41 protein-coding genes (1 of these 41 only partly in view) are annotated in these 57,671 nt (G+C 48.5%); 21 read left to right on the top strand and 20 right to left on the bottom strand.

Annotated features, from left to right (window positions below):
- The 5 genes from ACDC99_RS04780 to ACDC99_RS04800 all read right to left on the bottom strand — a co-directional run.
- Nucleotides 1-1,188 carry the 5' portion of a peptidylprolyl isomerase gene (locus tag ACDC99_RS04780; RefSeq protein WP_287074112.1) on the bottom strand. It extends 954 nt beyond the left edge of the window, so only the first 1,188 of its 2,142 coding nucleotides appear in the window; it begins with the start codon at nucleotides 1,186-1,188; its stop codon lies off the left edge, out of view.
- 115 nt (nucleotides 1,189-1,303) lie between these two features.
- On the bottom strand, nucleotides 1,304-2,572 hold the full coding sequence (locus ACDC99_RS04785; protein WP_044074280.1) for a hemolysin family protein: 1,269 nt from the start codon (nucleotides 2,570-2,572) through the stop codon (nucleotides 1,304-1,306).
- A 9-nt stretch (nucleotides 2,573-2,581) separates the two neighbouring features.
- Nucleotides 2,582-3,220 carry an LPS export ABC transporter periplasmic protein LptC gene (gene lptC / locus ACDC99_RS04790; protein ID WP_370756908.1) on the bottom strand — a complete coding sequence of 213 codons (639 nt, stop codon included), beginning with the start codon at nucleotides 3,218-3,220 and terminating at the stop codon, nucleotides 2,582-2,584.
- A 2-nt stretch (nucleotides 3,221-3,222) separates the two neighbouring features.
- Complete coding sequence (locus ACDC99_RS04795) at nucleotides 3,223-4,524, bottom strand: hypothetical protein (protein WP_370756909.1); 1,302 nt, start codon at nucleotides 4,522-4,524, stop codon at nucleotides 3,223-3,225.
- Nucleotides 4,508-5,245: a type III pantothenate kinase gene (locus ACDC99_RS04800; protein WP_042517610.1), complete on the bottom strand. Its 738-nt coding sequence runs from the start codon at nucleotides 5,243-5,245 to the stop codon at nucleotides 4,508-4,510. The genes ACDC99_RS04795 and ACDC99_RS04800 overlap by 17 nt, the downstream gene beginning before the upstream one ends.
- A gap of 135 nt (nucleotides 5,246-5,380) precedes the next feature.
- Here ACDC99_RS04800 and ACDC99_RS04805 point away from each other — a divergent pair, with 135 nt between their 5' ends.
- The 5 genes from ACDC99_RS04805 to feoB all read left to right on the top strand — a co-directional run bounded on the left by ACDC99_RS04805 (nucleotide 5,381) and on the right by feoB (nucleotide 14,818).
- The gene (locus ACDC99_RS04805) at nucleotides 5,381-6,538 is read left to right on the top strand and encodes an Lnb N-terminal periplasmic domain-containing protein (RefSeq protein WP_370756016.1); all 1,158 of its coding nucleotides are present in this window, start codon (nucleotides 5,381-5,383) and stop codon (nucleotides 6,536-6,538) included.
- Entirely contained in the window at nucleotides 6,531-7,973 is a 1,443-nt protein-coding gene (locus ACDC99_RS04810; RefSeq protein WP_042517485.1) for an alkaline phosphatase family protein, read from the top strand. The genes ACDC99_RS04805 and ACDC99_RS04810 overlap by 8 nt, the downstream gene beginning before the upstream one ends.
- Before the next feature lie 110 nt (nucleotides 7,974-8,083).
- Nucleotides 8,084-11,395, top strand: a complete 3,312-nt coding sequence (gene secA, locus ACDC99_RS04815; RefSeq protein ID WP_022316958.1) for a preprotein translocase subunit SecA — start codon at nucleotides 8,084-8,086, stop codon at nucleotides 11,393-11,395.
- Nucleotides 11,396-11,514: 119 nt separating this feature from the next.
- Nucleotides 11,515-12,246 carry an ABC transporter ATP-binding protein gene (locus tag ACDC99_RS04820; RefSeq protein WP_044064864.1) on the top strand — a complete coding sequence of 244 codons (732 nt, stop codon included), beginning with the start codon at nucleotides 11,515-11,517 and terminating at the stop codon, nucleotides 12,244-12,246.
- 157 nt (nucleotides 12,247-12,403) lie between these two features.
- Entirely contained in the window at nucleotides 12,404-14,818 is a 2,415-nt protein-coding gene (feoB, locus tag ACDC99_RS04825) for a ferrous iron transport protein B (protein WP_370756019.1), read from the top strand.
- Nucleotides 14,819-15,174: 356 nt separating this feature from the next.
- On the opposite strand, the gene ACDC99_RS04830 is transcribed toward feoB, so the two are convergent.
- Nucleotides 15,175-16,236 carry a mannose-1-phosphate guanylyltransferase gene (locus tag ACDC99_RS04830; RefSeq protein ID WP_042517493.1) on the bottom strand — a complete coding sequence of 354 codons (1,062 nt, stop codon included), beginning with the start codon at nucleotides 16,234-16,236 and terminating at the stop codon, nucleotides 15,175-15,177.
- 165 nt (nucleotides 16,237-16,401) lie between these two features.
- Nucleotides 16,402-17,112: a tRNA1(Val) (adenine(37)-N6)-methyltransferase gene (locus ACDC99_RS04835; RefSeq protein ID WP_042517494.1), complete on the bottom strand. Its 711-nt coding sequence runs from the start codon at nucleotides 17,110-17,112 to the stop codon at nucleotides 16,402-16,404.
- 243 nt (nucleotides 17,113-17,355) lie between these two features.
- On the opposite strand from ACDC99_RS04835, the gene lon reads away from it, so the two are divergent.
- The 4 genes from lon (at nucleotide 17,356) to ACDC99_RS04855 (ending at nucleotide 23,890) form a co-directional block, all read left to right on the top strand.
- Entirely contained in the window at nucleotides 17,356-19,821 is a 2,466-nt protein-coding gene (gene lon / locus ACDC99_RS04840; RefSeq protein ID WP_302414468.1) for an endopeptidase La, read from the top strand.
- Nucleotides 19,822-19,895: 74 nt separating this feature from the next.
- The gene (tgt, locus tag ACDC99_RS04845; RefSeq protein WP_370756022.1) at nucleotides 19,896-21,023 is read left to right on the top strand and encodes a tRNA guanosine(34) transglycosylase Tgt; all 1,128 of its coding nucleotides are present in this window, start codon (nucleotides 19,896-19,898) and stop codon (nucleotides 21,021-21,023) included.
- A gap of 167 nt (nucleotides 21,024-21,190) precedes the next feature.
- Nucleotides 21,191-22,312, top strand: a complete 1,122-nt coding sequence (locus ACDC99_RS04850; RefSeq protein ID WP_370756910.1) for an LptF/LptG family permease — start codon at nucleotides 21,191-21,193, stop codon at nucleotides 22,310-22,312.
- A 123-nt stretch (nucleotides 22,313-22,435) separates the two neighbouring features.
- Nucleotides 22,436-23,890 (top strand): DEAD/DEAH box helicase, encoded by a 1,455-nt coding sequence (locus ACDC99_RS04855; RefSeq protein ID WP_082027876.1) that lies wholly within the window; start codon nucleotides 22,436-22,438, stop codon nucleotides 23,888-23,890.
- Between the two features lie 100 nt (nucleotides 23,891-23,990).
- On the opposite strand, the gene rprY is transcribed toward ACDC99_RS04855, so the two are convergent.
- From rprY to pyrB, 6 genes are all read right to left on the bottom strand, one after another.
- Nucleotides 23,991-24,689: a response regulator transcription factor RprY gene (rprY, locus tag ACDC99_RS04860; RefSeq protein WP_042517498.1), complete on the bottom strand. Its 699-nt coding sequence runs from the start codon at nucleotides 24,687-24,689 to the stop codon at nucleotides 23,991-23,993.
- 135 nt (nucleotides 24,690-24,824) lie between these two features.
- A complete protein-coding gene (locus tag ACDC99_RS04865; RefSeq protein ID WP_044064946.1) occupies nucleotides 24,825-26,408 on the bottom strand; it encodes a sensor histidine kinase in 1,584 nt (527 codons plus the stop codon).
- 593 nt (nucleotides 26,409-27,001) lie between these two features.
- A complete protein-coding gene (htpG, locus tag ACDC99_RS04870) occupies nucleotides 27,002-29,056 on the bottom strand; it encodes a molecular chaperone HtpG (RefSeq protein WP_370756024.1) in 2,055 nt (684 codons plus the stop codon).
- A 469-nt stretch (nucleotides 29,057-29,525) separates the two neighbouring features.
- On the bottom strand, nucleotides 29,526-30,806 hold the full coding sequence (gene glyA / locus ACDC99_RS04875; RefSeq protein WP_022316517.1) for a serine hydroxymethyltransferase: 1,281 nt from the start codon (nucleotides 30,804-30,806) through the stop codon (nucleotides 29,526-29,528).
- 68 nt (nucleotides 30,807-30,874) lie between these two features.
- The gene (gene pyrI, locus ACDC99_RS04880) at nucleotides 30,875-31,330 is read right to left on the bottom strand and encodes an aspartate carbamoyltransferase regulatory subunit (RefSeq protein WP_370756911.1); all 456 of its coding nucleotides are present in this window, start codon (nucleotides 31,328-31,330) and stop codon (nucleotides 30,875-30,877) included.
- 13 nt (nucleotides 31,331-31,343) lie between these two features.
- Nucleotides 31,344-32,291 (bottom strand): aspartate carbamoyltransferase, encoded by a 948-nt coding sequence (gene pyrB, locus ACDC99_RS04885; RefSeq protein WP_022316519.1) that lies wholly within the window; start codon nucleotides 32,289-32,291, stop codon nucleotides 31,344-31,346.
- A 274-nt stretch (nucleotides 32,292-32,565) separates the two neighbouring features.
- Between pyrB and ACDC99_RS04890 the strand changes: the two genes are divergently transcribed.
- Both ACDC99_RS04890 and ispE read left to right on the top strand, forming a co-directional pair.
- Entirely contained in the window at nucleotides 32,566-34,866 is a 2,301-nt protein-coding gene (locus ACDC99_RS04890; RefSeq protein WP_022316520.1) for a transglycosylase domain-containing protein, read from the top strand.
- Nucleotides 34,859-36,205, top strand: coding sequence for a 4-(cytidine 5'-diphospho)-2-C-methyl-D-erythritol kinase (gene ispE, locus ACDC99_RS04895; RefSeq protein WP_370756027.1), 1,347 nt, complete (start codon nucleotides 34,859-34,861; stop codon nucleotides 36,203-36,205). Before ACDC99_RS04890 ends, ispE begins: the two co-directional genes overlap by 8 nt.
- Nucleotides 36,206-36,253: 48 nt before the next feature.
- On the opposite strand, the gene ACDC99_RS04900 is transcribed toward ispE, so the two are convergent.
- Nucleotides 36,254-37,069 (bottom strand): tetratricopeptide repeat protein, encoded by an 816-nt coding sequence (locus ACDC99_RS04900; RefSeq protein ID WP_370756029.1) that lies wholly within the window; start codon nucleotides 37,067-37,069, stop codon nucleotides 36,254-36,256.
- Nucleotides 37,070-37,478: 409 nt separating this feature from the next.
- Between ACDC99_RS04900 and ACDC99_RS04905 the strand changes: the two genes are divergently transcribed.
- The gene (locus ACDC99_RS04905; RefSeq protein WP_370756031.1) at nucleotides 37,479-38,666 is read left to right on the top strand and encodes a hypothetical protein; all 1,188 of its coding nucleotides are present in this window, start codon (nucleotides 37,479-37,481) and stop codon (nucleotides 38,664-38,666) included.
- A 33-nt stretch (nucleotides 38,667-38,699) separates the two neighbouring features.
- Here ACDC99_RS04905 and ACDC99_RS04910 read toward each other — a convergent pair whose 3' ends face one another.
- A complete protein-coding gene (locus ACDC99_RS04910) occupies nucleotides 38,700-40,262 on the bottom strand; it encodes an ATP-binding protein (protein ID WP_042517508.1) in 1,563 nt (520 codons plus the stop codon).
- A 369-nt stretch (nucleotides 40,263-40,631) separates the two neighbouring features.
- Here ACDC99_RS04910 and ACDC99_RS04915 point away from each other — a divergent pair, with 369 nt between their 5' ends.
- The 7 genes from ACDC99_RS04915 to ACDC99_RS04945 all read left to right on the top strand — a co-directional run bounded on the left by ACDC99_RS04915 (nucleotide 40,632) and on the right by ACDC99_RS04945 (nucleotide 47,352).
- Entirely contained in the window at nucleotides 40,632-40,769 is a 138-nt protein-coding gene (locus tag ACDC99_RS04915; protein WP_156145356.1) for a hypothetical protein, read from the top strand.
- Nucleotides 40,766-41,389: a BT4734/BF3469 family protein gene (locus tag ACDC99_RS04920; protein ID WP_052484630.1), complete on the top strand. Its 624-nt coding sequence runs from the start codon at nucleotides 40,766-40,768 to the stop codon at nucleotides 41,387-41,389. The genes ACDC99_RS04915 and ACDC99_RS04920 overlap by 4 nt, the downstream gene beginning before the upstream one ends.
- A gap of 414 nt (nucleotides 41,390-41,803) precedes the next feature.
- Nucleotides 41,804-44,014: a DUF3987 domain-containing protein gene (locus ACDC99_RS04925; protein ID WP_370756033.1), complete on the top strand. Its 2,211-nt coding sequence runs from the start codon at nucleotides 41,804-41,806 to the stop codon at nucleotides 44,012-44,014.
- Nucleotides 44,015-44,043: 29 nt separating this feature from the next.
- Nucleotides 44,044-44,298, top strand: coding sequence for a DUF4248 domain-containing protein (locus ACDC99_RS04930; RefSeq protein ID WP_022315701.1), 255 nt, complete (start codon nucleotides 44,044-44,046; stop codon nucleotides 44,296-44,298).
- Between the two features lie 203 nt (nucleotides 44,299-44,501).
- Nucleotides 44,502-44,936, top strand: a complete 435-nt coding sequence (locus ACDC99_RS04935; RefSeq protein ID WP_022315702.1) for an HU family DNA-binding protein — start codon at nucleotides 44,502-44,504, stop codon at nucleotides 44,934-44,936.
- Between the two features lie 463 nt (nucleotides 44,937-45,399).
- Entirely contained in the window at nucleotides 45,400-46,869 is a 1,470-nt protein-coding gene (locus ACDC99_RS04940; protein WP_302415439.1) for a phosphohexomutase domain-containing protein, read from the top strand.
- A gap of 150 nt (nucleotides 46,870-47,019) precedes the next feature.
- Nucleotides 47,020-47,352 (top strand): hypothetical protein, encoded by a 333-nt coding sequence (locus ACDC99_RS04945; RefSeq protein ID WP_022316366.1) that lies wholly within the window; start codon nucleotides 47,020-47,022, stop codon nucleotides 47,350-47,352.
- Between the two features lie 104 nt (nucleotides 47,353-47,456).
- Here ACDC99_RS04945 and ACDC99_RS04950 read toward each other — a convergent pair whose 3' ends face one another.
- Both ACDC99_RS04950 and ACDC99_RS04955 read right to left on the bottom strand, forming a co-directional pair.
- Nucleotides 47,457-49,778 (bottom strand): pectate lyase family protein, encoded by a 2,322-nt coding sequence (locus ACDC99_RS04950; RefSeq protein WP_370756036.1) that lies wholly within the window; start codon nucleotides 49,776-49,778, stop codon nucleotides 47,457-47,459.
- 15 nt (nucleotides 49,779-49,793) lie between these two features.
- Nucleotides 49,794-50,237, bottom strand: coding sequence for a T9SS type A sorting domain-containing protein (locus tag ACDC99_RS04955; protein WP_022316364.1), 444 nt, complete (start codon nucleotides 50,235-50,237; stop codon nucleotides 49,794-49,796).
- Nucleotides 50,238-50,384: 147 nt separating this feature from the next.
- On the opposite strand from ACDC99_RS04955, the gene ACDC99_RS04960 reads away from it, so the two are divergent.
- Nucleotides 50,385-51,671 carry an IS1380-like element ISBf11 family transposase gene (locus ACDC99_RS04960; protein WP_346712761.1) on the top strand — a complete coding sequence of 429 codons (1,287 nt, stop codon included), beginning with the start codon at nucleotides 50,385-50,387 and terminating at the stop codon, nucleotides 51,669-51,671.
- Nucleotides 51,672-52,041: 370 nt separating this feature from the next.
- Here the strand turns inward: ACDC99_RS04960 and ACDC99_RS04965 are convergent, their stop codons facing one another.
- The 3 genes from ACDC99_RS04965 to ACDC99_RS04975 form a co-directional block, all read right to left on the bottom strand.
- Complete coding sequence (locus tag ACDC99_RS04965) at nucleotides 52,042-53,538, bottom strand: DUF5687 family protein (protein WP_022316363.1); 1,497 nt, start codon at nucleotides 53,536-53,538, stop codon at nucleotides 52,042-52,044.
- A 69-nt stretch (nucleotides 53,539-53,607) separates the two neighbouring features.
- Nucleotides 53,608-54,210: an outer membrane lipoprotein periplasmic chaperone LolA1 gene (gene lolA1 / locus ACDC99_RS04970; protein WP_022316362.1), complete on the bottom strand. Its 603-nt coding sequence runs from the start codon at nucleotides 54,208-54,210 to the stop codon at nucleotides 53,608-53,610.
- Nucleotides 54,211-54,294: 84 nt separating this feature from the next.
- Complete coding sequence (locus ACDC99_RS04975) at nucleotides 54,295-56,802, bottom strand: FtsK/SpoIIIE family DNA translocase (protein ID WP_370756038.1); 2,508 nt, start codon at nucleotides 56,800-56,802, stop codon at nucleotides 54,295-54,297.
- 140 nt (nucleotides 56,803-56,942) lie between these two features.
- On the opposite strand from ACDC99_RS04975, the gene ACDC99_RS04980 reads away from it, so the two are divergent.
- Nucleotides 56,943-57,602, top strand: coding sequence for a 3'-5' exonuclease (locus tag ACDC99_RS04980; protein WP_278841208.1), 660 nt, complete (start codon nucleotides 56,943-56,945; stop codon nucleotides 57,600-57,602).
- Nucleotides 57,603-57,671: the final 69 nt, after the last annotated feature.

Raw genomic sequence — 57,671 nt, forward strand, 5'->3', positions numbered from 1 at the left:
GGCAATAGCCTCGAAATCACCTCCGTTCTCAAGTGCGGTGTAAATGCTGTCAGCACTCTTCTTTACGGCATCCGGAGTTGCTCCTACTACCTGAATTGCACGGAACTGGACAGAGTCTGGCAACTCAGACTTTGACAACAGACGAATGATGTTGAGAGTGTTGTCCTGCTTGTTCTCCACCACTCCTGTGGTTGAACCGACTGCCATGGAATCAAGTCTTGCGGCAATGTCGGATGGGAAGGCTGCCTTTGTCTGAGGAATACCCAAATAGTTTACCAAAGAAGCGGTCTTGTGCATGAACTGTGTTGGGTCTTCCACGCCTCTGATTTCAGTTTCATAGGCTTTGAATTCCTTGTTCAGCTCTGCCTTGTCTGCATTTGAGGCAACTACCTTTACATCGACGTATTTGATGTCGCGTGTCTCAACGAACTGCTTGAATCTTGGCTTCAGTTCTTCATACTTAGCCTTGAGCTCTTCATCAGTAACCTTGATGGTGTTATCGTTGATGTCGGCGTATGGGAATGCAGCGAGCTGGATATTGCTCTCCTCTGTATCTTCCTTGAAAGCCATCTTTGCTGATACCGGATTTGACAAGAAGCAGTTGGCGAAAAGCGACTGGTACTTGCTTGCAAGAATCTGCTGTCTCAAGCTCTTCTCTACGAATGTCCAGAAATTATAGATGCTCTGATACTGCTCAGCCATCTGAGGATTTGTGGTCTTTGCCGACTTGTATTCTGTCAAGAACTTCTTCAGCATGTTGGCGTCAAAGCGTCCTGTCTGCTGGTTCACGAAAGGAGTCTGCAAAAGCATTGGGTTTGTACCTGCGGCGAGAACGTTCTGAAGTTCCTTGTCCGTTACGGTGAGCCCCAGCTTCTTGGCCTCTTCTTCGATGATACGGTTCTGCACGTATGTCTGCCAAACCTGATCCTTCACCTGATTCAACTCGTCGTCAGTCAGGTTGTCTCGACCCTGAGTAATCTTCAATACATTTGTAAACTCATCAACAAGCTTCTGATACTCCTGCATGCTGACTTTTTCGCCTAACACTTCGCCGATTTGCTGTCGGCTCTCATTCTTATGAGAGTCACACGAACGGAAAGCTTCTTCAGCGATAAACGCCAATAGCGCGGCACCGATAACTCCTACCAATATTGCGCCATGGCTTCTAATTTTTCCTAATGCTGCCATTAATTTGTTTTATTTAATTATTATTTTTATGTTCTGAAAATGTTATATTTCCACTTTAGCGCACAAAATTACAAAAAAGATAAGACAAAAATAAATTTTGCGCCAAAAATATTGACTAATCAATAACTTTTAGGCGTACCAGCTCTATTTTGGTCATGGTATTCTTTATAATCTTGAACTCAAAGCGTCCTATTCTGACTACTTCATTCAACTTGGGGAAGTTTTCATATTCGTGGAGTATGAAGCCGCCTATGGTCATGTAATCCTCACTTTCGGGAATATCGAGAGAAAACAAGTCGTTCACCTTGTCTATCTCCAGTCTCGCTGAGAGGAGGTATGTTCCATCAGAATTCTTCTGCGCTATATAATTTGAATTATCGTGTTCGTCTTCAATGTCGCCGAATATCTCTTCTACGATATCTTCGAGGGATATGATTCCGCTCGTTCCTCCGAACTCGTCGACGACTACGCCGAGGCTTTTCTTCTGCTGAAGGAAGGTCTGCATCATCTTTCTGGCAGACATGGTTTCAGGAACGAATGGCATTGTCCTAATATGATTGTGCCAGTCATTTGGATTCCGGAATAATTCCAATGAATGTATATAGCCTATGATATGGTCGATGTCGTTGTCGTATACCAGGATTTTGGATTTCCCGCTCTCTATGAATATGTTTTTCAAATCTGAAAGCGACGACGACTTTTCTACTGCACATATCTCGGTGCGGGGCACCATACAGTCCCTGACTTTGGTGTCGGAGAAATCCAATGCATTCTGGAATATCCTGACTTCATCATCAATCTGAGAGTTGTCGGAAGCGTTGTCAATGCTCGACTGCACGAGGTAATCCAGGTCTACTTTTGAGAACTCCCCGTCATCATTGTCCTTGTCCACCTTCACTCCGCTTATTTTAAGCAGGATTTTGGACAGTAAAGTGGAAAAACGGGAAACCGGCCATAGCAGCAGATAGAACAGGTATGCCGGGAAGACAAAGAATGAAAAGAACTTGTTGGGGTTGCTTTTGAACAAAGTCTTTGGCAGGAACTCTCCTGTGAAGAGTACTACAAGTGTAGAGAGTATAGTGTCTGCCGTAACAGAAATTGCCGGGTCAAGTCCTTTGAAGATTGTGTTGTCAAGCAGTCTTGCCACAAAGATTCCATATACTACCAGCACGATATTGTTGCCCACAAGCATCGTGCTCACAAAGTCATTGGGGTTCTTGTAAAAGAACGTCTGAAGTCTTCGGGTCAGTTTAGATGAGCCTTTGTCCATCTCGGCAAGCATCCTGTTGCTCGACACGAAGGCGATTTCCATACCGGAAAAGAACGCAGACAGAAGCAATGTTATGAAAATACCGACCACCAAAGATATAGATACTTCTTCCATAGAGATAATTTAAATGTTTTTTCTTGCTGCAGGCGTAACTGGCAATCTCAGTTTTTGCTTTGTCGTATCAGGAGCGTTTACGATACTGTCGCTCTCACTATTGAACACGTTGCCTTTGAGGAACGAGCCCTTGGTGTTGCTGATGAAATAATGTGTCATTCTTTCGTCGCTTCTGAAATATGCGCCCTGCAGCTCTCTGTCCGGAGAGACCACGCGGGAGAACTTGTTGCTGTAGAGTTCATGGCGGTTCTGATCCCAGAACAACTCCTCGCTGGAGAACCTCACGCCATCCAACGTGCGGATACGGACCCGGCCTCTGAGCTCCCACACCTTGTTTTTGTCATAGTAATAGGCAGTATCACATTGTATATAGGCCTGGACGTGGAATCTCTCGTCAAACTGTTCCAGGAACAGCCCCCGTTCAAACATCCATCTTGACGGATTCCGCACTTCATTGACTTCCCATTTCTCCGTCACGATTCTATACTTCATGATCCCGGAATCGGATATGAGGGTATTGACTCCGAAGGATGTCATCAGCGAAACGGAATCCTTGGGATTTATTGCCGGTGCGGTATGTTCCTTCTCCTGAGAGCAGGAAACGGCCAAAAACAATGAAACTGCCAATAAGAAGAAAGGTGTCTTCATCATCAATCCACTTTCCACTTCATGAACCAACGCTCATTGAATGTCAGTCCAATGTTGATTCTGAATGTATTCTCTTTTATGAAATTCTTTGCAGAAGTGCGTACCCACTGTCCGGAAATGTTGAGCATGGAACGATTGTTATAGCTGTTCATGATAGGAATTCCCAAACCGGCGCTCACACTGATCTCGCTCGGGCCGTCTTGTCCGTTTATTTTATAATATGGTGTAGCGTATGAAGCACCAGCACGGAAATGCAGACGTTTCAAGAAGCTGCGGTTGTTTTCATCACCGCAGAAATCACCGCCCACATTGATTTTATGACGGTCGCTATAATAGTCGTTGTTCATCACATAAGCCGGAACCTGATTGTTCACGACATAAACAGGGAAACCTATTCCGCTCCATTTCTGGAAGCTGTAATCCACTCCCAACTTGATGCGGTTGGCATTGTTCCACGCCAAGCCTGCGCCAACAATTGTAGGTATCTTGAGACCGTCTTTCAAGGAATACGGTGCCGTTTCCGGAGTTGACGTCGTTGGATTTGTCGAAATAACCACGCATGAAGGGTTTCCTCCAATATCATGCCCGGGAGAGTATGTAGCTCCAAGGGTGAACTCGTTTTTCTTGTCCACGGCGAATGCGTATTGGACACCGAAATCCAGCTTGTAGTTTGTCACCGAAGCGGAATACACTTTCTGGATTGTCTTAGCATAGGAGTCGCTGTATGAATTCGTCACTGTCTTGTCGTAGCTGCCCCACAGATATGAGACATTGGCTCCCAGGGAGAATCCTTTGAACAACTGATAGCCTAAGCCTACATACACCTGATGCAAGCCTCCTTCTCCGTAATATGAATTTGAATATGTGGTCGAGAGGACATTGCTTCCTGGTGTTGAAGAGGTATAGTTATATCCCACGTTGGTATATGGCAGGATACCGAAACTCACGCCGAAACCTTTTGCAACTCTGAACGCCGCTACAGCATATTCGAAGTCTGCATTCTTGGCATTGATTTTCTTGCCGCTTTCATTGAAGTTGGTGATCTGGCCGGAGAATCCCACATCGAAGATAAAAGAAAGGGAGTCAACTGCAGAATAAGACGCCGGATTTATGAAGTTCACTTGGTTGTGCTCTCTGAAGCCAAGCCCCACCCCATTCATTCCTCGGTTGAAGCCGCTTGTCTGGTCGCTCAACACTCCCAATCCATATTGGCTGTAAGGAGAGTTTGTGCCACTCTGAGCATATATACCTATAGAAAATGCAAGCGCTGCAAAAGCGCAAAATACCCTATTTGTTGATTTCATCATTATATTCTAATATTCGGTTAAGTCCTTTCGGGACTATGAATCTGTCTGCAAAGATGGTGATTTTTTCCGAGAAATGCAAATCTAATTGTACACCACCTGTTAAATATACAAAAAGGTGTGGATATTTAGTCAAAAACCTATGGATATAGCCATTTATCTCATACTCTATGCCATGCAAAACACCACTTCTTATCGCAGTTTCCGTAGAATAACCTACCAGAGGAGCCTCTCCCCTTCTTTCCACCAAAGGGAGTCGTGAGGTGTATTCGTGTAACGCCTTCAAGCGCATCGTAGGTCCTGGCGAGATGTTCCCACCCAAATATTCTGCTGACGAGCTGATTAAGTCGTAAGTGACGCAGGTTCCGATATCAATGACGAGTATATCCTTACCTGGCGAACAATCATTCGCCCCTACGACGGCAGCGAGACGATCCGTCCCTAAAGTCAACGGAGTGTTGTATCCGATTGAAACCGGCACGGGCGTCACGCCACTTTCAAATTCCAAAACACGGAACGGAAGCCCTTTCAGTTTCTCCATAAATGAATCTGAAACAGACGAAACTGAAGACACTATACCTTTTGAAAACGGATACTTCGAACAAAACCGCGACAAGGCCACGACGTCGTTGCCATCAACGCGTTTCTCTTCTATAACTTCACCATCATCAAAACACACCAGTTTGACGCATGTATTGCCAATATCAACGATTAAATTCACTCTATTCAAAATTTGTGAGCTGCAAAATTATTGAAAAAAATCGAAACTTCATAACTATAAGTGAAAAATATCGCTTATTTTTGCATCGTGAAAAAGCTGAATATTTTTTTATATAGGTTACTTTTAACGTTCATCTTGCTTGATATCAGCAAGATAGCAATAGGTAACACAACCAATTATGCCGAAACTCCAGCCGACTCGATCAGAGTCAGCCTGCTTACATGTTCGCCCCACGACGAGATTTACAGTCTCTACGGACACACGGCGATAAGATACGAGGACAAGGCATCGAAGACTGACATCGTGGTCAATTACGGTATGTTTTCCTTCAAGAAACCCTTTTTCGTCGCCAGGTTTGTCTTGGGACTGACAGACTATGAAATGGGGATACAGGACTTTAACGATTTCTGCTACGAATACCAGTATTTCGGATCACAGGTCACACAACAGGAAATAAATCTTACGCCAGAAGAAAAAGGAGAGTTGCTCAAAGCCCTGCAGGACAATTACGCCAATGCCAGAGTATACAGATACAACTATTTCTACAACAACTGCACCACCAAAGCGAGAGACATCATCCTGAAGTCAATCAACGGCAAGATAGAATACAAAAACGCCATTGACAAGTCTGTATCATTCAGAGACCTGATACACGGCTGCAACGCCAATTATTCGTGGGCAAGCTTCGGCAACGACCTTCTGTTAGGATTCAAAGCCGACATGCAGACAACACGCGAGGAGCAGCAGTTCTTGCCAGACAATCTGATGAGGGATTTCGGACAGGCAAAGATAGTATCGGCAGACGGAAGCGCAAGGCCTTTGGTGAAAAACACCGAAATCATCGTAAAAGGAAACGATCACGCGATTGCGGGAAAGACAAAAGTGACGCCTCAATTCGTCTTTATTACATTATTATTATTAATCGCTGCGATAGTCGTTGCGGAATTCAAGACAAAAAAGAGGTTTCTCTGGGTAGACATCTCGTTGTTGCTCGCGAGCGGACTGGCAGGATTGATTCTGTTCGTCATGCTCTTCTCTGAGCACCCGACAACAAGTACCAATCTGCAAATATTCATATTATGCCCGCTGAATTTGTATTGGGCAATATACATCATCAAGAACAAACGAAACGAAAGGAAACTAAGAAAGGCCTGGACTTTCCTTTCCATAATGCTCTGCATAGGCCTGTCAGGACGATTAATACAAGTTTACGCTGAGGGGATGCCTCTTTTGGCATTATCTTTGCTATTGAAAAATTGCTGCAATCTATATGCAACGAGAAAGAATGATTAAAACAACGGCTACGAAATACAGTATAATAACGGCGACCACAATAGCCATTTTGGCTTGCGGCACTGCAAGAGCACAGATCCATACATCTGTGCCAAGGCTTGTTGTAAACATCACCATCGACCAGCTGCGTTCGGATCTGCTGTCTGACTACAAGCGATTCTACAAGGAAAACGGATTCAAGGAAATCCTACGCAACGGTATCGTGTTCACAGACGCAAGATTAAATTTCGCATCTGCAGACCTGGCATCTTCTATCTCCAGCATAAACACAGGAACCTCTCCGAGATACAACGGCATCATTGCTGAAAAATGGTTTGACCGGAACAACATGAAAATCGTTTCATGCGTTGAAGACAACAATTTCGACGGTATCTCAACCTTGGAAAGGAATTCCGCGGAGAACGTACAGACGACTACCATCAGCGACGAACTGAAGATTGCCAACAAAAAATCTGTAGTCATCAGCATTGCCGAAGACCCGGTTTCCGCCATAATCCCCGCAGGACACAATGCCGACGGAGCTTACTGGATTGACACGAAAGAAAGAAAATGGTGCACTACATCATATTATCAGAAAGAAGACCGCAGACTGGAAACCTACAACTCCAGCAACCGGATCAAGACCGGAGATGTAAAGTCAAACACAAACGTGACAGACTTTGCCATCCACTGCCTCAATGAATATTCATTGGGAGCAGACAACACGCCGGACATGCTGTTCGTGACTTACAAGGCAAACCGACCTGAATCCAAATCAACCGACAAGCAGTTCATATATACGGATCTGGACAATAACATCGGCAGATTGATAAATACAATCAGCTCGAAAGTGGGATTGTCCAACGTGCTTTTCGTCATAAACTCCACCGGATACTACAACGAAGCCAGAACCGCAGAAGAAAAGAAGTTAAGGATACCTGGCGGCACTTTCTATATCAACAGGGCATCAAACCTCCTGAACCTTTACCTCGGGGCTTTGTATGGAAATGACAAATACATAGAGGGTTACAGCCGCGACCAGATATACTTCAACAACAAACTGTTTGACAAGAAGCGACTTAACACAAACCAGATCTGCGAATTGTCGAAAATATTCATCAGGCAATGCCAGGGAGTGAGCAATTGCCTTTCGGCAAACGACATCCTGTCTTTCAATACATCTGAATCGGAAACGGTAAGGAACTCATACAATTTACGGAACAGCGGCGACCTTCTCGTTGAGGTGTTGCCAGGTTGGAACATAGCCAACGAAGACAATGGAGAAACATATATACAAGGGGCAAACTGTCAGAATTTCCCGATAATCTTTTACGGTTTCGGACTGAAAGGCGAAGTGGTGACGACTCCTGTCTGCGCCGACAGAATAGCCCCGACAATATCAAAAACTATAAGAATCAGAGCCCCGAATGCAAGCAAAGGCGAACCTCTATTCTAAAAAAACAACGTGCAAAACAATAATAAATAGATGTTAATGCCCTTAAAAGGAATAAATTGTATAAATTTGCACACGAATATAATCAAGAAATAAAAAAAGCATAATATATAATGGGATTCAACAATTTACTGAAATCGCTTTTTGGCGACAAGTCAACACGCGATATGAAGCAGATTCAGCCTATCGTAGAGAAGGTAAAAGCTGCTTACCCCGAAATCAAAGCTCTCACAAACGACCAGCTGAGAGAACGCACAAAAGAACTGCAGAAACAATTGCAGGACGCAGTAGCCAATGAAAAGGAACAGATCAAGGGTCTGAAGTCTAAAATCGAAGACACGCCTATCGATGAGAGAGAGGAAATCTTCAATCAGATAGACAAGTTGGAAAAGGAAGTCCTGGACAAATATGAAGTAGTGCTCAACGAGATACTGCCTGTTGCCTTCAGCATCATGAAGGATACAGCCAGAAGATTTGCCGAGAACGACGAAGTGGTTGTTACTGCAAATGATTTCGACCGTGAACTTGCAGCTACAAAGGATTTCGTCAGAATCGAAGACGACAAGGCTATCTACAGCAACCACTGGATGGCGGGTGGAAACGACCTCAAATGGGACATGGTGCACTATGACGTACAGCTCTTCGGAGGTATCGTACTGCATCAGGGAAAGATTGCGGAGATGGCTACCGGTGAAGGAAAGACCCTCGTGGCAACACTCCCTGTATTCCTTAATGCCCTGACAGGAAACGGTGTGCATGTCGTAACCGTGAACGACTATCTGGCAAAGCGTGACTCGGAGTGGATGGGTCCATTGTACGAGTTCAACGGTCTTTCAGTAGACTGCATCGACAAGCATCGTCCGAACTCACAGGAAAGAAGGAATGCATATCAGGCAGACATCACTTTCGGTACGAACAACGAATTCGGCTTTGACTATCTTCGCGACAACATGGCGTTATCTCCAGCCGACCTCGTTCAGAGAAAGCACAACTACGCCATCGTCGATGAGGTTGACTCCGTATTGATTGACGACGCACGTACACCACTTATCATTTCCGGTCCGGTGCCGAACGGAGACGACCAGATGTTTGAGGAATACCAGCCGTTGGTAGAGAAACTGGTTGAAGTGCAAAGGAAACTTGCAACAAAGTATCTTTCAGAGGCAAAGCAGCTCATCGCTGAAGGTCAGAAGAACAATGACCAGAAAAAGATGGACGAAGGTTTCCTGAGTCTCTACCGTTCACATAAGGCCCTTCCAAAGAACAAGCCACTCATCAAATATCTCTCTGAAGACGGCATCAAGTCAGGAATGCTGAAGACTGAAGAGATATACATGGAGAACAACAACCGCCGCATGCCGGAAGCTGTTGAACCATTGTATTTTGTCGTTGACGAGAAGCTGAATTCCGTTGACCTTACAGACAAGGGAACGGAATGGCTGGCAAAGGAAGTGAACGACAAGGAGTTGTTCGTGTTGCCAGACATCACGACCCAGCTCTCTAATCTGGAGAACGAGAACCTCTCTGAGCAGGACAGACTTGACAAGAAAGACGAACTTCTCAACCACTACTCAGTACAGAGCGAACGAGTACACACCTTGCAGCAGCTGCTCAAGGCATACACTATGTTCAACAAAGACGACGAATATGTCGTTATGGACGGAGAAGTTAAGATTGTGGACGAGCAGACTGGCCGTATCATGGAGGGTCGCCAGTGGAGCGACGGACTCCATCAGGCTGTTGAGGCAAAAGAGCACGTCAAAGTGAAAGAGGCCACACAGACATTCGCTACAATCACCCTTCAGAACTATTTCCGTATGTATCACAAGCTTTCGGGAATGACCGGTACTGCAAGCACGGAAGCAGGTGAGTTCTGGGATATCTACAAACTGGATGTGGTTGAAATTCCTACCAACCGCCCGGTACTGAGAAAGGACCTCGACGACAGACTCTACAAGACAGCAAGAGAGAAATATAATGCCGTGATTGAGGAGATACAGGAAATGATCAACCAAGGCCGTCCGGTACTTGTAGGTACGACCTCAGTTGAAATTTCGGAGCTGCTTTCAAAGATGCTCACGATGAGACATATTCCTCACAATGTACTCAACGCAAAACTTCATCAGCACGAGGCCGACATCGTGGCCAAGGCTGGTCTCAGCAAGACTGTCACCATCGCTACCAACATGGCTGGCCGTGGTACCGACATCAAGCTTTCTAAGGAAGTGAAAGACGCTGGAGGATTGGCAATCATCGGTACGGAGAGACACGAGAGCCGCCGCGTAGACCGTCAGCTCAGAGGACGTGCCGGCCGTCAGGGCGACCCTGGAAGTTCCGTATTCTACGTCAGCCTTGAAGACAAGCTGATGCGTCTTTTTGCAAGTGAGCGCATCGCTCGCGTCATGGACCGCATGGGTATAAAAGAAGGCGAGAGAATCGAAAGCTCACTCATGTCGAAGAGTATCGAAAGGGCACAAAAGAAAGTTGAGGAAAACAACTTCGGTATCCGTAAGCGCCTCCTGGAATATGACGACGTGATGAACAAGCAGCGTACTGTGGTGTATGACAAGCGCCGCCACGCCCTTATGGGTGAACGCATTGGCATGGACATAACCAACATAATCTGGGATAGAGTCGTGAACATAATCGAAAACCATGATTATGAGGGATGCAAAGAGCAGTTCCTGAAACTTCTCGCTATGGAATGTCCTTTCACCGAAGCTGAATACCTGAACGAGAACCACAACAATCTCGCTGAGAAAGCCTTCCAGATGGCTATAGCAGACTTCAAGCGCAAGACAGACCGCATACAGGCTGTCGGATTCCCGGTAATAAAGCAGGTGTATGAAGAGCAGGGTGCTATCTATGAGCGCATTATGGTGCCTATAGCCGACGGCAAGAGGGTTTACAACATACCTTGTAACCTGAAGGAGGCATACGAGACTGAAGGCAAGAGCGTGGTGAAGGAATTCGAAAAGACCATCATGCTCCATATCATCGACGAATGCTGGAAAGAGAACCTCCGTGCGCTCGACGAGCTGAAACACAGCGTTCAGAATGCTTCTTACGAGCAGAAAGACCCGCTCGTGATCTTCAAGCTGGAAAGCGTAAAGCTCTTCGACGATATGGTAGACCAGATGAACAACAAGATTGTCAGCATATTGATGAGAGCCCAGATTCCGGTAATGGAACAGCAGGAAGTGCAGGAAGCGGCTCCTGACAAGCCAAGCCAGCGCTATACAGAAGAGAAAGTCGACCTGAACGACTCTGCACAGCAGGCTGCCGCCCAACATGACACAAGGGAAACGGCTGCCCAACAGCATCACGAACCGATAGTAAAAGACAAGCTTCCCGGTCGCAATGACCCATGTCCTTGTGGCAGCGGAAAGAAGTTCAAGAACTGTCATGGCAAAGGACTCGTTTAAGACGATATAAAAGATGAGACAATTAAGGTGTATCTATGCGTATTTATATACCATGATACACCTTAATGCTTTTTTCACAAAACTCAATTGCGCAATTCTAAAACCATAAATGACTGATTATGGAAATCCAGATTCATAAACTGAAAAAATCATTTTCAACCAAAGTTGCAGTAGACATAGACTCATTGGAAATCCCTGACAATACGTTATTAGGCGTTGTCGGCAACAACGGAGCAGGCAAGACCACCCTATTCCGCTTGATGCTCGATTTGCTGAAACCTGATGAAGGTGAAGTACACCTGACATTCAGGATGAAAGACGGATCGACATACGGCACCAACGTCAATGTGGATGAAGAATGGAAAAAATATACAGGAGCATTCATTGATGAAAGTTTCTTGATAGACTATCTTTCTCCTGAAGAATATTTTGAATTCATAGCAAAAATAAGCAACATAACAAAAGAAGAACTGTCGGAACATCTGCAACGTTTCGACGCTTTCATGAATGGAGAAATCATAGGACAAAACAAATTGATAAGGAGCATGTCTGCCGGAAACAAACAGAAAATCGGAATAATATCATCACTCATACATTCTCCCCAGCTTGTAATTCTTGACGAACCGTTCAATTTCCTTGACCCTACGAGCCAGAACATACTGAAGAAGCTGCTAGTTGACTATAACAAGGAAACCGGAGCATCAATATTAATAAGTAGTCACAATCTGATGCATACCGTAGACATATCAAACAAAATCGTATTGATGGAACACGGCAGAATCATACGCTACATAACTGAGAATGACGAAAATACAAGGAATGAGCTTGAGCAATACTTCAACAAAGATTAACGCGCCTCAGAAATGTGAAGTCTTGTATGATATAGCTCAAGCAGTACCGATTATTATGTATTTTAATCTATGCATATAAAACTTGTACCATTTTTTTTATACCTTTGCATTATTGAAATAATCCACCGAACAGGATTATCGTAACAGTAGCAGAATCATGAAATTATCAGAATTAAGCACCGGACAGAAAGGCGTCATTGTAAAGGTGTTGGGCCACGGAGGTTTTCGCAAGAGAATCGTTGAGATGGGTTTCATCAAAGGACAAGAAGTAGAGGTTCTTCTGAATGCCCCTCTTCACGACCCCGTTAAATACAAGATAATGGGATATGAGGTGTCTTTGCGCCATACCGAAGCCTCAATGATAGAAATCATCACAGAGAGCGAAGCGAGAAACAAAGACATCGCCAATCCTGACACCACAGAAGGAAACGGAATCTCCGTGGCTTCAAATAACGAACAAGACACGGAATTCAACAATCTACACGAAGAAGCGCTAAAGAAACGAAGAATCATCAATGTAGCTCTTGTGGGCAATCCGAATTGCGGCAAGACCTCATTCTTCAACTATGCTTCGGGAGCCCATGAAAGAGTGGGCAACTATTCAGGAGTTACCGTAGACGCCAAAGAAGGACGTGCTGAATACAAAGGCTATAACTTCAACCTCATCGACCTTCCCGGCACATACTCTCTCTCTGCATACAGCCCTGAAGAACTATACGTGAGGCGTGAGATAATCGACAAGACGCCTGACGTTATCATCAATGTAATCGACTCAAGCAATATTGAGAGAAACCTCTACCTGACAACGCAACTCGTGGACATGAACCAAAGGATTGTCTGCGCGCTCAACATGTTTGATGAATTTGAGGAAAGGGGCGACAAGCTCAACTATAAGGTTCTGGGCCATCTCCTGGGAGTACCTATGATTCCTACCGTGTTCAGAACAGGAAGGGGTATAGACGAATTGTTCCAGACCATAATAGACATGTATGAGGGGCAGGATTCCACCTTCAGACACATACACATAAATCATGGCAAAGACATAGAAGAGGGAATTGACCGTGTGAAGCAGCTCATACAGGAAGACGAACAGATACGATACAAATACTCCACACGATATCTTTCCATCAAGTTGCTTGAAAACGACAGCCATGCTGAAGAGTTTATCAAGACACTGCCCAACGGTAATGAGATTCTGAAACTACGCGACAAAGAAGCGGTAAGGATAAAGGAAGAGTGCAAGGAGGACAGCGAAACAGCCATTATGAACGCGAAATACGGCTTCATACATGGTGCGCTCAAGGAGGCTGAATATCAGGAAGGAAACATCGAGGACACTTACCAGACCACGCATGCTCTGGATAAGCTCATAACAAACAAATATCTTGGTTTTCCATTGTTCTTCCTGCTTCTGTACATAATGTTCCAGGTGACATTCTCCTTAGGACAATATCCGATGGACTGGATAGACAGTATGATTGGCGCATTAGGAGGATGTATAAGCGACACGATGTCTGACGGCCCGCTGAAGGCAATGCTCGTAGACGGCATTATCGGAGGTGTAGGCTCGGTTATAGTATTCCTTCCACAGATACTCATCCTCTATGCCTTCATTTCATTCATGGAAGACAGCGGATATATGGCCAGGGCAGCCTTCATCATGGACAAGCTCATGCACAAGATGGGGCTTCATGGAAAATCATTCATTCCTCTGATAATGGGCTTCGGATGCAATGTGCCTGCCGTGATGGCTACGAGAACCATCGAAAGCCGCAGGAGCCGCCTCATCACGATGCTCATATTGCCGTTCATGAGCTGTTCTGCCAGATTGCCTATATACATCATGATAACGAGCACGTTCTTCGCACTGAAATACCGCAGCGCGATAATGATTTCTCTCTATGTGATAGGCATCGCCGTGGCTGTAATCATGAGCAAGGTGTTCAGTCGCTGGCTGGTGAAGAGCGAGGACGTTCCATTCGTGATGGAACTTCCGCCTTACCGTTTCCCTACTTCAAAGGCAATCTTGCGCCATACCTGGGAGAAAGGAAAACAATATCTGAAAAAGATGGGAGGCATCATCCTTGTTGCCAGTATAATAGTGTGGGCATTGGGTTATTTCCCGCATAATGACAAGCTGAACCAGCAGGAGCAGCTTGAGCAGAGCTATATCGGCAGTATAGGAAAAGTGGTAGAGCCCGTGTTCAAGCCTCAGGGATTTGACTGGAAACTGTCAATAGGACTCATTTCCGGTGTAGGAGCCAAGGAGATTGTGGCTTCCACGATGGGCGTACTCTACGCTGGCGATGAGACAGTAGCCGATGATGAAGCCCAGGACACGGCAAAATACAGCAATCTATACCGTAAGATGTCGGCAGACGGGGTGACTCCATTGATAGCATTCTGTTATCTGCTGTTTGTCCTGTTGTATTTCCCGTGCCTGGCTACGATAGTAGCGATAAAGAACGAGTCAGGAAAATGGAAATGGGCTATATTCACAGCCGTATATACCACGGCTACGGCATGGTGTATTTCTGCATTGGTCTACCAGACTGCAAGATTGTTTCTATAAGAAAATCGGTCATTAGGAGAAGCAAAAGACCGCACAAACAGTTATAAAAGACTACCATTTAACGGTCTAATGACCGTTTCGGAATTAAGAAACTAACGTAAAGACAACGGATTATAAATGAAATAGAAACAGGGTGTGTTGATTCATCAAGAATTACACACCCTGTTTTTATTCTGCATACAGTATAGAAATGGCATTGGGCAAGAGTAGTCCTGTTTTTACATCCCTACTCTCACACTCTCAACCCTTAGTCCATAAACTTGCCAGAACGGATACTGGTACAGATTATTACAAATCGGTCATTAGTGACAATCAAACGTTCTGATGACCGATTTGGGGATTATCATCACAACAGATCAGTTCTGTCCTGAGAATTGTTTTATCCTTTGCTCTTCAGAGAGTTTGCATATCAGCAATCTTCCATCCTTCTCCGCAACGATATAACCATCCAGACCTTGAACCACAACCTGCTTGTTCTCTGTGGTATGGATAATGCAATTACGAGTTTCAAAAGTGGAAATGCCATTGCCTATCAATGAGTTGCCCATCAGGTCATGCTTGGTCTGAGTCCAGAGAGAGCCCCATGTCCCCAGGTCGCTCCATCCGAAACTTGCAGGACATACGAAAATCTCTTCCGCCTTCTCCATTATAGCATAGTCAACAGAAATGTTTTCACACTCCGGGAATCTCTCGTCAATCACCTTCTGCTCATTTTCCGTTCCGTACACGTCTGCGATACTCTCAAATATATTTGCCAATGAAGGCTGGTAAATCCTGAATGCGTTGACAACGGTCCTCACGCTCCAGATGAAGATACCTGCATTCCAGAAATATCTGCTCTCGGCAATATATTTCTGAGCTGTTTCCAAATTAGGCTTTTCCTTGAAAGAATCAACTCTGTAGATTTCCTTGTTGCGTGGCGAACAGCAGGTCAGATCAGCCTGAATATATCCGTAGCCAGTCTCCGGACGTGTCGCCTTCATTCCCAAAGTGACAATGGAATCCGTCTCGGCCGTGAATTTCAGGCAATTGCCCACAACTCTCTTGAATTCAGGAACATCCATCACCACATGGTCACTCGGAGTGACAACTACATTGGCATCAGGATTAGCTGATTTGATTCTCCAGCTTACGTATGCGATACATGGTGCCGTATTCCGGCGGCATGGTTCACACAAGATATTCTTTGCCGGTATTTCCGGCAATTGCTGTTTCACTATCTCTGCATAATTCTTGTTTGTCACCACCCAGACATTCTCTGGCGGACAGATTGTTTCGAAACGGTCGTATGTCAACTGCAACAAAGAACGTCCCACTCCGAGAACGTCGATGAACTGCTTAGGACATTCTGCTGTACTCATCGGCCAGAAGCGGCTGCCAACTCCACCGGCCATTATTACAAGATGGTTATTATTCATATATTTTCAATTTTAGATTTCTGTTGCTAACTTCAATTTCTTGTCCCACGATATAATCTTGTGTCCGATATATAACTTTTGCAAACTTAATTATTTTTTCAAAAAAAAACAAAACAAAACGAAGAAATCAGCATGATTGGAGGCATCTGAAATGTTGGAACAGTATCAACGCACATAGAATTCTGATGTAATATCAGAATACCATTCCGACCTTCTGCCGTCGTTATCCTGCAGGCAATGCTCCTCGTGCTGCATTTCTATTCCACCATGCAAGACATATTCCAGCAGCATCCTCTTGGGGGGCTTCCTTTCCACGGTCCTGATCCGGCACAAGCGAGAGCATCTGAATCCCGACATCCGGGCCTCAGCATCAAAAGAGGGATGGCTGTCGGTAGGGATTACCACAGACAAGCGTCCTTCATCTGAAAGCAGATTCTTCACCGACCTCAACAACACATCAAAAGGGAGCGATGATGAATGCCGGGCTATATGGCGCTTGTCGTCGGGACATCCCAATGAATTGACATAAAAGGGGGGATTGCATACTATCGAGTCGAATTTCTCATCCGCATACTCCGTGCTGAAATCCTGTATAGACTGGTTGAAGAGCTTTATCCTCCCGTTGAAAGGCGAGTTCTCCACGTTGTCCATTGCCTGAAGATGAGCGTCGCGGTCTATCTCCACTGCACACAGTTCAGCATCTTCAAACCGCTGCGCCATCATCAGCGCCACAAGCCCCGTGCCTGTACCGATATCCAGTATTTTCCTGCCGCCACGAGCCCATGAGCCCAGCAGCGTGCCGTCTGTGCCGACCTTCATGGCACATAAGTCCTGGCGGACGACAAACTTCTTGAACTGGAAATAATTATTTGACATCAGCAATATAAAAGACAGTTTCTTCTATTTCATTCCAATGCAAATTTAAGAAAAAAGATTAAAAACGACTTATAAAAGCATTAATATAATTTATGTTTTCAGCATTTATGGTTTTACACACAATATAAATGAAGAAAAATGACTACCTTTGCACCTCTTATTATATAAATAAAGAGACGGATTTCCAAAATTACAGATACAGATTTTCAAAATTATTTAAAATAGAGACCGACAATAACTTATATGAATGCAAAAATAGGAAATGGTATTTCAATGATAGCAGATTTCGATGGTGACATCAAAGAATTGTTCAAGGATCACCCCGAAGGAGAAATACCTATATTGGCAACACGCAACCTCATGATGTTTCCTGGTGTCGTTTCCCCCATACTGGTGGGCAGGGAAACGAGCAAGAAACTCATCAAAGCCGTAGGCAGCAAGAAGAAAGGCAATCAGATCTTCGCCGTTTTCTGCCAGAAAGACATGGAGCAGGAAAGTCCTACGGCAAACGATCTTTATGAATATGGAGTTTACGGCAAACTCATAAAGGTGCTTGAATTCCCTGGAGGTGGCGGCAACAGCACGGCAATCATACAGGGACTCGGCAGATGCCGTCTGGACGACATCACCAAGCGGCGCCCATATCTCAAAGGCCATGCCAGCCAAGCCTCTGAGACAATGGCCGACGAGGACGACAAGGAATACGCTACTGCGGTGGAAGACCTGCAGAAGAAGAGCATACAGTTCATCATGGGCAATGACGACATCCCGGATGAAGCATCCTTCGCCATGAAGAATATCTCTAACAGATATCTCCTCACAAACGTGATCTGCGCCACCCTGCCCTTCTCCATCGAGGAAAAGGCAGAGCTCATCTATCTGGACTCAATCAAAGACAGGGTGTTCGCCATGCTCAAGATAATAAACCGTGAGCTTCAGCTCCTGGAGCTCAAGCAGAACATACGTTCTAAAACCCGGGAAGACCTCGACGAACAGCAACGCGAATATTTCCTCAAGCAGCAGATCAAGAACATTAAGGAAGAACTCGGAAACGAAGACGGGCAGCCAGAACGCAAGGAACTGCTCGACAAAGCCCAAAAGAAAGCATGGAACGACGACGTGGAGAAGGTCTTCAAGAAGGAACTCGACAAACTCGACCTGCTCAACCCGCAGAGTCCGGAATACAGCGTGCAGCTTACATATCTGCAGACTCTCGTCTCACTTCCCTGGAACGAATACACCATCGACGACCTTGACCTGAACAGGGCAAGGAAAGTTCTTGATACCGACCACTACGGGATGGAAAAAGTGAAGGAACGCATCCTGGAATACATCGCCGTATTGAGTCTGCGAGGAGATTTCAAGTCGCCAATCCTCTGCCTCTACGGTCCTCCAGGAGTGGGCAAGACAAGTCTTGGCAAGAGCATCGCCAAGGCAATGGGCAGAAAATACGTCAGGGTGTCGCTTGGAGGTCTTCACGACGAGTCGGAAATCCGCGGTCATCGCCGCACATACATTGGTGCGATGCCAGGAAGAATCATCAAGAACATCCAGAAGGCAGGAGCTTCCAACCCCGTTTTCATCCTCGACGAAATCGACAAGATAACGCAGAACACCGTGAACGGCGATCCCTCGTCGGCTCTTCTCGAAGTACTCGACCCAGAACAGAACAACGCTTTCCATGACAACTACCTCGATGTGGACTACGACCTGTCGAAAGTACTGTTCATCGCTACTGCAAACGACCTGAACACCATCCCGCGCCCTCTGCTCGACCGCATGGAGACAATCGAGGTAAGCGGCTATATCACAGAGGAAAAAGAAGAGATAGCCAAGCGCCACCTCATACCCAAAGAGAAAGACAACACCGGTCTTGGCGACCAGCGCCTCTCGTTCACCAAGCAGGCCACAGAAAAGATCATCGAACAGTATACGAGAGAGAGCGGAGTGCGCCAACTCGAAATCCAGATAAACAAGGCGCTTCGCAAACTCGCATTCATGAAAGCAAGCAAGGGAGAACTCCCGTTCTCGCGCATCACGCCGAAGGAGATAGAATCCCTGCTCGGCAAACCGCCTTTCTATCGCGACATATACCAAGGCAACGACTATGCGGGAGTGGTAACCGGACTGGCATGGACCAGCGTGGGAGGAGAAATCCTCTTCATCGAGACAAGCCTCAGCAAAGGCAACGGCAACAAGCTCACGCTTACCGGCAACCTTGGCGACGTGATGAAAGAGTCGGCTATGCTCGCACTTGAATACGTGAAGTCACACTCCGACGTGCTCGGAATAGACTACCGCATCTTCGACAACTGGAACATACACATCCACGTGCCGGAAGGAGCGACTCCAAAAGACGGCCCTTCTGCCGGCATAACGATAGCCACATCCATCGCCTCAGCCCTCACACAACGCAAGGTGAGAAAGAACACTGCCATGACAGGAGAAATAACGCTGCGCGGCAAGGTGCTTCCCGTTGGAGGAATAAAGGAGAAAATACTGGCAGCCAAAAGAGCAGGCATAACAGATATCGTGATGTGCAGGGAAAACAGGAAAGACATCGAAGAAATACCCGACATGTATCTGAAAGGACTTTCATTCCACTATGTGGAGAACGTGCTCGACGTGTGGGACTTCGCCCTGACAGACGAACTCGTGGACAACCCGACGAAATTCACGATAGAAGAAAAGGGAAAGACCGACAAATGAAACAAGCATCCACAACCGCCTTTCCCTAACATGAATAATACAACAACAGCAACAGAAAGAATATCAAAAAGAAAATGACATTCGAATTAGAACATACCGATCCAGCAAGCGACGCACGCACCGGTACGATAACTACCGCCCACGGCAAGATAAAGACACCCATCTTCATGCCTGTAGGTACATGCGGCAGCGTGAAAGGACTCCATTTCAGCGAACTCAGAGAGCAGGTAAAGGCACAGATAATACTCGGCAACACTTACCACCTCTATCTTCGTCCAGGACTCGACACGCTGCAAAAGGCAGGCGGACTACACAAATTCAACACCTGGGACCGCCCCATACTCACAGACAGCGGAGGATTCCAGGTGTTCTCCCTCACGGGAATCAGAAAACTGAAAGAAGAAGGCTGCGAGTTCCGTTCACATATCGACGGATCGAAACATTTCTTCACCCCTGAAAACGTGATGGACACCGAAAGGATAATCGGAGCCGACATTATGATGGCATTCGACGAATGCCCTCCGGGCGAGAGCGACTACCAATATGCCAAGAAGAGTCTCGGACTGACCCAACGCTGGCTCGACAGATGCGTGAAACGCTACAACGAGACCGAGCCTCTCTACGGCTACGAACAGTCTCTGTTCCCAATCGTGCAGGGCTGCACCTTCAAGGACCTGCGCCGCGAAGCAGCGAAGCATGTTGCCGACAAGGGAGCCGACGGCAATGCCATCGGCGGACTCGCTGTGGGAGAACCCACAGAAGTGATGTATGAGATGATAGAGACCGTGAACGAGATACTGCCGAAAGACAAGCCGAGATATCTCATGGGCGTGGGCACACCTCAGAACATCCTCGAGGCGATAGAAAGAGGTGTGGACATGTTCGACTGCGTGATGCCGACACGAAACGGCCGCAACGCCATGCTCTTCACCTACGACGGCACAATGAACATGCGCAACAAGAAATGGGAAAACGACTTCTCCCCCATCGACCCCGACGGCTGCGACATCGACAGACTTCACTCCAAAGCCTATCTGCACCACCTCTTCAAAGCCCAGGAGCTGCTGGCTATGCAAATCGCAAGCATACACAACCTGAGCTTCTATCTGCGCCTCGTTACCGATGCCAGACACCATATCGAGCAGGGCGACTTCGTGGCATGGAAGCGCTCAGTAATAGACAATCTGGGAAGACGCGTATAAAGGCGGTCTGGCAAGACGCACTTATAAACGACAAGGAAGACGCGTAAAAAAAACAAATGTAAAAGAAAAAGCAAATGAGCATCAAATCTTTGGCTACCAGATTCAAGCAGCGCATGCAGAAAACGGACCATCCTCTCACCTCCCGTCTAAAGTGGCTGGGAGAGCACATGAGCTGGCTACGCTTCATCAACCCACGCCGCTACATCAAGATTCTCGACTGGTATATAATAAAGAAGTTCATAGGAACATACATTTATTCCATACTTCTCATCATATCCATCTCGATAGTCTTCGACATCAACGAGAATCTGGCAAAGTTCGCACAGTATCATGCACCCCTCAAGGCGATAGTCTTCGACTACTACATGAACTTCGTGCCATATTTCGCAAACCTCTTCAGTCCGCTCTTCGTATTCATAGCCGTAATCTTCTTCACCTCCAAACTGGCAGGCAACTCAGAGATAATATCAATGCTGGCAGCAGGAGTAAGCTTCAAGCGACTGATGAGGCCATATATGATTTCGGCTTTGATAATCTCGGTCCTCACATTCTATCTCGGTTCCTACATCATCCCCAAAGGCACCATCGTGAGACAGAATTTCGAGACGATGTATAAGAACAAGAAGAAGAACACGTCGGCCGACAACGTGCAGCTGCAGGTGGGCAGAGGCGTCATAGCCTACATACAGCATTACGACAACGAACTGAAAAAGGGCTACGGATTCTGCCTAGACAAATTCGAGAACAAAAAGCTCGTGAGCCATCTAACAGCCAGCGAAATACAATACGACACAATCTCCGACAGCAAATACCATTGGAAACTCACCAACTGGCGGCTGCGCAAACTGCAGGGAATGCGCGAAAAGATAACCAACGGAATGCAGAGAGACTCCGTGATAATGATGGAGCCGACTGACCTCGTGTTCTCCAAAGGCCAGCAGGAAACATTCACCAGCCCTCAGCTGAAGGAATACATCAGCAAGCAGATAGACAGAGGATCAAGCAACGTAGTGCAATACGAAGTGGAATACCACAAGCGCATAGCCACCTCCTTTGCCTCATTCATCCTCACCACCATCGGACTCTCGCTATCCTCACGCAAGAGAAAAGGCGGAATGGGAATGTATCTGGGAATCGGACTGGCTCTGAGCTTCGGCTACATCATGCTTCAGACAGTATCGGCTACATTCGCCATACAGGCAGACACACCGCCTATGCTCGCGGCATGGATACCGAACATCATATTCGCCGTGGTGGCATACTTCTGCTACCGCAAGGCACCTAACTGATAATCATAAAGTGCGAAAGCACCTTACTTGATAAAAACAAAGTGCGAAAGCACCCAACTGATAACAAAAAGCGAAAGCATATAACTGATAACAATAAAGAAAAGTTTTTAGAATAACAACGATATGGATTTCTACGATTTGGATTTGAGCGACAACACTCTTGACGCTCTCGACGATATGAACTTCACCACCTGCACACCCGTACAGGAACAATGTATACCACCCATCCTCGACGGACACGACCTGCTGGGCGTGGCACAGACAGGCACGGGAAAGACGGCAGCCTACCTGCTCCCTATCCTCAGCATGCTCGACGACGGAGGGTTCCCCAAGGATGCCATAAACTGCGTCATCATGAGTCCTACGCGAGAGCTGGCACAACAGATAGACCAGGCTATGCAAGGCTTCTCGTATTATATGAGCGACGTGAACAGCGTTGCCGTATACGGAGGCAACGACGGCAACCGCTACTACCAGGAGGCTAAAGGAATGAAGCTCGGGGCCGACGTGATAATAGCGACTCCAGGACGACTCATAAGCCACATCACGATGGGAAACATAGACCTCAGCCGCTGCGCATTCTTCGTGCTCGACGAGGCTGACAGAATGCTCGACATGGGCTTCTCTGAAGACATCATGAACATCGCCAAGCTGCTGCCAGACGACTGCCAGACCATCATGTATTCTGCCACTATGCCGCCAAAGATAGAGCAGCTGGCGAAAACGCTCCTCAAGAACCCTACCGTGGTGAAGCTGGCGGTAAGCAAACCGGCAGAAAAGATTCATCAGGCAGCATACGTGTGTCATGAGAACCAGAAGATAAAGGTGCTGCAGGAGATATTCAAGAACGAAGAGCAGCAGAGGATAATCATCTTCTCAAGCAGCAAACTGAAGGTGAAGGAGATAAACCGCGAACTGCTTCGTCTGGGCATAAACAGCTGCGAGATGCATTCAGACCTCGAACAGGCGCAGCGTGACGAAGTGATGTACCGTTTCAAGAGCGGACAGACCGACGTGCTCGTGGCTACCGACATCGTGGCTCGAGGCATCGACATCGACGACATATCAATGGTCATAAATTTCGACGTGCCACGCGATGTGGAAGACTACGTACACCGAGTGGGACGCACGGCAAGGGCAAACCGCGACGGCAAGGCGATAACGCTCGTGCGCGGTCTTGAAGTGGGCGACTTCATGAAGATTGAAGAATTCCTCGGTCGCACGATAGAGAAACTCCCTCTGCCCGACTATATCGGCAAGGGACCGGAATACAAGAAGATGAACCGTCCGGCAAGAAACGGTCGAGGCAGCAAGACAAGAGGAAGAAATAATGGTCAAAGAGGAAGGAACAACGTCAAGCGTAATGATGCTCCCAAAGGCAAAGGCGGCGGAAGGAATTCAGACAAAAGGAAAAGCAAAAAAACCAAGGAAACCATTGTGACCAATGCTCCTGAAAATTCTCAAATACTGGAAACAAACAAATCCAATGCACCGGTGACGAACAACAAGAAACCACATAAACGCAGGAGAAAGCCATCTGCCAATAAAACTAACAAAGATTCCAAACAAGACAAATAGTCTTGCACAAATAAAAAAGACGGGTAGTCAAAGCATTCATGGCCGATAAGTCAGACAGAATACTTAGGCTACCCGTAATTATTTGCACCTACGAGAGAAATTACTCCTCTTCCGGAGTGATGAGCTTATATCCCTTGCCGTGGATGTTTATGATTTCAATCTGGTCGTCATCCTTCAGATGCTTGCGCAGCTTTGTGATGTATACGTCCATCGAGCGGGCGTTGAAATAGTTGTCGTCAATCCAGATAGTCTTCAGGGCAAAGTCACGCTGCAGAATCTCGTTGGCATGACTGCAGAGCAGAGCGAGCAGCTCATTCTCTTTCGTGGTGAGCTTGGTCTGCTTCTCGCCGATGGTGAGCAGCTGCTTCTGTGTGTCGAAGGTGAATCTGCCGATATGATACAGCGTGTTCTCCTTGTTCTTCTTTCCGCGAACGCGTCTGAGTATAGCCTCAATACGGAACACCAGTTCCTCCATTGAGAAAGGCTTCGTGATATAGTCGTCGGCACCAATCTTGAAACCCTCCAGTATATCCTCCTTCAGCGTCTTGGCTGTGAGGAAGATGATAGGCATGTCCGGGCTGCCCTGTCTGATTTCCTGTGCCAGTGTGAATCCGTCTTTCTTTGGCATCATCACGTCGAGAACGCAGATGTCAAACTTTGTCTTCATGAAAGCCTTGTAGCCAGCCTCCCCGTCGGGGCAGAGTTCTGCTGCATAGCCTTTGGCCTGCAGATATTCACGAAGCAACATTCCGAGGTTCTCATCGTCCTCGCAAAGCAAAATCTTAAGCTTGTCGTCCATAATCATATATTTTTATATTAGTATTCTTTTTGTTGAATATTAGTGTTTCACTTGTTTCAGAATCCGTTTCCTTTTTCAGAATCCGTTTCTACATTGTCTGTCCGATGTTGCAGGGGTATACTGCAATAGTGTTGATCACTCGTCGGCTCCTGTCTGTTTTCCGCTTTTTATCTCGGGCAGCGAGATGATGAACGTGGTTCCTTTTCCCCTTTCGCTCTCCACGTGAATCTCTCCCTTGTGGAGTTCCACGATTTTCTTCACGTATGCAAGTCCGAGTCCGAAACCTTTCACGTCATGCACATTTCCCGTATGCACTCTGTAGAACTTCTCGAATATCTTCTTCAGGTTCTCCTTCTTGAGTCCTATGCCGTTGTCTTTCACGGAGAGATACAGCCTACCGCCCTCGTTCCATGATTTTATCATCAGCTCCACTGGTCGGTCCGGATGCTTGTATTTCACGGCGTTGTCGAGCAGATTGAATATCACGTTGGTGAAATGCATCTCGTCCACATATATCGTCGGCTCTTTTGCGTTGAGCTGTGTCTGTATGTGTCCGCCCGTATGCTCCACACGCAATGTGAACGTGTTTGCCACATTCTCTGCCAGGTCATTCAGATCGAGTTCTTTCTTCTTGAAGATCGCCTTCTTGCGGTCGAACATCGACATCTGCAGCACTTTCTCCACGAGGAATCTCAGTCTCTTCGACTCGTCGTTTATCACTCCTCCCAGATGTTTCATCATCACCGGGCTCTTCGTCACGGTATCGTCAGATAGCATCTGTGCCGCGAGCGAAATGCTGCTGATAGGCGTTTTCAGCTCATGGGTCATGTTGTTTATGAAGTCGTTCTTTATCTCCGTATACCTCTTCTGTCTGAATATCACCACGATGGTGAATATGAATGTGATGAGAAGCACTATGGTGAATGCTATCGACGGTATCATGAACTTCACGCTGCTGAAGATGTAGTTGTCCATGTCGGGGAAATGTATCCTCACGATGCCCGACTTGTTGAGCGGGTCGTTTCTGAATAGTGTCTGAGAGTAGCTGTATTCCTCTCCCTCGTCGCTATAGTCGGGACATCTGTATTGCTCTCTTCCGTCCTGCGTTGAAACCGTGAAATGATACGGGATGCTCACTCCGTTGTTCATCAGCTCCGTCTTCAAGTCCTGGTCGAGCAGTTTGAAGTTAACCCTCTCTTTCAGAGGCTTGTCTGAAGCCGTGTATAAGATATTGTATACCACCTCGTCGAGCAAAGCCTTCTGATAGACATATCTGTTTTTTATTATCTCCCTCATGGATTTCGTGGCTTCCGAGATGGAGTTCTTGTCGCTTCTCAGTATCATCGCCTTCGGCATCGAGGCGGGTCTCATCGTTATGGTCTTGAGCTCGAACGATGAATACACGTTTCCGTTCTTGTCTGCCACGGCATATTGGTGGCTGTGCTGCACGGTACCGTCCGGATGTCCGGAGCGTGTCCCCACGGAGTCGCTCTTATATGCGCGCCTCTCCGTTTCGTTCACCTCCTTTTCCAGATACTTCAGGGTTTCGTTGAGTTCCAGATTCCGGGCTGCCTGATAGAGGGCTTTGTTCACCGACTCGTCGAGCTGCTCCTTCTTCATCTTTATCATGGCATCCATGTATGTGAGCTGAAGGAAGAGCAGAGCGAGGAATGAAAATCCCATCACGCCAGCAATCAACCATATCGTTTTTTTCTTCATGACGCAAATATATCCTATATTTAGCATTTGGCAATGGATAAAAGTTAATTTTCTGTTCCTTTTTCTATGTCGTTAACAAATATCGGTGTTTATACTTGACAATTATCAACTTTCGCCAGACATCAAGTATTCAAAATCACGGCAAGCCCTAATAAATGACCGGCATAAAAATCCCAGACGAGGCCATATAAACCCAAAACGGTCATTAGGCCGTTAAATGTGATATTTTATAACTGCTTGCAGTCTTTTGCTTTTTATAAGGCGTCTTTTGTCCGTTTTTAATTCGCAATAGCTTGCTATTACTCATTAAAAGCCAACCAAAATCCACTCTTCTAAAAATCAAAATCCAAGCAAGCCCTAACGACCGATTTGGGATAAAAGATAGGCATAAAAATCCCAATCAAGACCCTAATGACAAATTAGGATCAGAAACCTCTGTCAGGGCAAAACGGAAAAAGACGGGCAACCAAGTTCTAATTCCTTGATTGCCCGTCATCCGGTTATATATCCGGGTCTTTACATTCCCGGTCATATCTGTTATCTCATCATCAGGAAATCTCTCTACAGATCTCTTGATGAAGGAGTCGGCATCATCAGATTATCTCTACCGATCTCTTGATGAAGGAGTCAAGCGCCTCGCCCTTTAGCATTCCGTTCTGCAGCAGAGCAAGGTCGATGAGCTGGTGTACCACCTTGTTTTCTTTGGCGTGTGCTGCCACAATCTGCTCCTTCTTTGCGCGCTCATCGCTGAGTTTCTTTTCGGTAGCCGTCATGTCGTCTTTCTCCTCCTGTGTCACCTCTTCCGGCTTCTTTGCCTTGCGAGCCTCGCCTAGAGCTGCGAAACGTGCCTGGAGTCCCTTTATCTCTGCCACTACAGGTTTGAGCTCCTCTTCACATTCCTTCTCGCTCTTTTCGAGCACCGCCTTCACGAGTCTGTGGTCTGTGTTGAGCACGATGCTGTAGGCGTCTGGCATCTGGGCATAGAAGTTCATTCCGCTCTGGAATTTGCTTATGTCCTTCATTCTGCGCATATACTCGTTCTGGGTTATCACTACCGGCTGTGCGTTCTCTCCCAGGGCACCAGTCTCCACGTTGAACTCGATATGGTCGAGATGTGGCAGCTGGGTGCGGAAGGTAGCTGACAGAATGTCAGTCTGCTCCTGCGTCAGGTCAGTCTTCTTGAGGTCTTCCTTCACGATGAGTCTCTCCACGATGTCGCTGTCTACACGTGTGAAGCGCGACTTCTCCCATTTCTGCTCAAACATGTTCACGCATGGCGTGTCGAGTTGTCCGTCAAGCAGCAACACGCTGTAGCCCTTTGCCTTGGCAGCCTCTATGTATGAATACTGTTCGTCCTTGTCGGTGGCATAGAGATAGATGAGTGTGCCGTCCTTGTCGGTCTGTGCGTCCTTGATGAGCGTCTTGTATTCTTCTGTCGTGAAGTATTTGCCGTCTACGTCCTTGAGCAGTGTGAAGTCCTTGGCGCGGTCGTAGAAGTCCGGCTGCGAGAGCATTCCATAGTTGATGAAGAGCTTCAGGTCGTCCCATTTCTTCTCGAAGTCCTTGCGGTCATCCTTGAAGATTCCGTTCAGTCGGTCAGCCACCTTCTTTGTGATGTATGTCGAGATCTTCTTCACGTCGCGGTCGCTCTGCAGATAGCTGCGGCTCACGTTGAGCGGGATGTCCGGAGAGTCGATCACTCCATGTAGCAAGGTGAGGAATTCCGGCACGATGCCTTCCACCTGGTCTGTCACGAACACCTGGTTGCAGTATAGCTGTATCTTGTTGCGCTGCAGGTCGATGTTCGACTTTATCTTCGGGAAATAGAGTATACCCGTGAGATTGAACGGATAATCCACGTTGAGGTGTATCCAGAACAGAGGTTCGTCCTGCATCGGATATAGCTTGCGGTAGAACTCCTTATACTGCTCGTCAGAGATTGTGCTTGGTGTCTTTGTCCATAGCGGCTCCATGTCGTTGATGATGTTGTCCTCGTCGGTATCCACCTGCTTGCCGTCTTTCCATTCTGTCTTCTTGCCGAATGCCACGGGTACTGGCAGGAACTTACAGTATTTGTCGAGCAGTGCCTGTATGCGTCCTTTCTCGAGGAATTCCTTGCAGTCGTCGTCGATATGAAGGATGATGTCCGTTCCGCGGTCTTCCTTCTCAGCGTCGGATATCTCAAACTCAGGGCTTCCGTCGCAGCTCCATTTCACGGCTTTCGAACCGTCTTTCCAGCTTCGTGTCACGATTTCCACCTTTTTGCTCACCATGAAAGAGCTGTAGAAACCCAATCCGAAGTGTCCGATGATGGCATTTGCGTTGTCCTTGTATTTGTCGAGGAAGTCGGTCACTCCCGAGAATGCGATCTGGTTGATATATTTGTCAATCTCCTCTTCTGTCATTCCGATACCACGGTCACTGATTGTCAGCGTTCCCTTCTCCGCATCGAGAGACACGCGAACTGTCAGGTCGCCCATCTCTCCTTTGAACTCGCCTCTCTCAGAGAGAGTCTTTAATTTCTGAGTAGCATCCACGGCGTTGCTCACCATCTCACGCAGGAATATCTCATGGTCTGAATAGAGAAATTTCTTGATCACCGGGAAGATGTTCTCGGTTGTTACTCCAATATTTCCTTTCTGTGTCATAATATTTAATTTTTAACCTTTTACTTTGAATGTTTGTTTTCTGACCATGTTTATACAAAAACAATGCCAAAACGAAATACGATGAGATGAGAATGCCAAACAAAATCCTCTCTTCTGATAATCTGAAATACAGGCAAGCCCTAATTACCGATAGGTTTGAGTAACACAATGCGGTTCATCACATATATAAAGAGGTAATATAAGCAGGCTAAGGAGGTTGTTAAGACAACACAAAGAGGCTACTTCGGCAAGATAAAGAGACAGTTGGCAATGGGCTGGAACGGTATGCCTCTGACACAGCTATAAAGAAAAAAAGACTAACCGCCCGGCAACGACCAGACAGATAGTCTTTTTATTATTATGTGTCTTGCGGATGCGATCCTCTATGGATTAAGCTGACGAAGGATGCTCCCTCATCTTTTATCCACAAATACAGAATCAAGGGGTCTGATGACCCGTTGTGTGTATATTAATATGCGAACAAAGGATAATCCTTCATCACGTCGTTAACGCGCTGGCGTACAGACGCTATCACGGCTTCGTTCTCAGGGTCGTTGAGCACTTCCTCGATGAATTCGGCTATCTTCACCATCAGGTCTTCCTTTGCACCACGTGTGGTGATGGCAGGAGTTCCCAGACGGATACCGGAAGTCTGGAATGCGCTGCGGGTATCAAACGGCACCATGTTCTTGTTCACGGTGATGTCGGCAGCCACGAGAGCCTTCTCTGCCACCTTGCCGGTGAGATCAGGATACTTTGTGCGCAGGTCTACGAGCATGCTGTGGTTGTCAGTACCGCCGCTCACGATGGCGAATCCGCGCTTTATGAGCTCTTCGGCGAGCTTTGCTGCGTTCTTCTTCACCTGCAGAGCCCACTCCTTGAACTCAGGCTGCAATGCCTCGTTGAACGCCACTGCCTTTGCTGCGATGACATGCTCCAGCGGACCGCCCTGCTGTCCTGGGAAGACGGCGCTGTTGAGCAGCTGGCTCATCATCTTCACCACTCCCTTTGGAGTTGTCAGACCCCATGGGTTTTCGAAGTCCTTGCCCATCAGGATGATACCTCCGCGAGGTCCGCGAAGAGTCTTATGAGTTGTAGAGGTCACGATATGAGCGTATTTCACGGGGTTATCGAGCAGACCTGCTGCGATGAGTCCTGCCGGGTGAGCCATGTCAACCATGAAGATGGCACCCACCTTGTCGGCGATTTCTCTCATGCGCTTGTAGTCCCACTCACGGCTGTATGCCGAACCACCTCCGATGATGAGCTTTGGCTTGTGCTCGAGAGCGAGCTTCTCCATCTCGTCGTAGTCCACGCGACCTGTTTCCTTGTTCAGGTTATAGCCTATCGGATTGTAGAGTATTCCCGATGTATTTACTGCCGAACCATGTGAGAGGTGTCCGCCATGAGCGAGATTAAGTCCCATGAAAGTGTCTCCGGGCTTCAATACAGCCAGCATCACGGCGGCGTTTGCCTGTGCTCCGGAGTGAGGCTGCACGTTGGCATACTCTGCTCCGAAGAGTTTCTTGACTCTCTCGATGGCGAGTGTTTCAACTTCGTCAACGACCTCGCAACCGCCGTAATATCTCTTTCCCGGGTAACCCTCAGCGTATTTGTTCGTAAGCCACGAACCCATTGCCTGCATCACCTCGTCGCTGACGAAGTTTTCAGATGCGATAAGTTCCATACCCTTGAGCTGACGCTGGTGTTCTCTCTCAATCAAATCGAAAATCTCTTGGTCTCTTTTCATATGTACAAATATTTAAGATGAATATTAGTTGTCTGTAAAATCCATGTTGAAGAAGGCCTTCCTTCAGGTCAGACGAGTTTCACCTCGCTTATCACCTGCTCCTTGTCGCAGTAGTGACATTTAATTATGCCGCTGTTCTTGTCAATCACATGGAAGATGGTGCTCATCGGCTCATTGTTTGTGATGCATTTAGGGTTGTTGCATCTCACGATACCTTTCAGCGTGTCAGGTGTCACCACTTTCTTCTTCTCCACCACCTCGTAGTCTCTTATCACGTTGAGCACCACGTTTGGCGCCACCACTGAGAGGCGTGAGATTTCCTCGTCGGTGAAGAATTTGTCTTCTATCTTTATGATACCCTTTTTCCCGAGTTTCTTCGACGGGTAGTTGTATCCTATGGTAACCGGTGTCTGAAGCTTCTGCAGTCCCAGCAGCGTTGCCACGGCATAGGTTTTCTCTGCCGGTATATGGTCGATGACGGTGCCGTTCTCTATAGCGGCCACGAGTCTTTCTTTCTTGCTCATCATAAGACTTTGTTTATTTTATTATCGTTGTGTCTGCCTCCACTTCTTCGAGGCTTATGCCCAGCACGTCGCAGAGTATCGCCTCTCTGGCATATAGTCCGTTCTGTGCCTGCTGGATGTAGTATGCATGTGGGTTCTCGTCCACGTCGTATGCTATCTCGTTCACTCTCGGCAGCGGATGCAGGATCTTCATGTTCTCTTTCGCCTTGCCGAGCATGTCGTTCTTCAGGATATACACGTCTTTCACTCTCTCATACTCCATGAGGTCTGAGAAGCGCTCCTTCTGCACTCGTGTCATATATATGATGTCAGCCCCTGCTATCACGTCTTCGTTGAAGTCTGTGTGCTCGATATACTTTATTCCGTGCTGTCTGCAATACAGTTTGTATTCCTCGGGCATCGCCAGCTCCTCTGGGGCTATGAAATGGAACGTAGGGTTGAAATGTCTCATCGCCATGATGAGAGAATGCACGGTACGTCCGTATTTCAGGTCGCCCACGAGGTATATGTTCAGGTTCTCGAGGGTTCCCTGTGTCTTGTAGATTGAATACAGGTCGAGCAGACATTGTGATGGATGCTGGTGAGCGCCGTCACCTGCGTTTACGATAGGAACGGGAGCTATTTCTGAGGCATACTGGGCGGCGCCTTCGATATGGTGGCGCATCACGATGACGTCTGCATAGTTAGACACCATGAGGATTGTGTCTTTCAGCGTCTCGCCCTTGGTAGCGCTCGTAACCTTGGCGTCTGAAAATCCTATCACACGCGCTCCCAGTCGGTTGGCTGCCGTCTCGAAGCTGAGCCTTGTCCTGGTGGACGGCTCGAAGAAGAGTGTGGCTACTACCTTGCCTTTGAGAATCTCACGGTTAGGATGCATTTCGAACGCCTGTGCCATATTCATCAGATACATTATTTTCTCTTTCGACAAATCGGCAATGGTTACAAAATCATGTTTTTCCATAAAATGAATTGTGTTTATATTTATCGACTGCGAAGTTAAACAATATTTTTAATTTAACCTTTCAAAGAGTGGAAAAATTATGTTTTTTGACGAATATAACTACATTTAAGACATAAAAGAGGGATTATTCTTAACTCGTTGGCTTAATTTCATTATCTTTGCAAGGATATAACATAATTGGCATGCGCATGATATGACATCAATACACGGCTGACGTATATGCGCATGATACTCCATCTGAAACAAAAGACAAGAAAACGAAGAAAAAAAGAAAATGAGAAGAGCATTGATACATTTCCTGTGGGCGGCGCTCGGCTGCGTCACTCTCGCGTCCCTTATAGCCTTCATAGCGATATGGAACGGATGGATCGGATACATGCCCGACGTGGAAGACCTTCAGAACCCTATCAGCAAATACGCCTCACAGGTGTATACGGCTGACAACAAGCTGATGGGAACCTACAACATGAACCAGGAGAACAGAATACATGTAGACTACGACAACCTGTCGCCATATCTCGTAAAGGCACTGGTGGCTACAGAGGACGAACGCTTCTACGAACATTCGGGAATAGACTTCATAGCCCTCGGACGTGCTATTATTAAAAGAGGTGTGTTGGGACAGACCAGCGCAGGAGGAGGCTCTACAATCACACAGCAGCTCGCCAAGCAGCTCTATTCAAACACGGCAGAGAGCACATCGGAACGACTGCTGCAGAAGCCCATAGAATGGGTGATAGCCATAAAGCTGGAGAAATACTACACCAAGGAGGAGATAATAACCATGTATCTCAACTATTTCGACTTCCTTCACAACGCCGTGGGAATAAAGAACGCCTCAAACGTGTATTTCAGCAAGGAGCCAAAAGACCTCAAGCTCGAAGAGGCCGCCACACTGATAGGACTCTGCAAGAACCCCTCGTTCTTCAACCCCGTGCGCTATCCCGACAGATGCCGAGAGAGACGCAACGTGGTGCTCGGACAGATGCTCAAGGCTGGAAAGATAACCCGCGGCGAATACCTCATGGCTACGGAGAAGCCGCTGGCCCTCAACTTCAAGCGCTCCGACCACAAAGACGGCATAGCAACGTATTTCCGCGAATTCCTGCGCCAATACATGATGGCAAAGAAACCGGAAAGGAGCAAATACCCGTCGTGGAACCTCGTGCAATACAGCATCGACTCGCTGGCATGGGAGACAGACCCTCTGTATGGATGGTGCAACAAGAACGTGAAGAAGAACGGCGAACCATACAATGTGTATACCGACGGTCTGAAAATCTTCACCACCCTCGACTCCAGGATGCAGAAATATGCCGAAGAGGCTGTGCGCAAACACGTGGGAGGATTCCTCCAGCCTGAATTCAAGAAGGAGAACAGACTCAAGAAGAACGCCCCCTTCACCACCAACCTGAAGCCATCAGAGGTGAAGGCGATACTCGACCGCTCGATGCGGCAGAGCGACAGATACAGGATGATGAAGGCCCACGGAGCCACAGAGGAGGAAATAAGAGAGGCTTTCCAGAAGCCTACGGAAATGACCGTGTTCACCTATCGCGGCGACATAGACACCATCATGTCGCCTATGGACTCCATACGCTACGTGAAGTCGTTCCTCAGAGCCGGATTCATGAGCATGGACCCACGCACGGGAGCCGTGAAGGCGTATGTGGGAGGAATAGACTTCAACCACTTCAAATACGACATGGTGACACAGGGACGACGCCAGGTGGGTTCCACCATCAAGCCATTCCTCTACGCCCTGTCGATGTCTAACGGCATGTCGCCATGCGACGTTGTTAGAAACTCTCCCAAGCGCTTCGGCAACTGGGCTCCACGCAACAGCTCCCACGCCAGAGTGGGACAGATGGTGACGCTGAAATGGGCGCTCACGATGTCGAACAACTGGGTGTCGGCAGAGCTGATGAGCAGGATAAACCCTCAGGACTTCCTGCGGATACTGCGCGACTTCGGAATAAACACCTATGGCATATACCCCTCTTTAGTGCTCTGTCTGGGACCTAACGAGGCTTCGGTATGCGAGATGGTGAGCGCATACACCACCTTCGCCAACCACGGCATACACACATCGCCCATCTTCGTGTCGAAGATTGAAGACAGCGACGGCAACGTGATAACAAACTTCCAGCCGAGGATGAACGAGGTGATAAGCGAAGAGAGCGCATACAAGATGCTGGAGATGCTCATGTCGGTAATCGACCACGGTACGGGCGGACGACTGAGATACAAATACAACATCGACTGCCAGATGGGAGGAAAGACCGGTACGACGAACAAGAACGCCGACGCATGGTTCATGGGCTTCACCCCGTCGCTCGTGAGCGGATGCTGGGTGGGCGGAGAAGACCGCGACATCCATTTCGACACCACGCGCATGGGACAGGGAGCCACCATGGCCCTGCCTATATGGGCTTACTACATGAAGAAGGTGTTTGCCGACAAGACCCTGGGATACGACCCAAAGGAGACATTCGACATACCTGAAGACTTCAACCCCTGCTCTTCTGAAGACGACAACAACGGACAATACAGCATTGAGGATATATATGAATAAGATAACACTCTTTCCATGTGCCAAGATAAACTTGGGACTGAACATCACAAGAAAAAGAAGCGACGGCTACCACGACCTGGAAACCGTGTTCTGCCCCGTGCCAATAGCAGATATACTGACTATTGAAAAAAACGGAAAACCTGCGGGATGCTCTCTGAAGACAAACGGTATAGTAATCGACGGAAGGGCGGAAGACAACATAATAGTGAAGGCGTATGACGAAATGGCAAAAAGACACACTCTGACGGGTGTCGACATCACAATCACCAAAAACATACCCATACAAGCCGGTATGGGAGGAGGGTCGGCAGACTGCGCATTCACGATAAAGGGACTGAACCAACTCTTCTCTCTCAACCTGACAGGCGGGGAGATGCGTGACATAGCCAAGGGTCTGGGTGCCGACTGCGCCTTCTTCATCAACCCCACACCTGCCTACGCCACGGGCATCGGCGAGAAGCTGACTCCCGTCGACATTCCTCTCGACAACCACTGGATAGTGATAGTGAAGACCGATACCGCCGTGAGCACCCGTGAGGCTTTCGCCGGCATCTGCCCTCATGAGCCGGAAAGAAACTGTCGGGATATTGTGACTTCCGTTCCGCCAAGGGAGTGGAAGGACGTATTGTATAATGATTTTGAGGAAACGATATTCAAGCTCCACCCCACCCTTGCCGAAATCAAGCAAAGGCTCTACGAGGCGGGTGCCTGCTATGCCTGCATGAGCGGAAGCGGAAGCGCCGTTGTGGGACTGTTCGACGACAGGCCCTCTGTGGAGTCTACCGACAGGCTCAGAAGCGACTACAACGCCCTTGTCGCCACCTTCAAGCTGGGCAGACAGAAGGACAACGCCTTCGAGCTGCTGCCTCTCGTGGATGCAGAGGGCAGAGTGACGGGCAAGACAACCCGTTCTATGGCACATTGCGGCACGAAGCTGCTCCACCCCGTCGTACACCTCCACGTATTCGACACCCACGGCAACCTGTATCTGCAAAAGCGTCCGGCATGGAAAGACATCCAGCCTGACAGATGGGATACTGCCGTAGGGGGCCACATAGGATATGGAGAGAGTGTGGAGGAGGCTCTCCAGAGGGAGACCCGTGAAGAGATTTCCATCGCAGACTTCAGCGCCGAGAAGATCGACGCCTACGTGTTTGAGAGCAGATACGAGAGGGAATACGTGAATGTGTTCAAGACTGTTTACGACAAGGAAATACGTCCATCTGAGAATGAGCTCGACGGTGGCCGTTTCTGGAGCAGGGACGAGATACTGTCGTCTATCGGAAAGGGAGTCTTCACACCAAACTTCGAAAGCGAATACGTGGAGTATTTAAAGTAGAGGCTGCTTCTGCTAATTGGGTATTTTTAATTCTATATATTGTCATATTCACTTCGCCCTCTTGTAGAAATCTCTTAGCGACGCCCTTGCCACTCCCATCCTGACGAGTTCGTCGAGCTGTTTCCTTGCCTCTGCCGTCCGCCTGTCGCGTATCAGGGCGTCGGTATAGTCTATGCGGTATTCGGTGTTTGTGGAGTCGCGCTTTATCGCCTCCTCATAGTCGAATATGGCGAGCGCCACCATCCCCTGCTCCATCTCTATCCCCGCCCTTGCGGCATACGCCACGGCATTGTCGGGATACTGCGTCACGAGCCTGTTTATCTGGTCGAGAGCCTCCGTATGCCGCTTGCTCTTCTGATTGAGCAGAGCCAGTCCGAGCTGTCCTTCGAAGTGTCCCGGCACTACCGTGAGCAGGCTCTCATAGTCTCTTCTCGCGAAATCGTCTCTGTGAAGCTTCTCGTTCGTGTAAGCCCTGTAGAAGAGGGCTGCCGGGTTGCAGGGTTCCCTTTTCAGGATATAGTCGTATTCGTCCTGCGCATACGCCCATTGTTCGAGTCTCAGGTTGTATCCCGCCTTCTTGAGTCTCAGGTCAGTTGAGTCCGGACTGTATGCCAGTCTGTCGGCAGCCACCTTGAGCGAGTCTCTGAGCTGGCTTCTGGTCTGCGCTCCCGCCTCTGTGTGCACACACATAAGCGCCATCACCACTATTGTGGCGTATCGTGCCACAATGAGTTTTGACAGGAAATAGAATTTACCTGTCGCAGCCATGTTCCACACGTATGCCGTCTTGTCCACACATACCATCTTCCGTCTGATGATTTCCGCGAATGTCTGTATTCCCAATGGATATAGTCTTCTTGCCATGCCCTTGTCTTGATTTTCAATAATGCGTTATCAGGTTGCAAATATAATGATAAAAAACGACAAGCTGACAATAATAAGTTTTTTTCGATTTCAGCAACGCCTGTTAACCGTCAACTGTCATCTGTTAACCGTCAACTGTCATCTATCATCTGTTAACCGTCAACTGTCATCCATCATCTGTTAACCGTCAACTGTGAACCGTCAACTAAATTAAGTTAAAATTCAATTTTTTTCCACTTTCTTCATTGTTGCAAGCGAAATAATCACTAACTTTGGAATTTGTGAGTCATGAAATCTCTACGGGTGTGTAATGCAGCCTTTGCGGACTTCGCCGCCAATAGAAGAAAGCAAGTCCTCACCCATGGTCTGAAGTTCTCGCTGCCCTATCAAATCATCTAAAACTGCTGCCATGAACAACCTCTTCCCCACCTCCATATCCCCCGACGCCGCAGCTCTCGACATTCTCGAGAGGATGCCCGTCATGGAGCATGACGATATAGAAGACAAGCTGGCATTTGCCATCAGCAGCCATGGCATGAACGACGAAGACATCAACCGGCTCTGTTCCGTACTCAGCTACAGACTGTTCATCATCGAGAAGGAGCACGAGCATTTCCTGGACTTCACGCATCAATACAACGGGCTTTTCGCCGTGAAGAAGAAGGGCTATGTGAAATCGGTCCTCGACTGCTTCATGCGCCACAAGAAGATGGTGTTGCCGCTCATTACCATCATCCAGAGGCTTGCCCCCCAGCTCTACACCTCAGTGAGCAGCATGGCGTCGTCACCTTCTGCCGACATGTGGGCGGCTGCCTCTGCGATTGTCTGCAGCGACTGTCTCTTCGAGCGAGCCTACCCCACAAGCGTGTCGAAGTTCATCGGTCTGCTTGTCAGGTATTTCGGATTCATCGAGGCTATGATCGGCTGCACCACGCAGCTGCTCCATGAAGAGCAGTGCATAAAGAATGATGCAGGGAAATGCCTCTACCGCATGGAACTCTCGATGAAGGAAGCGAAAGCGTATTACGAACCTCTTCTCAAGGAGGACCGTCTTCCTGCGTTTGCCTTCTTGATAAAGGAGAATGACCGTCTCTTCGATGAATACATGGCAGCCGGTGACAAGCGGCAGTTCGCCCAGAAGCTGTTCCACGAAGTAGACGAAGCCGAGATGCGCAACCTCGCCTTCAAGGTTCTCATCGCCGAGCGCCTTGCCTGTGGGATGACCGCCGAGGAGCGTCTGCTCTTCGGCAACGATGTGGTGAAGACCCGTCAGGCCCGCCTTCTGATAGATCATTTCGACTCTCTCTTCCTCGACTCCGCCTCCCGGCGCGACCATTCTCTCCTGGCTCTCATGTTCTGCAAATGGGCTATCGAAGACAATCCCAAGGCTTCTGTGAAGTCTGCCCACCGCTATCTGCTCTCGCTCTATCATGGGCATCACCGTCTTGCCGGCTACAACACGGTGAAGGGAAACGAACAGAAGCTCGGAACCGGCAGGCATTCGGAGCCCTACGCCACGTTTCTCAGGAGTCTCACAGACTTTCTGCTCTCCTCCGGCGCACTGACCGATGGCGACGGGGTGGCGGCGGAGATATAGTCCAGAGCTGGAAGGGCTGGGCTACAAGACATGTCATTCCTGCGTCAGCCATTCCGTTATGTTCCGTTCTTCCTTCACGCAGAAGTTTATGCCCACCTTCACTATCTTCTTGCCTTTCAGCACAAAGGCATCAGCATATCGCGCTGTGTTGATTTGTGCGAGAGCTTCTTCAGCCGTTTTGTCAAACTTGAGTTCCATTATATAAATGTGGGTCTTCGTTTCAAGTACAATGTCAATCCTCCCCTTTGCCGTGCGCTGCTCCACCTGTATGTCATAGTCGGTGAGCAGAGCGAATATCAGATATAGCATCTGCTGATAATGTCCCTCGTATAAAGTATTGTCGCAGTATGGAACCGCTTCGAGAAAAGACTTCAGCAGTTCCAGGGCTCCGTTGATGTCTCCCCTGTTGATGAATGTCGACATGTGGGCAATCGCCACACGTCCCTCATCAGCGGCAGTCTCCATATAGTTTGGCAGCAGACTGTCGTATAGCCCAATACGTATTTCCTTGTTCGGGATATCGAGTGTATAGAGCCCGAGTTGCGGGTCATAGTCTTTTATCGTGAGATATCCGCTTTGATAGAGCAGCGGCATGATGCTCGACATGCTCTCTGTAGGGGCGTCGAACGATGACTCCTTTGCCTGCACTCCGCCGATGCCAGACGGCACGGTACCGAACTTCCTCATCATCTCTATCAGGAAAGTTGGTGTACCAGTGGCAAACCAGTAACCAGCCACCTTCTGTCTCGAGAAGCAGTTAAGCAGGCTGTAGGGGTTGAAAACATCTGGCGATGGCCATGCAAAGTGGTATCCGTCATAATTTTCGGTCAGCAGCCTTACTGCCGCCTCTCTCCCAACCGAGAGTTTTCGGGCGAGCTCATCCACATCGGCAGTCATCTGCGTCAGCAACTCCTCTCTTGTTATTCCACAGATGCCAGCATATTCATTGTCCATGCTGATGTTGGTAATGTTGTTAAGCTCGCTGAATATGCTGACCTGTGAAAACTTCGTTATCCCTGTGATGAACACGAAGCGCAGCATCCTCTCGCATTTCTTCAGCGGACTGTAGAAGTTGCGCATGACATCACGCAGTATGGCGAGCTGTCCGTCCTGATGCGCCACGTCGAGCAGCGGTGCGTCATATTCGTCTATCAGCACCACCACCTGTCTGCCTTCTTTCTCGTATATTGAAGTTATCAGATTTTCCAGACGCACGTTCTCGTCCACGGCATCACACTCAATGCCGAACCGTCTCTCCTCCTCTTCGAGCATATAGCCAATATAGCGTCTGAGTTGTCCGGCATCCTGATGTTTCCCTCCCGAGAAGTCGAAATGCACCACGGGATATTCCGTCCATTCCCTTTCCATATTTTCTATCTGGAGTCCTCTGAAGAGTTCTTTATCTGCCTTGAAATAACTTTCGAGTGTCGACACGAGGAGCGACTTGCCGAATCTCCTCGGACGGCTCAGGAAGAAGTGTTTGCCGCTGGTATGCGTCATGCGGTATACATACCCCGTCTTGTCTATATACAGGAGATTTTCCTTTCTAATCCTTTCGAAAGTCTGTATGCCAATAGGATATAATTTCAATGCCATTATCTTGCGTTCATTTTGTTTGGCCGTAAAGATAATCAAAATTGTCTAAAACGCCTACAATATTCCGACAAAATCAAAAATAAAAATGGCAGATTTGGGTTTGTAGCCACTCCCGCTCCCTGCGACACAACGGCAAGACCGCCCACCGACACGAATCACGGATCACGAATTCACCACACGCCATCACAATTCAACCACCATGAATCACGAATCATGAATCCCACGCGCCAACACAATCATTGATCGTGAATGATGCATCACGATATTCCGGCTGCCATAATACTGCCGACACGATATCCCCACTTACCCACCGGAAACCGACATCCCCACCCTGCCTGCTGTCACGATTCCGGCTCCGAGAGGAACACTATGCAGAATTTCATCCTTCTGCCGCCTATCGCTACCTTTGCAATGCCATCCCACCGCCGGGGCGAGACAATAGTGTCTGACCCCCTCCTTCACGGCGGCTCGGGACTGACCGACACCGGCTGCCACTCAACAGGATGAAGGATGAGAGCGAGGCGAGCACGGCTACTGACATCATGACACACAACGGAAACCTGAGTCCCGACAGCTTGACAAAACGACAAGAGGGGCTGTTTTCTTTCTTCCTGGCTCCTGCCATGCAGGTGAAGCCCTGGAGCACTTTCAGCATCGGGAAGGCATACGAGTATATCACAACCGATATGGACGCACTGACGGCGACATACCGTCTGCGCGACATACACGACGAGAAGGAACGGAAGCTCTTCAAGAAGCGGGGCTTCGCCTTCTGCACCTTCTCGGGCATCTTCAGATACAGGTCGCGCGACGGGCTCATCAGCCACTCCGGACTGCTCTGCATCGACATCGACCATGTGGGCAGCCACCTTCAGCTCGACGACTTGCGCAAGAGGCTCATCGACGACGAGCAGTTTCTCACCGAACTCTGCTTCGTGTCGCCATCGGGCGACGGACTGAAATGGGTGGTGAGCATCAACACAGAGCTGTATCCCCACGAACTGTGGTTCGACGCCACACGCCAGTATCTGCTCGACAGGTATGGCATCGATGCCGACAAGGCATGCCGCGACGTGTCGCGCGCCTGCTTCCTGCCACACGACCCGGGATGCTATGTGAGAAGATAGAGATTACTCCGATTATCATCAGCCCCCACCTAGCCTCCCCCGAAGGGGAGGGACAGATACACTTGACTGGTTGATTGTCAATGGCTTATCAGATTCGGAGTAACCTGCATCTCCCAGTCTTTGACAGAACAGGAGTAACCTGCATCTCCCAGTCTTTGACAGAACTGGAGTAACCTGCATCACCCAGTCTTTGACAGAACTGGAGAAACCTGCATCTCCCCTACGGGGGAGAACGAGAGGGGGCTGTGTACATTGGTTGAAATCTTTAGCAGGAGTAACCAGTTCCTTCCCTTTGGGAAGGCTAGGATGGGTTGCCCTTTGGGATGGCTAGGATGGGTTTTATCCTACAGGGGAGGGACAGATAGCATTGAGTGCTGACTATAGAGTTTAAAAAATCAAACAAAACAACAAATTATGAAACATACAATTTTCAATCCAGCAGAATATCTGGAACACAACGGCAACAACAAGCCGGACAACAAGAGAACCGCAAACGGCAGCAACGCCACACATGACAATGCCCACAACGCCACACACTGCGACAACCTCAACGCCACACACTGCGACAACCTCAACGCCACACACTGCGACAACCTCAACGCCACACCCCACGACAACCACTACACCACTCCCGACGACACTCTCGCAAGGGTGGCAGAAGTGGCCGACAGAGTGGCAGCCTCGGGACGCGACATCACACAGGGCTACGACAACTGGCTGAGACTCGCCTTCGCACTTTCCGACGGACTCGGAGAGGCCGGCAGACAGATTTTCGACCGCCTCTCGCAAATGAACGCCGACTACGACACTCGGGAATGCAACCGACTCTACGACAACTGCATGAAAGGAAACAAGGGAGGAATCACTATCGCAACTTTCTTCCAGATGGCAAGAGATCTGGCTAATGTGGACCTCAAGGAGATGGCAAGGGAAAGAGGGAAAAGAGAGGAAGAAAGTACCAAAAGTACCAAAAGTACCAAAGTACCAAAGTACCATAAGAACAATATAAAATGTAATAAAAAAGATAATATATTGATATATAACAACTTAGACAAAAGTACCATACTCCATTGGAACTTTGGTACTTTGGGACTTTTGGGACTTTCTTGTAAAAACTTTTCTAACGGCTATACATTCTCCGACAAGTTGGATACGGAAGACCTCCCTCCCCTTCTCAAGAGAATCATGCAGCTACACGACGACGTGGTGAGCCGCGACAAGATGATAATCGGAACGCTGAACATCGTTTCGGGGCTCATCGGAGCGGCAAGCGGAACGCCGGACATGCCCTCGGGAGTTTACGGACTATACGACGGCAGGAAGGTGTATGCTCCCCTATACAACATCCTCTTTGCCAATGCCGGTTCGTCGAAAGGCGACCTGAACTTCTGCCGACAGCTCGCCAAACCGCTGAAAGACGAGATGCGACGGGAGTATGAGGGAAAGAAAATGGAATACGAAAGGCTGATGGCGGCATACGAGGCGAAACGGAAGCAGAAAGACAAGGGCGACCGCGGAGAGCCGCCCGTAGAACCCGTGTTCCGAACGCCATTCGTGCCAGGCAACAGTTCATCCTCGGCGGTATACCGCGCCATCGACGCCAACGGAGGATGGGGCCTCATGTTCGAGACCGAGGCAGACACCGTGTCGGCAATGATATCATCAGACTATGGCAACTACTCCGACCTAATGCGCAAGGCGTTCCACCACGAAACGATAAGCATGAACCGAGTGAGCGAGAAGCTACACATCGACGTGGACTCTCCGCGGCTCTCCGTGATGCTCACGTGCACGCCCGGACAGCTGCAGCCGCTCTTCCCCAACTGGGAGAACGGACTGGGCAGCCGCTTCTTCTTCTATCAGTTCCCGGAAGAGGAGCCGCGCTTCAACAACGTGTTCGCATGCAACACCCGTCCCCTCGACGAGGAATACCTAAAGATGGGCGAAAGTCTGCTCAAGCTATACCACGCCCTGGAGGAGAGAAAAGGCAGGCCCGTGCAGTTTGTGATGAGTTCCAACCAGCAGGAGAGCTTTCTCGCCTCGTTTCAGGAGATGCTCAAAGACCAATACGAGATGCTGGGCTCCGAATACAAAGCCTTCGTTTACCGTCTCGCCCTCGGCGGATTCCGCTATGCCATGGTGCTCTCCACCCTGCGCCGCCTCGCCACAATGACCGACCTGGGAGGCATCTTCCAGCCCGAAGAGAGCGCAATGGTATGCGACGACCGCGACTTCGCCACAGCCATGACCATAGTGGAGACGCTCGCCAACCACACGGCACGGGTATACACAAGGCTCGCAAAAGAAACGGAAAACCCGTTTGCCGAAAAGGGGATAAAGCTGACGCCGGATGAGACGAAGATATACAAGAAGCTGCCTGACGACGAGGAGTTCAAGACGGGCGATATCATTGAAATGGCAAAGACACAAGGTATGTCGCGAACATCAGCCTACCGTCTGATCAACCTCTTCTGCAATGCCTACGGCATCATCACCCCCACACGCCACGGCCACTACCGCAAGGCGGCTGCCGGCAACGATGACGCATCTAAAAGCGGCGAAACGGAACCGCAAAGCGGCGGAACAGAACCACAAAGCGGCGGAACAGAGAATGCAAGCAACTGATTGTCTGACCATAAAACTCCTATTTATATATGAACAACAACAGCAGACGAAACCCGCAGCCAGAACCCCAGAGGATGGCGATACGCACATACGGCAAGTCGGAACTGGCAATGCTATATTTCCCCGACTCGCAGCCACACACCGCCGTAAACCATCTCATGGCATGGATAAGGAGATGCAAGCCTCTGAGCGAGGAGCTCAAGAGCCAGCACTATGTGCGCACGGCAAAATGTTTCACCCCCAGACAGGTGGAAACCATCCTGAGACACCTGGGCGAACCGTGAGAAAAGACTGAAATAATCACTTATCCCACGCCAACGTATACTATCCCACGACCGCCAATGGCAGATGTGGTATCTTTGCAATGTGAATGATGAGAGAAGCAGTTGAGCACAACTTGCCGGAAGCTTTTTGAAGAGCGATTGTCAAGGCTTGGCGAATCTCCTCATCAGAAACCTATACTTTAACCCTTTAACGTAAAACAGTTATGATCAAGTACATCCTGAAAAAGAACAACGTGGAAGGCAGTCACTCCTTCGGCAAATGGTATGCCTTCCCGGTGAAAGAGAGCACCGTTGACATCGACAAGCTCGCTGAACACATGGCGGCTCACAACACCCCATATTCGGCAGGTGCCATAAAGGGGATCATCACCGACATGGTGTCGTGTATCAAGGAGCTGCTCCTCGAAGGACGAAGCGTGAAACTCCCCGACCTCGCCATCTTCAGCATCGGCATCAAGAACACCAGAGGCGGAGCTGTGAAAGAAGAGGAGTTCACCGTTGCTGCAAACATCGACGGACTGAAGCTCAGGGCGCGCGCCACCGGTTCGCTGCAGATGAAAGACCTGGAGACCAGTCTCAGACGCGCCACCGTGGTGGAAGCGAAGAAGAAGCAGCCCGTCACCCCCCCGAAGGAATAACAACACACAAACTTCATAGTGCATCTCAATTGTTTTTATTCTGTATCTTTACCATGAAAAGCACAGTCTCTCAGCGGAGAGCAAATGACCGGCGTGCTGCCTATGTTTCCTGAGCGCAGGAAAAGGCAGCACGCCTTTGTATTGGAACCCATCCTTGGGGAAGGTTAGGATGGGTTTAAGGTTAGAAAGGGTTCTATGAATTAAAAGCCACCGCATGATTGGCAATCTTGACAAAAAATCGTATCTTTGCACACGAATTACTACCTATGCCAGAACAAAAGCCCATCCGGGCAGATGAATCCATGATTGCGGCCACATGAATCCGCAGCCCATGACAGTACGGGCAATGACCATTGAAAACATATACGCAACGATGTTTCCAAACGATCATGAACGACATAAGACAATATAAGCACAACTATTCAAAACATATATATAATAGGTATTCACAAATTACACGACTATGAATTGGAAAAAACTACAGAATGGTTCGGACATAAGAGGAGTGGCTCTCGAAGGTATTGAAGGAGAGCACGTGAACCTCACGGAAGAGGCGGTGGAGACTATCGCCAGATCCTTCGTTTGCTGGACCAGAAAAACCACAGGCACAAACACACCCACAATCACCGTGGGAATGGACTGCCGCATTTCAGGTGACATGATTAAAGGAGCCTTCGTGAAGGGAGCCAAAGAGGCGGGAGCAAACGTGGTGGACTGCGGGCTGGCGTCAACGCCGGCTATGTTTATGACCACCATCAGCGAGCAACTGAAAGCCACTGCTGCAGTGATGGTGACGGCAAGCCATCTGCCGTTCAACCGCAACGGACTGAAATTCTTCACACCCAAGGGAGGTCTCGACAAGAAAGACATAACATCGATTCTCGACATAGCCGAAAGCGGAGAATATGCATACGACGGAGCTGAAGGCAGCTGCAAGACGCTCGACTTCATGACCATATACTCAAAGCATATCGCCGACTATATCTGCCAGGGAGTGAACGCCGACGAATTCTCCCAACCGCTGAAGGGAATGCACATCATTGTGGACGCAGGAAACGGAAACGGAGGATTCTTCGAGAAGATACTCAAATCATTGGGAGCCAAGACCGAGGGAAGCCAGTTTCTGGAGCCGGACGGACACTTCCCTAACCACATACCGAACCCGGAGAACGCAGAGGCTATGGCTTCGGTATGCAAGGCTGTGGAAGAGAGCAAGGCTGACATGGGAGTGATATTCGATACCGACGTGGACCGTTCGGCTATCATCGGACACAAGGGGGAGCCCATAAACCGAAACGCGCTCATAGCGCTCATAGCATCGGTGATACTGGAGGAGCACCCGGGGAGCACGATAGTGACAGACTCAGTGACGAGTGACGGACTGGCTGAATTCATCACCCGACTGGGAGGCAGGCACCACCGCTTCCGCAGAGGATACAAGAACGTGATAAACGAGGGGATAAGGCTCAACCAGACCGGTGAGGAATGCTGGCTTGCAATAGAGACATCTGGACACGCAGCACTGAGAGAGAACCATTTCCTGGACGACGGAGCTTATCTGGCAGCAAAGCTCATCGTAAATGCGGCTAAGCTATACAGGCAGGGCAAGCGTCTGGACGAGATGATTGCCACTCTCAAGCAGCCGAAGGAGAGCAAGGAGATAAGGATAAAGCTGACGGAACCCGACTTCAAGGCGCAGGGAACGGAAGTATTGGAAGACATGAAGGCGAAAGTCGCAGGAATGGCTGGATGGACTATTGTGGAACCCAACTACGAGGGACTGAGAGTGAGCTGCACTGACGACGGGGAAAAGGGCTGGTGGCTCTTGCGTATGTCGCTGCACGACCCCGTAATGCCTCTCAACATAGAGAGCAACGTGGAAGGAGGAGTGGCTGCAATAGAAGCCAAGCTGAAAGGAATGGGACTGCTCTGAGAATGACAGGACCGGCTGACGAACGTTCTGTGGCATACCGCAAGACAAGCGTTTTGGGGCATACCGCAAGACAAGGATTTTGGGGTATACCATAAGACGAGCGTCGGGGAAATAAATCTATAAGGAAAAGAAATTGGAACAAGACTAAATATGAAAAACGAAAGCGAGAACATCGTGGCACAGCCACTGGACACTCCCGAAGCACAGGTGTTGTGGGGAATACTCATGGCGTATGGATATCTGGGAGAGGATCTGAAGCCCGTAGACCCCGACGCCAAGAAGGCGACGCTGCTGGCTGACTCTATCGCCACCCTGCTGCAGATAAGCCCCAGATGGGAGCCTTTCGAGCGGATGTGGGGAATGACCGGCATGGAAGCGACATTCAGCAGCATTAGCGAAACGGACAGCTGCAGAGAGTGGATAAAAGAGGTGAACGCCGTAATGCCATCGCCGGACATACTGAAGATGTATGGAAGCATGTGATTGGGAATAAAATAAACAAAGAAAAAAAACAAACGGAGTGTTGAAATATGCGAATATACAACACTCCGTTTCTTTTTTTTTTCAACCCAAATCGGTTTTTGGGGTTATTTCAAAGGTTCAATCTTTATTCCGAAGAGATTGCGTGAATCTGCCTTCGTCAGTTCGTGTGCGCCGGCAGAGAGAGTCTCTGTATAGTAGCTCACGGTTGCAGTCTTCTTCTCACCGTCGATCTTCAGAGAGGCTGTCTCGGCATCTGCGAAATAGAAAGTGGCCTTCATGCTCTCAGCAAGTGTGAAAGTGATTGATGTGGTTGATTCCATCTTCACACAGGTGTTGTAGGTAGTGCCGTCGATAGTGGCAGTACCCTTTGATGTGGAGTAGTTGCCAGTAACGCTGAAGAGTGAGCTTGATGGTGTCTTGCCCTCAAAGGTGCAGAGCACGGTACCCTCTACGGTAGTGCTGCCGCCACCGGTCTCTGAGCCGGAACCACCTTCAGAACCGCCACCGGGCTGTGTGCCGCCTGTTTCTGAGGAGTTGCCCCCCTCGCCATAGATTTTCACGAGTGTGGTCTTGTAGTTGTCGAGGGCTGACCCGAGAGCTGAGTCGTATTCGTATGACTGGTCTTTGCCTGTGAAATCCCATGAGAAGTCGCCATGGTTGATGCGTCCTGCACCATAGAAGCCTGTGACTACAGCAGGTACATCCTCTGCAGCATCAGCCTTGTATGAATACATCAGAGAGGCGTTGGTGTCGAAATTGTCGTATGAAGTGGCACCCTGGAGTGTCTTTACTGACGAAGGCACCTGCTCGTCGCGTGATGAAGCCTCGTAGGCGTCGAAGTTCACGTTGTCCTGCTGATAGGTGACGAATGAGAAGTTGGAGGTCTTCTCGGCGAATACGTTGCCGAAAGACTTTATGATTCCACCATCCTCACCTGAGAATGTGCCCTTGGGATCGTACTTCACGTCGGAACCCTGCTTTGAGATGAGCATCGGCTTGTTGGTAGAACGGAAATAGTTGTTCTCGGCAAAGACGCTCGAACCGCTTGTTGCTCCGATACCGTATTTTGCCACTCCGTCGAAATAGTTGTTCCATACGTGAACGCTCATAGTGCGGATGCGCGGACAACGGGAGTCTGCATGGTCGAACCAGTTGTGCTGATATGTGATATAGTTTGGCTTGCTCTCGCTTGTCATACCGCAGAGAGAGCTCTTGCCGGTATCCCAGAAGCGGTTGTATGAAATGGTGAGATACTGTGAATCGCCCTTCAGGTCTACTGTTCCGTCGCCCTTGGCATGGTCGCCGCCTCCGTTAGGACCATAGAAGAAGTCCATGTTGTGTATCCAGATCTTGGAGTTCTTGGTGTCGAGAGAGATGCAGTCGTCCATGCAGCGCATGATGGCAAGATTGCGGAACTCCACGCTCGAAGCGTTGCGGCAGAGGAATCCAAAGCTGTGTACTGTGGCATCGTCGCCCACGCCCTCGAATGTGAGGTTCATCTCGCTGTATTCTCCCTTGCCCTTGATCTGAAGACCCTCTTCAGAGCTTGACACCTTGTCGAGGTCTGACTTCTTCACCAGTCCGATGAAACGGAAAGCGATAGGTGTCTTGTCCTGACCTTTCTGATAACCGTCGATGATTGCCTGGATACCGGTACAGGTGCCGGCTCCGGCAACGTCGGTAGAGATTGTCTTGGCTGTCTTGGCAGTAACGTAGAACACCTTGGCTCCGGCTTTCAGCGTACCGTCGGTATTGTAGGCTCCAACGCCGTTGTTGCCACTCTTGAACTGAGCGAAGCCCTCACGGCTGTAGTTCTTCACTTTCAGGTTTGTTACGTAGCTTGCCGAGCTGGCTATCTCGTTTCCGTTGGCGTCAACGGCAACTACCTTCAGCGAATATGATCCGGCAGCAAGACCGAGCACGTCGGCACGCACATACGACGGATAGAGGCGTACGAGCTGCTTGTCGATGAGCTTGTCGTTGCAATACACATTGTAGGATTCTGCTCCGGAGAATGGTGCCCATTTGGCATAGGCACTCTCAAGCCAGCCCTTAGACTCCTGGATGTTGATGGCTCCGGCAGGATTGTTGATGTCGCCGCTCTCACCGCCTTCTTTTGCCTTGGCAAAGGCTATGCGGCTGACATTGCCCGAATACACGTCGGATGCTGAACCGCTGAGGGGGTTGATGGTGATGTTGCCGCCATTGATGTCTACGGATGATATAGACTCGGTGTTGTAATACTTCACGTCGTTTGAAGTGAGCGTGAGGCGCATCTGATTCTTGTTCACGTTGAGCGGCACGTTGTTGCCTGTGGATGGAGTGAGTGAACCTCGATTAGTGGTCAGGTCACTCTTTGTCTGTGCTGAAGCACTGACGAACAGCATACACAGGAATGCTGTGAGTATTGATTGTAACTTTTTCATTTCGTAGTGATGGTTTTAGCGTTTTACAAATTTCACGATCTGTGTGCCAGCCTTCAGGATGTAGACTCCCGAACGGAAATCCCCGACATTGACCTGTGTGGTCTCCTCGCCTGCTCTGAGAGAAGCCATCTTCTTACCGGAGATGTCGAAGACAGCAACCGGAGTGCCTGCAGCAAGACCGGAGATGTCGAGACGACCGTCAACAAGACCGTTGAGCTTGAAAGTGTTGATACTGTTGATTGATGAAACGTCGCTGAAATCCAACACGACATCGTCTAATGCGTATGACTCCTCAGAGCCTTCGAAATGCAACACTACGTTGTCGCCACTGAAAGTGAGCTGGGTGACGGTTTTCTCAACCGTCTGACCGTTGATGGTCAGGGTTTGCACGACATCAGCATTTGCCGAAAGGCACAATGACATCAATGCCAGTGAAACCGCAATGATTCTTTTTTTCATTTTTTAATTTACCTTAATTCCGCAACACTTTGATTTAACTTTATTTATAAGTACCTGAGCAACAAAAAGTTGCTCAGGATTTTGCCATGTCAGATTTTTCACCTATCTTAGTGTTGCAAATCAAAATATGTATCAAACCCGACAGACATGGCAAAGGTAGCAATAAAATCTGAGAAACTCTCTCCTTTTGGAGGTATTTTTCCAATAATGGAGCAATTTGATTCCAAGCTCTCATCTGTAATCGACTCAACCCTCGGTATGAGATGCAGGCTGTATGGTTATCAATACAGCGAAATCATCCGTTCGCTTATGAGCGTTTATTTCTGTGGCGGCTCATGCATCGAGGATGTCACCACTCATCTGATGTATCACCTCTCGCTTCATCCGACACTTCGCACATGCAGTGCCGACACGATTCTCAGAGCCATAAAGGAACTGACCCAGGATAACATTTCCTACACATCCGACACTGGCAAGACCTACGACTTCAACACGGCAGACAAGCTGAATACACTGCTCCTCAATTGCCTATTGTCCACAGGGCAGCTGAAAGAGGGCGAGGGGTATGACGTTGACTTCGACCACCAGTTCATAGAGGCTGAGAAGTATGATGCGAAGCCTACATACAAGAAGTTCCTTGGTTATCGCCCTGGCGTGGCAGTTATTGGCGACTTGATTGTCGGCATTGAGAACAGCGACGGCAACACAAATGTCCGTTTCCACCAGAAGGACACGCTGAAGAGGTTCTTTGAAAGGTTTGAACAGAACAAGCTTATTATCAACCGTTTCAGAGCTGATTGCGGCTCGTGTTCTGAAGAGATAGTGGAAGAGATTGCTAAACACTGCAAGACCTTCTATATCCGTGCCAACCGATGCAGTTCGCTCTACAATGACATCTTTGCCCTCAGAGGTTGGAAGAAAGTGAAATTGGGCGGTATTGAGTTTGAGCTGGCCTCCATTCTCATCGAGAAATGGAAAGGGAAGGCATACCGTCTTGTGATTCAAAGACAGAAGCGGATAGACGGCGAACTCGACCTGTGGGAAGGAGAATACACCTACCGCTGCATCCTTACAAATGACTACGAGTCTTCCGAGAAAGAGATTGTCGAATTCTATAACCTCCGTGGAGGGAAGGAACGCATCTTCGATGACATGAATAACGGATTCGGCTGGAACAGGCTTCCAAAATCCTTCATGGGAGAAAACACGGTGTTTCTTCTGCTTACGGCACTCATACGCAACTTCTATAAATTCATCATGGCGAGGCTTGACGTGAAGAGGTTCGGACTCAAAGCAACAAGCCGCATCAAGGCGTTTGTCTTCAAGTTCATCTCTGTGCCAGCAAAATGGGTCAGGACATCAAGGCAGTATGTGCTGAATATCTATTCATGCAACAACGCTTATGCTGATGTGTTCCAGAATGACTTTGGATAACACCGGCAACTTATGGTCGTGATTTTGCGTATTGCCTCAAGTCGTATGGTGGGGTAAGGGGCATTTATATGTCTTTATGGTGACATTCGATGCACTGTGCCCCCTTTTTACTAACGATGCAGATTATTTTCGCTTCTGTATCATATTAGGCGCGTAGTTGCGGATTTGAGGATTTAAAGATTTGTTCGGTAGATTAATTATATATAATTATCGTCCTTTCATAAAGAAGTCCGACAGACATCGAGGACGCATGTGTTCCTCGTGGAGTGTTTCTGATTTGCATCGGCAAAAATAAGAAAAAAAACCGGCAAAGAGATTATGCTCCAGCCGGCTTTCTATCGTAAACGTTTACACTAGTATCAAAACTACACTATCGGGAAGTCATGAAGCCCTCAAGGTTGGCATACTTCCGCTTCATCATGCGCACGTATATATTGTTTATCCAGTATTTATGGGTGAAGATGAATGCCAGACCTACAGCCATCAGGATTATATAAGTCATCGTGTCGCTGAAAAACATCTTGAGCATAGGGAGGATGAATGAGGGGGCGAAAAGGGCTACAACCTCATAGACCACCTGGATATAGTTGGTTTCAAGACCGCTCTTCTTCGTAAGCTTGGTGTTGAGAGGAAGCGTCTGCTTGTTGGTAACGGCAAGCTGCATCAACAGACAGAACAAAGGTCCGGCTGTGAATATCATCAGCGAGACGAGCATCAGGAGGCTGTATTTGCCCGTGAACACCGTGGGGAGCATGAGCAGGAGGGGAAGAAGGAGAACGACGGAATAGAAGTAATATTTCGCTTCCAACAGACTGCGGATATTCTCTTTCCTCACCATCAGGCATTCGATGAAATTGCCTTCGTAGCTCATTATGCGCACGTGGTTGACACCGACGAGGATGAAGGGATAGACGCTCCAGAACTGGGTGGAGAAGTCATCGTCGTAGATATCGGTGAATGAGTTCAGAAGGCTCAATATCACCACGAAAACGATTTGCAGAAGGAATGTCTTGCGCATGTTCTTGTTGCGGAGCACCATCTTGAGCTCGAGCTTCAGATATTCGCCGGTCTGATTGAAACGGTCGAAGAAATCGAATGAGGAGATGGAGCGCAGATTGAGTTCTTTTTCTGCCTGTGTCTCGGATTTTATGCAACGGTATTGTACCGTTCTGTTGACCATAAACAGGACAAGCAGAAGACCAAAGAGAAGAAGGAACAGAAGGGGGTTGCAGTCTGCCACAAGGGTTCCGATGCCGGAATATACGGACAACAGCTTGGTGATGCCACCTACAGGCCATGGAATAAAAAGCAGAGCATAGACAAGAAGAGGCAGCAGGATGAGCCAGGCTCGCTCTATGACAAGTGTGCGGCAGAGCATATAGAACAAACTGTTGCACACGATGAACAGATGGAAGCCCAACACAAGAAACAATGTGGGGAAAAGGCCATAGCCGAACAATACGCTCATCAGAGAGAATGGCACAGTGACTGACAGCCACAGGAGATTGCCATAAGAAAAGACGCTCGACAGAAGGAAACAGTCTACGCAGTCGTAACGCCGCAAAGGCAGCAGCAGATAGGGCTTCACCATCTGAGACGGAGTGTGCTGCATGAAAAAGCGAGCCAGAAAGTCTACAGCAAGCAGAAACGGCAGTATGGAGAAGAAGAACTGGGGAGCCGTGAAAGTGGTGGAGTCGTTGGCTATAAGCGACAACAGGACGGCTATGAACATCATATACAAGACGAGCATCACACCGCCAAGAATCATGAAGAACTTGGCTATGCTGTTGGTCTCGAAAGCCACATTGCGACGTTCTGAGAGTCTGACATGACGACGCAGAGTACGGTAAACCTGGAATTTGTTCATATTCTTGATGAAATGTCTTTAAACGGCAAAATTACCGTGGGCGTTAAACCGCATAATGACCGTTGGGGATTATCTCAGGTCGATAACTTCAGCATTGGGATATTCCTTGCTGTTGAACCGGAAATGGGAATCTGAGAGATTGACCTTACGGAAGTTGGACACGCGGATAGTGGTCCATCCGCTTGACTGACGCATCTTGACTGTCTGGAGCTGATAGCTCTTGCTCACGGTGACATACATCTCCTTTATCGTGCGGCCCTTGTTCACGGCATCCATGTGTACCTGCCATCCATTGCCCAGCTTCTTCACGGAGAGTTTGTAACCGTTCTTGTAGATATACAGGAACTTGTATGGATTCATTGACTGCTGCTGAGCCTCGGTTGGAGTACTGATGTTCACCTCCTGAGACTTTTTCATGTATGTCCATTGAGTGCGACCGTCATACCATACTACGGATGCCGGGGTGTAGGCATAGAACTTGTTGCCCTTGACGGCTACTGTGCCACTCACGTTGCCCAACTTGCCGGAGGCGCTGAAGTTGGCTTTGGCTCCAGACTTGCTGTAGAGCGTCTGTGCTGTCTTGTCGAGTATCTTACGGGCTTCCTTGGCGTTCTGGCCATAAGAAAGGCAGAAGACCATGACAAGAGAGAATATTAACAATAAACGTTTCATGAATCGTTGAATTTTATTTGTCTGTTATTATATGTCCTATCCGTCATATATGTCCTATTCGTCATATATGTCCTATTTTGATAATCAGCCTCTGAGAGAGACGAGCAGGTTCTCCAGACTGTTTTCATCGGCAAGAAGCACCTCACGAGGCTTGCTGCCTTGTGCTGCCCCTACGATGCCTGCCTTCTCGAGCTGGTCCATCAAGCGTCCGGCACGATTGTATCCGATAGAGAAGCGGCGTTGTATCATAGAAGTTGAACCCTGTTGGGTAATCACTATAGCATGGGCTGCCTCCTCAAACAACGGGTCGAGAGCATGACCGTCTAATCCGCCACCAGACACTTCTGCACCCTCTTCGGATGCCGGCTCCGGAAGTTCGAGAGGTTCTACAGGACCTGATTGTGAACTGATATACTGGTTTATCTTCTCCACCTCGGGAGTATCCACGAAGGCACATTGCACACGCACAGGCTCGTTGCCGCTGAGGAAGAGCATGTCTCCCCTACCGATAAGCTGGTTGGCGCCAGGACGGTCGAGGATGGTACGCGAGTCTATCATCTGGCTCACCTTGAAGGCCATACGCCCAGGGAAGTTCGCCTTGATGTTACCGGTGATGATTGAAGTGGTAGGACGCTGGGTTGCGATTACCATGTGGATGCCTACGGCTCGAGCGAGCTGGGCGATACGTGCTATAGGAAGCTCCACCTCACGGCCTACCTGCATGATGAGGTCGCCGAACTCATCGATTACTACAACGATATATGGCATGAACTCGTGTCCGTCGGTAAGGCGGAGCTGATGGTTCAGGTATTTGCGGTTATACTCCTTGATGTTGCGTGCTCCAGCCATCTTCAAAAGGTCGTAGCGGGTGTCCATGAGCTTGCAGAGACTGTTGAGCGTACGCACCACCTTCTTCACGTCGGTGATGATAGGTTCGTCATCACCAGGCACCATAGCCATGAAATGGTTGGCGATGGAAGAATACACGCTGAACTCAACCTTCTTGGGGTCGATGAGCACAAGCTTCAGTTCATTAGGGTGTTTCTTATATAATAATGATGTGATGATGGCATTGAGTCCGACAGACTTACCCTGACCCGTTGCACCGGCCACGAGCAGATGCGGTATCTTGGCGAGGTCTACCATGAACACTTCATTTGTGATGGTCTTGCCCAGGGCGATAGGAAGTTCAAAACTGGTCTTCTGGAATTTCTCCGAATTCAAGATGCTCTCCATCGACACGATGTTCATCTTTGCATTCGGCACCTCTATACCGATGGTTCCCTTGCCTGGAATAGGAGCTATGATACGCACACCGATAGCCTTGAGGCTCAAGGCGATGTCGTCTTCAAGGTTTCTGATTCTGGAGATCTTCACTCCCTCTGCAGGTGTTATCTCATAGAGGGTGATTGTAGGGCCTACAGTTGCAGAGATTGTCTTTATCTGCACACCGAAACTGCTGAGCACCTCTACGATACGGTTCTTGTTTGCCGTCTGCTCCTTCATGTCGATATATGGCTGGTCGTCATCATCGTATTTCTTGAGCAGGTCGAGAGTAGGGTATTTATAGTTGAGCCAAGGCTCCTTAGGGTTGATTGGCGTGTCGAGAGGATTCCCGGCAGGAGCCACAGTCCTTGATGTTGACGACTTGGAATCTCCCTCTGCCGGACGTATCGTGAAGCTCGGATCTGAAGTTTCTTTCGATTTCGGCATAGGTGTGGCCGGATTATTCAGAGGCGTTGTCTCTGTCTCCTCAGCATCATCATTAGGCACGATGTTGACAACTGGCGAACCAGAGTCGCTGAAGTCCACCGTCTGCTTCAGAGTCTCCCTGTATTTGCCTGTTTCAGCAGCCTCTGAACCGGCAGCCGCAGAGACAGCAGAGGATTGTGCAGAGTCATTCATATCAGAAGCGGCGTTACCTCCGCCCTCACCCTTGGCGTTGGTGACATAGAAGCCGACGCGGTTCTGAATCATGCTTACGGGGTTTAATATTTTCCTTACCACCATCACCGTTTCCGAACTGAGATATGTGAGGAAAAGGATTGCCACCAAGACGAGGATTCCGATAAGTCCCGGCAGTCCGACAACATTCTCAAGCCACTGGCAACAGTACTCTCCATGTCCGCCTCCTGGATTATACACCTCGCCACCGATAAGAGGCGTGAGGAACTTGGTGGCAAATATTGATGTCCAGAGCATTATGACGCTGAAGCACAAGAATGTCTTTATCAGATTGGGATTGTATGCCTTGACGAGTTTCAGACCCACGATACACAGGAATACGGGTATCATGAAGGCAGAATAGCCGAAGCATTGGCAAATGAAGAAATCCGACAACAAAGCGCCCAATGGACCACAGGCATTCTGGAAGGCGCTGTTCTTGCTGAACCAGTCGCCGGGACGCATATCCATGACAAGGCTCTGGTCGATGGACGCTGTGGCGAAATAGGATATGAATGCCACGACAAGCCATACGGAACAGACAAACAGAATGATACCGAATATGAAATTGAAGATATCATTTTGTAGCATCTGTACTCCCATGACTTCTGCAAAACTTTGTTTTTGTGCTTTCTTTTTCTTTGCCATTATTACGCTTGATTGATTGTTTTAATGAGTGCGCGAAACCATTTCACGCTTATGTTCATGCAAAAGTAACCGAAATTTGCAAGAAATACGCAAAAACTCATATTTTTTTTCTAATTTTGCAAGTCCATTGATATTTGAGAATGAAAAAAGTAATATATAACAAAATCGACAAACACGCGGTGACAGAAATGCCAAGGGCTGTTTTTGAGGGACGCATCTTCGTCATAACAACCGAAAGAGATGCAGACAGAGCAGTGGAATACCTTCTCACACAGCCTATTCTCGGCATTGACACCGAAACGAGACCTGCTTTCAGAAAGGGGAAGCAATACAAGGTTGCCCTGCTGCAAGTGGCGACATACGACACTTGCTTTCTGTTCAGACTGAACAACACAGGCATGACAAAATCAATAATAAGACTGCTTGAGGACGAGAGCATTCCGAAAATCGGACTCTCGCTACACGACGACATAATATCGCTGCACAAAAGGGCTGAATTCAAGCCGGGCAACTTCATCGACCTGCAGAAGCATGTGGGAGAAATCGGAGTGGAGGACCTGAGTCTGCAGAAACTTTACGCCAACTTCTTCGGACTGAAAATCAGCAAGGCGCAACGGCTCACGAACTGGGAGGCGGACATCCTGACGGACAAGCAGAAGGTGTATGCCGCAACAGACGCCTGGGCATGCATAAAACTATACGACGAGCTGATGAGACTGGAGAGAAACAAGGATTTCGAACTGAGAATCGTGAAGCCGGCAGAAGAGACAGTAGAGGCAATGGCAAAGAAGCAAGCATAAAGTATTTCACCTACGGCTTGATGACCGCTTGTGAAACCAACGGTATGATGACCGTTCGTGGGATTAACG

This window comes from Prevotella pectinovora (assembly GCF_041323955.1).
Classification (GTDB): domain Bacteria; phylum Bacteroidota; class Bacteroidia; order Bacteroidales; family Bacteroidaceae; genus Prevotella; species Prevotella pectinovora.

Coding starts and splice junctions, on each gene's coding strand:
- ACDC99_RS04925 (WP_370756033.1), top strand. CDS start 41,804: ATGAAACATACAATTTTCAATCCAGCAGAATATCTGGAACACAACGGC.
- lptC (WP_370756908.1), bottom strand. CDS start 3,220: ATGAAGACACCTTTCTTCTTATTGGCAGTTTCATTGTTTTTGGCCGTT.
- glyA (WP_022316517.1), bottom strand. CDS start 30,806: ATGAAAAGAGACCAAGAGATTTTCGATTTGATTGAGAGAGAACACCAG.
- ACDC99_RS04810 (WP_042517485.1), top strand. CDS start 6,531: ATGATTAAAACAACGGCTACGAAATACAGTATAATAACGGCGACCACA.
- tgt (WP_370756022.1), top strand. CDS start 19,896: ATGACATTCGAATTAGAACATACCGATCCAGCAAGCGACGCACGCACC.
- secA (WP_022316958.1), top strand. CDS start 8,084: ATGGGATTCAACAATTTACTGAAATCGCTTTTTGGCGACAAGTCAACA.
- ACDC99_RS04945 (WP_022316366.1), top strand. CDS start 47,020: ATGAAAAACGAAAGCGAGAACATCGTGGCACAGCCACTGGACACTCCC.
- ACDC99_RS04930 (WP_022315701.1), top strand. CDS start 44,044: ATGAACAACAACAGCAGACGAAACCCGCAGCCAGAACCCCAGAGGATG.
- htpG (WP_370756024.1), bottom strand. CDS start 29,056: ATGACACAGAAAGGAAATATTGGAGTAACAACCGAGAACATCTTCCCG.
- ACDC99_RS04935 (WP_022315702.1), top strand. CDS start 44,502: ATGATCAAGTACATCCTGAAAAAGAACAACGTGGAAGGCAGTCACTCC.
- ACDC99_RS04910 (WP_042517508.1), bottom strand. CDS start 40,262: ATGGCATTGAAATTATATCCTATTGGCATACAGACTTTCGAAAGGATT.
- ACDC99_RS04915 (WP_156145356.1), top strand. CDS start 40,632: ATGCAGAATTTCATCCTTCTGCCGCCTATCGCTACCTTTGCAATGCCA.
- ACDC99_RS04785 (WP_044074280.1), bottom strand. CDS start 2,572: ATGGAAGAAGTATCTATATCTTTGGTGGTCGGTATTTTCATAACATTG.
- ACDC99_RS04905 (WP_370756031.1), top strand. CDS start 37,479: ATGAACAACCTCTTCCCCACCTCCATATCCCCCGACGCCGCAGCTCTC.
- ACDC99_RS04865 (WP_044064946.1), bottom strand. CDS start 26,408: ATGAAGAAAAAAACGATATGGTTGATTGCTGGCGTGATGGGATTTTCA.
- ACDC99_RS04835 (WP_042517494.1), bottom strand. CDS start 17,112: ATGTCAAATAATTATTTCCAGTTCAAGAAGTTTGTCGTCCGCCAGGAC.
- ACDC99_RS04965 (WP_022316363.1), bottom strand. CDS start 53,538: ATGAACAAATTCCAGGTTTACCGTACTCTGCGTCGTCATGTCAGACTC.
- ACDC99_RS04960 (WP_346712761.1), top strand. CDS start 50,385: ATGGCAAAGGTAGCAATAAAATCTGAGAAACTCTCTCCTTTTGGAGGT.
- pyrI (WP_370756911.1), bottom strand. CDS start 31,330: ATGAGCAAGAAAGAAAGACTCGTGGCCGCTATAGAGAACGGCACCGTC.
- lon (WP_302414468.1), top strand. CDS start 17,356: ATGAATGCAAAAATAGGAAATGGTATTTCAATGATAGCAGATTTCGAT.
- ACDC99_RS04820 (WP_044064864.1), top strand. CDS start 11,515: ATGGAAATCCAGATTCATAAACTGAAAAAATCATTTTCAACCAAAGTT.
- ACDC99_RS04955 (WP_022316364.1), bottom strand. CDS start 50,237: ATGAAAAAAAGAATCATTGCGGTTTCACTGGCATTGATGTCATTGTGC.
- ACDC99_RS04795 (WP_370756909.1), bottom strand. CDS start 4,524: ATGAAATCAACAAATAGGGTATTTTGCGCTTTTGCAGCGCTTGCATTT.
- ACDC99_RS04890 (WP_022316520.1), top strand. CDS start 32,566: ATGAGAAGAGCATTGATACATTTCCTGTGGGCGGCGCTCGGCTGCGTC.
- ispE (WP_370756027.1), top strand. CDS start 34,859: ATGAATAAGATAACACTCTTTCCATGTGCCAAGATAAACTTGGGACTG.
- ACDC99_RS04920 (WP_052484630.1), top strand. CDS start 40,766: ATGAAGGATGAGAGCGAGGCGAGCACGGCTACTGACATCATGACACAC.
- ACDC99_RS04980 (WP_278841208.1), top strand. CDS start 56,943: ATGAAAAAAGTAATATATAACAAAATCGACAAACACGCGGTGACAGAA.
- ACDC99_RS04850 (WP_370756910.1), top strand. CDS start 21,191: ATGAGCTGGCTACGCTTCATCAACCCACGCCGCTACATCAAGATTCTC.
- feoB (WP_370756019.1), top strand. CDS start 12,404: ATGAAATTATCAGAATTAAGCACCGGACAGAAAGGCGTCATTGTAAAG.
- ACDC99_RS04940 (WP_302415439.1), top strand. CDS start 45,400: ATGAATTGGAAAAAACTACAGAATGGTTCGGACATAAGAGGAGTGGCT.
- ACDC99_RS04855 (WP_082027876.1), top strand. CDS start 22,436: ATGGATTTCTACGATTTGGATTTGAGCGACAACACTCTTGACGCTCTC.
- pyrB (WP_022316519.1), bottom strand. CDS start 32,291: ATGGAAAAACATGATTTTGTAACCATTGCCGATTTGTCGAAAGAGAAA.
- lolA1 (WP_022316362.1), bottom strand. CDS start 54,210: ATGAAACGTTTATTGTTAATATTCTCTCTTGTCATGGTCTTCTGCCTT.
- ACDC99_RS04950 (WP_370756036.1), bottom strand. CDS start 49,778: ATGAAAAAGTTACAATCAATACTCACAGCATTCCTGTGTATGCTGTTC.
- ACDC99_RS04830 (WP_042517493.1), bottom strand. CDS start 16,236: ATGAATAATAACCATCTTGTAATAATGGCCGGTGGAGTTGGCAGCCGC.
- ACDC99_RS04900 (WP_370756029.1), bottom strand. CDS start 37,069: ATGGCAAGAAGACTATATCCATTGGGAATACAGACATTCGCGGAAATC.
- ACDC99_RS04975 (WP_370756038.1), bottom strand. CDS start 56,802: ATGGCAAAGAAAAAGAAAGCACAAAAACAAAGTTTTGCAGAAGTCATG.
- rprY (WP_042517498.1), bottom strand. CDS start 24,689: ATGGACGACAAGCTTAAGATTTTGCTTTGCGAGGACGATGAGAACCTC.